53 protein-coding genes, 1 tRNA gene, 1 pseudogene and 1 riboswitch (1 of these 56 cut by a window edge) are annotated in these 55841 nt (G+C 68.5%); of the genes and pseudogenes, 28 read left to right on the top strand and 27 right to left on the bottom strand.

What is annotated here, in order from left to right; all coding sequences use genetic code 11:
- Nucleotides 1–136 precede the first annotated feature (136 nt).
- From CWS50_RS12420 to CWS50_RS12400, 5 genes are all read left to right on the top strand, one after another.
- A complete protein-coding gene (locus CWS50_RS12420; RefSeq protein WP_127843039.1) occupies nt 137–1171 on the top strand; it encodes a DUF4432 family protein in 1035 nt (344 codons plus the stop codon).
- A 425-nt stretch (nt 1172–1596) separates the two neighbouring features.
- Nucleotides 1597–2982: an extracellular solute-binding protein gene (locus tag CWS50_RS12415; protein WP_127843038.1), complete on the top strand. Its 1386-nt coding sequence runs from the start codon at nt 1597–1599 to the stop codon at nt 2980–2982.
- Complete coding sequence (locus CWS50_RS12410; RefSeq protein WP_243118352.1) at nt 2979–3854, top strand: carbohydrate ABC transporter permease; 876 nt, start codon at nt 2979–2981, stop codon at nt 3852–3854. The genes CWS50_RS12415 and CWS50_RS12410 overlap by 4 nt, the downstream gene beginning before the upstream one ends.
- Nucleotides 3855–3940: 86 nt before the next feature.
- Complete coding sequence (locus CWS50_RS12405; RefSeq protein WP_243118351.1) at nt 3941–4765, top strand: carbohydrate ABC transporter permease; 825 nt, start codon at nt 3941–3943, stop codon at nt 4763–4765.
- Between the two features lie 94 nt (nt 4766–4859).
- Nucleotides 4860–6188: a glycoside hydrolase family 32 protein gene (locus CWS50_RS12400; protein WP_164860150.1), complete on the top strand. Its 1329-nt coding sequence runs from the start codon at nt 4860–4862 to the stop codon at nt 6186–6188.
- Nucleotides 6189–6367: 179 nt separating this feature from the next.
- On the opposite strand, the gene CWS50_RS12395 is transcribed toward CWS50_RS12400, so the two are convergent.
- The 5 genes from CWS50_RS12395 to CWS50_RS12380 all read right to left on the bottom strand — a co-directional run bounded on the left by CWS50_RS12395 (nt 6368) and on the right by CWS50_RS12380 (nt 9899).
- Nucleotides 6368–7423, bottom strand: coding sequence for a LacI family DNA-binding transcriptional regulator (locus tag CWS50_RS12395; RefSeq protein WP_127843036.1), 1056 nt, complete (start codon nt 7421–7423; stop codon nt 6368–6370).
- 163 nt (nt 7424–7586) lie between these two features.
- Nucleotides 7587–8180, bottom strand: a complete 594-nt coding sequence (locus CWS50_RS12390) for a hypothetical protein (RefSeq protein ID WP_127843035.1) — start codon at nt 8178–8180, stop codon at nt 7587–7589.
- A 299-nt stretch (nt 8181–8479) separates the two neighbouring features.
- Nucleotides 8480–8590 (bottom strand): type II toxin-antitoxin system RelE family toxin, encoded by a 111-nt coding sequence (locus CWS50_RS12385; RefSeq protein WP_127843471.1) that lies wholly within the window; start codon nt 8588–8590, stop codon nt 8480–8482.
- 151 nt (nt 8591–8741) lie between these two features.
- Nucleotides 8742–8882, bottom strand: a complete 141-nt coding sequence (locus CWS50_RS13065) for a hypothetical protein (protein WP_164860149.1) — start codon at nt 8880–8882, stop codon at nt 8742–8744.
- A 3-nt stretch (nt 8883–8885) separates the two neighbouring features.
- A complete protein-coding gene (locus tag CWS50_RS12380; RefSeq protein ID WP_127843034.1) occupies nt 8886–9899 on the bottom strand; it encodes a hypothetical protein in 1014 nt (337 codons plus the stop codon).
- A 452-nt stretch (nt 9900–10351) separates the two neighbouring features.
- On the opposite strand from CWS50_RS12380, the gene CWS50_RS12375 reads away from it, so the two are divergent.
- The 3 genes from CWS50_RS12375 to CWS50_RS12365 are packed head-to-tail and all read left to right on the top strand — an operon-like array spanning nt 10352 to nt 13301.
- Nucleotides 10352–11245 carry an MFS transporter gene (locus CWS50_RS12375; RefSeq protein ID WP_127843033.1) on the top strand — a complete coding sequence of 298 codons (894 nt, stop codon included), beginning with the start codon at nt 10352–10354 and terminating at the stop codon, nt 11243–11245.
- Nucleotides 11242–11835, top strand: coding sequence for a gluconokinase (locus tag CWS50_RS12370; protein ID WP_127843032.1), 594 nt, complete (start codon nt 11242–11244; stop codon nt 11833–11835). Before CWS50_RS12375 ends, CWS50_RS12370 begins: the two co-directional genes overlap by 4 nt.
- Nucleotides 11829–13301, top strand: coding sequence for a GntP family permease (locus CWS50_RS12365; RefSeq protein WP_127843031.1), 1473 nt, complete (start codon nt 11829–11831; stop codon nt 13299–13301). Before CWS50_RS12370 ends, CWS50_RS12365 begins: the two co-directional genes overlap by 7 nt.
- Nucleotides 13302–13352: 51 nt before the next feature.
- On the opposite strand, the gene CWS50_RS12360 is transcribed toward CWS50_RS12365, so the two are convergent.
- Both CWS50_RS12360 and CWS50_RS12355 read right to left on the bottom strand, forming a co-directional pair.
- The gene (locus CWS50_RS12360; RefSeq protein WP_127843030.1) at nt 13353–13847 is read right to left on the bottom strand and encodes a TspO/MBR family protein; all 495 of its coding nucleotides are present in this window, start codon (nt 13845–13847) and stop codon (nt 13353–13355) included.
- 120 nt (nt 13848–13967) lie between these two features.
- Entirely contained in the window at nt 13968–14732 is a 765-nt protein-coding gene (locus CWS50_RS12355; RefSeq protein ID WP_127843029.1) for an AAA family ATPase, read from the bottom strand.
- Nucleotides 14733–14900: 168 nt separating this feature from the next.
- Between CWS50_RS12355 and nrdF the strand changes: the two genes are divergently transcribed.
- From nrdF to CWS50_RS12340, 3 genes are all read left to right on the top strand, one after another.
- Nucleotides 14901–15875 (top strand): class 1b ribonucleoside-diphosphate reductase subunit beta, encoded by a 975-nt coding sequence (gene nrdF / locus CWS50_RS12350; protein ID WP_127843028.1) that lies wholly within the window; start codon nt 14901–14903, stop codon nt 15873–15875.
- Nucleotides 15876–16484: 609 nt separating this feature from the next.
- Complete coding sequence (locus CWS50_RS12345; RefSeq protein WP_127843027.1) at nt 16485–17408, top strand: ABC transporter ATP-binding protein; 924 nt, start codon at nt 16485–16487, stop codon at nt 17406–17408.
- The gene (locus CWS50_RS12340; protein WP_127843026.1) at nt 17405–18256 is read left to right on the top strand and encodes an ABC transporter permease subunit; all 852 of its coding nucleotides are present in this window, start codon (nt 17405–17407) and stop codon (nt 18254–18256) included. Before CWS50_RS12345 ends, CWS50_RS12340 begins: the two co-directional genes overlap by 4 nt.
- A gap of 177 nt (nt 18257–18433) precedes the next feature.
- Here the strand turns inward: CWS50_RS12340 and CWS50_RS14120 are convergent, their stop codons facing one another.
- The gene (locus CWS50_RS14120; RefSeq protein WP_423243497.1) at nt 18434–18748 is read right to left on the bottom strand and encodes a hypothetical protein; all 315 of its coding nucleotides are present in this window, start codon (nt 18746–18748) and stop codon (nt 18434–18436) included.
- Between CWS50_RS14120 and CWS50_RS13705 the strand changes: the two genes are divergently transcribed.
- Nucleotides 18696–18839: a hypothetical protein gene (locus CWS50_RS13705; RefSeq protein WP_243118350.1), complete on the top strand. Its 144-nt coding sequence runs from the start codon at nt 18696–18698 to the stop codon at nt 18837–18839. The two genes, CWS50_RS14120 and CWS50_RS13705, sit on opposite strands and share 53 nt — an antisense overlap.
- A gap of 273 nt (nt 18840–19112) precedes the next feature.
- Here the strand turns inward: CWS50_RS13705 and CWS50_RS14115 are convergent.
- The 12 genes and pseudogenes from CWS50_RS14115 to nrfH all read right to left on the bottom strand — a co-directional run.
- Nucleotides 19113–19430: pseudogene (locus CWS50_RS14115) on the bottom strand (class I SAM-dependent methyltransferase); the annotation flags it as partial.
- Between the two features lie 16 nt (nt 19431–19446).
- Nucleotides 19447–20217 carry an ABC transporter permease gene (locus CWS50_RS12330; RefSeq protein ID WP_127843024.1) on the bottom strand — a complete coding sequence of 257 codons (771 nt, stop codon included), beginning with the start codon at nt 20215–20217 and terminating at the stop codon, nt 19447–19449.
- Complete coding sequence (locus CWS50_RS12325) at nt 20192–21115, bottom strand: ABC transporter ATP-binding protein (RefSeq protein ID WP_164860147.1); 924 nt, start codon at nt 21113–21115, stop codon at nt 20192–20194. The genes CWS50_RS12330 and CWS50_RS12325 overlap by 26 nt, the downstream gene beginning before the upstream one ends.
- Before the next feature lie 35 nt (nt 21116–21150).
- Entirely contained in the window at nt 21151–21960 is an 810-nt protein-coding gene (locus CWS50_RS12320) for a SagB/ThcOx family dehydrogenase (RefSeq protein ID WP_164860146.1), read from the bottom strand.
- Nucleotides 21961–22033: 73 nt separating this feature from the next.
- Nucleotides 22034–22228 carry a hypothetical protein gene (locus tag CWS50_RS12315; protein ID WP_127843021.1) on the bottom strand — a complete coding sequence of 65 codons (195 nt, stop codon included), beginning with the start codon at nt 22226–22228 and terminating at the stop codon, nt 22034–22036.
- 541 nt (nt 22229–22769) lie between these two features.
- The gene (locus tag CWS50_RS12310) at nt 22770–23441 is read right to left on the bottom strand and encodes a TlpA family protein disulfide reductase (RefSeq protein ID WP_127843020.1); all 672 of its coding nucleotides are present in this window, start codon (nt 23439–23441) and stop codon (nt 22770–22772) included.
- Nucleotides 23434–24357, bottom strand: a complete 924-nt coding sequence (gene ccsB / locus CWS50_RS12305; protein ID WP_127843019.1) for a c-type cytochrome biogenesis protein CcsB — start codon at nt 24355–24357, stop codon at nt 23434–23436. The genes CWS50_RS12310 and ccsB overlap by 8 nt, the downstream gene beginning before the upstream one ends.
- Nucleotides 24358–24382: 25 nt before the next feature.
- Entirely contained in the window at nt 24383–25924 is a 1542-nt protein-coding gene (locus CWS50_RS12300) for a cytochrome c biogenesis ResB family protein (RefSeq protein WP_127843018.1), read from the bottom strand.
- A gap of 65 nt (nt 25925–25989) precedes the next feature.
- Nucleotides 25990–26691: a cytochrome c biogenesis CcdA family protein gene (locus CWS50_RS12295; protein ID WP_127843017.1), complete on the bottom strand. Its 702-nt coding sequence runs from the start codon at nt 26689–26691 to the stop codon at nt 25990–25992.
- A gap of 2 nt (nt 26692–26693) precedes the next feature.
- Nucleotides 26694–27908 carry a tetratricopeptide repeat protein gene (locus CWS50_RS12290; protein WP_127843016.1) on the bottom strand — a complete coding sequence of 405 codons (1215 nt, stop codon included), beginning with the start codon at nt 27906–27908 and terminating at the stop codon, nt 26694–26696.
- Nucleotides 27909–27926: 18 nt separating this feature from the next.
- Complete coding sequence (locus CWS50_RS12285) at nt 27927–29666, bottom strand: ammonia-forming cytochrome c nitrite reductase subunit c552 (protein WP_243118349.1); 1740 nt, start codon at nt 29664–29666, stop codon at nt 27927–27929.
- 6 nt (nt 29667–29672) lie between these two features.
- A complete protein-coding gene (gene nrfH, locus CWS50_RS12280; protein ID WP_127843015.1) occupies nt 29673–30170 on the bottom strand; it encodes a cytochrome c nitrite reductase small subunit in 498 nt (165 codons plus the stop codon).
- 481 nt (nt 30171–30651) lie between these two features.
- Here nrfH and CWS50_RS12275 point away from each other — a divergent pair, with 481 nt between their 5' ends.
- The 3 genes from CWS50_RS12275 (at nt 30652) to CWS50_RS12265 (ending at nt 34912) form a co-directional block, all read left to right on the top strand.
- Nucleotides 30652–32013 carry an LssY C-terminal domain-containing protein gene (locus CWS50_RS12275; RefSeq protein ID WP_180342382.1) on the top strand — a complete coding sequence of 454 codons (1362 nt, stop codon included), beginning with the start codon at nt 30652–30654 and terminating at the stop codon, nt 32011–32013.
- Nucleotides 32014–32477: 464 nt separating this feature from the next.
- Nucleotides 32478–33356: a hypothetical protein gene (locus CWS50_RS12270; RefSeq protein WP_243118348.1), complete on the top strand. Its 879-nt coding sequence runs from the start codon at nt 32478–32480 to the stop codon at nt 33354–33356.
- Between the two features lie 182 nt (nt 33357–33538).
- Nucleotides 33539–34912, top strand: coding sequence for an amidohydrolase (locus CWS50_RS12265; RefSeq protein WP_180342370.1), 1374 nt, complete (start codon nt 33539–33541; stop codon nt 34910–34912).
- Nucleotides 34913–35335: 423 nt separating this feature from the next.
- On the opposite strand, the gene CWS50_RS12260 is transcribed toward CWS50_RS12265, so the two are convergent.
- Nucleotides 35336–36286, bottom strand: a complete 951-nt coding sequence (locus CWS50_RS12260; RefSeq protein WP_127843014.1) for an endonuclease domain-containing protein — start codon at nt 36284–36286, stop codon at nt 35336–35338.
- Nucleotides 36287–36698: 412 nt separating this feature from the next.
- On the opposite strand from CWS50_RS12260, the gene CWS50_RS12255 reads away from it, so the two are divergent.
- Complete coding sequence (locus CWS50_RS12255; RefSeq protein WP_423243496.1) at nt 36699–37364, top strand: arsenate reductase/protein-tyrosine-phosphatase family protein; 666 nt, start codon at nt 36699–36701, stop codon at nt 37362–37364.
- A 13-nt stretch (nt 37365–37377) separates the two neighbouring features.
- Here the strand turns inward: CWS50_RS12255 and CWS50_RS12250 are convergent, their stop codons facing one another.
- Nucleotides 37378–38412 carry an alpha/beta hydrolase gene (locus CWS50_RS12250; RefSeq protein WP_127843012.1) on the bottom strand — a complete coding sequence of 345 codons (1035 nt, stop codon included), beginning with the start codon at nt 38410–38412 and terminating at the stop codon, nt 37378–37380.
- A 331-nt stretch (nt 38413–38743) separates the two neighbouring features.
- Nucleotides 38744–38833, top strand: a riboswitch (SAM riboswitch).
- A gap of 189 nt (nt 38834–39022) precedes the next feature.
- On the opposite strand from CWS50_RS12250, the gene CWS50_RS12245 reads away from it, so the two are divergent.
- From CWS50_RS12245 to CWS50_RS12235, 3 genes are all read left to right on the top strand, one after another.
- A complete protein-coding gene (locus CWS50_RS12245) occupies nt 39023–40012 on the top strand; it encodes a methionine ABC transporter ATP-binding protein (RefSeq protein ID WP_127843466.1) in 990 nt (329 codons plus the stop codon).
- 116 nt (nt 40013–40128) lie between these two features.
- Complete coding sequence (locus CWS50_RS12240) at nt 40129–40773, top strand: methionine ABC transporter permease (RefSeq protein WP_371855160.1); 645 nt, start codon at nt 40129–40131, stop codon at nt 40771–40773.
- A gap of 221 nt (nt 40774–40994) precedes the next feature.
- Entirely contained in the window at nt 40995–41894 is a 900-nt protein-coding gene (locus CWS50_RS12235; RefSeq protein WP_127843011.1) for a MetQ/NlpA family ABC transporter substrate-binding protein, read from the top strand.
- A gap of 652 nt (nt 41895–42546) precedes the next feature.
- On the opposite strand, the gene upp is transcribed toward CWS50_RS12235, so the two are convergent.
- Nucleotides 42547–43185, bottom strand: a complete 639-nt coding sequence (upp, locus tag CWS50_RS12230) for a uracil phosphoribosyltransferase (protein WP_127843010.1) — start codon at nt 43183–43185, stop codon at nt 42547–42549.
- Between the two features lie 580 nt (nt 43186–43765).
- Here upp and CWS50_RS12225 point away from each other — a divergent pair.
- Together CWS50_RS12225 and CWS50_RS12220 are read left to right on the top strand one after the other, a co-directional pair.
- The gene (locus CWS50_RS12225; protein ID WP_206610416.1) at nt 43766–44320 is read left to right on the top strand and encodes a TetR/AcrR family transcriptional regulator; all 555 of its coding nucleotides are present in this window, start codon (nt 43766–43768) and stop codon (nt 44318–44320) included.
- A gap of 251 nt (nt 44321–44571) precedes the next feature.
- Nucleotides 44572–45438 carry an aldo/keto reductase gene (locus tag CWS50_RS12220; RefSeq protein WP_127843009.1) on the top strand — a complete coding sequence of 289 codons (867 nt, stop codon included), beginning with the start codon at nt 44572–44574 and terminating at the stop codon, nt 45436–45438.
- A 306-nt stretch (nt 45439–45744) separates the two neighbouring features.
- Here CWS50_RS12220 and betT read toward each other — a convergent pair whose 3' ends face one another.
- Nucleotides 45745–47925 carry a choline BCCT transporter BetT gene (betT, locus tag CWS50_RS12215; RefSeq protein WP_127843008.1) on the bottom strand — a complete coding sequence of 727 codons (2181 nt, stop codon included), beginning with the start codon at nt 47923–47925 and terminating at the stop codon, nt 45745–45747.
- 346 nt (nt 47926–48271) lie between these two features.
- On the opposite strand from betT, the gene tadA reads away from it, so the two are divergent.
- Nucleotides 48272–48850 (top strand): tRNA adenosine(34) deaminase TadA, encoded by a 579-nt coding sequence (gene tadA / locus CWS50_RS12210; RefSeq protein WP_257494100.1) that lies wholly within the window; start codon nt 48272–48274, stop codon nt 48848–48850.
- 62 nt (nt 48851–48912) lie between these two features.
- Here the strand turns inward: tadA and CWS50_RS12205 are convergent, their stop codons facing one another.
- Nucleotides 48913–49344 carry an excalibur calcium-binding domain-containing protein gene (locus CWS50_RS12205; RefSeq protein WP_243118347.1) on the bottom strand — a complete coding sequence of 144 codons (432 nt, stop codon included), beginning with the start codon at nt 49342–49344 and terminating at the stop codon, nt 48913–48915.
- A gap of 383 nt (nt 49345–49727) precedes the next feature.
- On the opposite strand from CWS50_RS12205, the gene CWS50_RS12200 reads away from it, so the two are divergent.
- The 5 genes from CWS50_RS12200 to CWS50_RS12185 all read left to right on the top strand — a co-directional run bounded on the left by CWS50_RS12200 (nt 49728) and on the right by CWS50_RS12185 (nt 53593).
- Nucleotides 49728–50300: a DapH/DapD/GlmU-related protein gene (locus CWS50_RS12200; protein WP_127843006.1), complete on the top strand. Its 573-nt coding sequence runs from the start codon at nt 49728–49730 to the stop codon at nt 50298–50300.
- A 240-nt stretch (nt 50301–50540) separates the two neighbouring features.
- Nucleotides 50541–50626 (top strand) — tRNA-Ser (locus CWS50_RS13060).
- 426 nt (nt 50627–51052) lie between these two features.
- Nucleotides 51053–51877, top strand: a complete 825-nt coding sequence (locus CWS50_RS12195) for a nucleoside phosphorylase-I family protein (RefSeq protein ID WP_127843005.1) — start codon at nt 51053–51055, stop codon at nt 51875–51877.
- A 77-nt stretch (nt 51878–51954) separates the two neighbouring features.
- Nucleotides 51955–52689, top strand: coding sequence for a glutamine amidotransferase (locus CWS50_RS12190; protein WP_127843004.1), 735 nt, complete (start codon nt 51955–51957; stop codon nt 52687–52689).
- A 214-nt stretch (nt 52690–52903) separates the two neighbouring features.
- Nucleotides 52904–53593, top strand: a complete 690-nt coding sequence (locus CWS50_RS12185; protein WP_127843003.1) for an NAD(P)H-binding protein — start codon at nt 52904–52906, stop codon at nt 53591–53593.
- Nucleotides 53594–53717: 124 nt separating this feature from the next.
- On the opposite strand, the gene CWS50_RS12180 is transcribed toward CWS50_RS12185, so the two are convergent.
- Both CWS50_RS12180 and CWS50_RS12175 read right to left on the bottom strand, forming a co-directional pair.
- On the bottom strand, nt 53718–54455 hold the full coding sequence (locus CWS50_RS12180; RefSeq protein ID WP_127843002.1) for a glutamine amidotransferase-related protein: 738 nt from the start codon (nt 54453–54455) through the stop codon (nt 53718–53720).
- Nucleotides 54456–54534: 79 nt separating this feature from the next.
- Nucleotides 54535–54954: a hypothetical protein gene (locus tag CWS50_RS12175; RefSeq protein WP_243118346.1), complete on the bottom strand. Its 420-nt coding sequence runs from the start codon at nt 54952–54954 to the stop codon at nt 54535–54537.
- A 236-nt stretch (nt 54955–55190) separates the two neighbouring features.
- Here CWS50_RS12175 and CWS50_RS12170 point away from each other — a divergent pair, with 236 nt between their 5' ends.
- Nucleotides 55191–55841, top strand: the 5' end (the start) of a protein-coding gene (locus CWS50_RS12170; RefSeq protein WP_127843001.1) for a uracil-xanthine permease family protein. Its footprint extends 756 nt past the window's final position; 651 of the gene's 1407 nt are visible here — the first part of the coding sequence; its start codon is at nt 55191–55193; its stop codon lies beyond the right edge, outside the window.

Genomic DNA, 55841 nt, shown 5'->3' with positions numbered 1-55841 from the left:
CGGGGCGCTCGGGCGGGGCCTGTGAGCGTGACGGTGCCGCCGGTGTGCCGGTTCCCGGTGTACCAGGAGCCGACGTGTGGCCGCCCCGGCCCAGACCCCATGAGCGCGAAGCCTGCGACCAGAACGGAGCACCACCATGAACCCGTCCGCAACCACGTCCGCCAGCTCACCAGCCAACCCGCCCGCAGCCACATCCACGCGCCTGTCCGCACGCGGGCTGCTGGAGGCGGGGCTGGTGGCCCAGCCCGATGCCGTCGCCGAGGTCCGGGAGGAGGTGAGGGACCCGCGCTCCGGTCCGGGCTCGCGGGCACTGCGGGTCACAACGCTGGGCGGGGTGAGCGTGGAGGTCCTGCCCGATCGGGGCCTCGACCTCGGCTCCCTGTGGTTCAACGGGGTCCCGGTCTCCTGGCGCTCGGCGCTGGGGCCACGCGGCTCCACCATCGACCCCGCTGATGAGGGGTGGATCGGCCGCTTCGGCGGCGGCCTGCTGGTCACCTCCGGCGTCGACCACATTGGCCCACCCGAGCAGGGGCACGGCCTCCACGGAACGCACCACCTCACCCCCGCCTCTGACGTCGCCGTGCACCGGCTCGATGACGGCAGCGTCGTGGTCACCGGCCTCGTTGACTCCTCGGTGGTCTTCGGTCGCCACGTCGTCGTCGAGCGGAAGGTCACCGTGGGCGTGGACCGCCCCAGGGTGGTGGTCCGCGACACCATCCGCAACACCGGGCCTGTCTCGGCCGGGGTGCCGGTCCTCTACCACTCCAACCTTGGTGCCCCGCTCGTCCTTCCCGGGACGCGGGTCGAGGTCCCCGGCAGCGTGCGTACCCCGCGCACGCCGGAGGCCGAGCGGCTGGGCTGGCAGGCCTTCCCGGAGCCCACGGACGAGGTCGTCGAGGGCGTGTGGGAGCACACCGGCTTCGCCCCCGGGACCGTGCAGGCTGTGGTGACTGCGCCCGAGAAGGCTGTCTGTCTGACGATGAGCTGGGACGCCGCCGAACTCCCGCGCTGCATGCAGTGGGTCCACCCGACCCGGGGCGGGTGGGTGCTCGGTGTCGAGCCCGCGAACGCACCCCTGTTCGGGCCGGACCGCTCCGGCGAGCACCTGGGTGCCCCCGTGCTGGAGCCCGGGCAGGAGCGGGCCAGTGGGGTCGTCTACGAGCTGTCCTAGTCAGCTGCTCCCGCCACCGCGACCACTGCTAGGCACGCCCTGGTCGCTTCTGTGGGGCTGATAGGCCTACTGCACACGCCTGCTGCACATCTTCAGGCTGCCTTGGCGTGCTGGCCGCCGGTGGGCTGGCGTCATTTTGGCGTCATTGCGCGGATGATGGGCTGCTATGCCTGCGGAGCCAGGGCTGAAGATGTGCAGCAAAGGGCGCGGTGCACATCTTCAGCCCTGGCCGCAGCATCCTGTTGGCACCCGTCCCCGTCATTCCGTGACTGAGCGTCTGGGGCACCCGCTGAAGATGTGCAGCAGGGGGCTGGCGCGGCTGCGGCCTTCGGTGCCGCAAATTTTCCGTATAGAACACTCTTGACAGCCTCTGCAGGGGACCTCATAGTTGTCGTGCCTAAATCGAATTAGGTAGGAGGTCAACGATGACACAGCTCACCAGGCGTGGGTTACTGGCAGGGGCGGCAGGGGTAGGCACCGCCGCCCTCCTAGGAGGCCAGTGGCCACGGCTCACAGGTGGGGACATCCCAGGACGGCGCGAGGACTCACTTCAGATCGCGATCCTGGGGACCAACCAGGACGCCGCAGCGCGACAGTCCCTCGTCGAGGCGTTCAACGTCCACCACCCCGACATCCCTGTCCGGCTCCAGGCCGTCCAGGGCACGGACTGGGCGGATTTCTTCGCCAAGATCCTCACCATGGTGGCGGCAGGCACCTCGCCTGACGTCTGCGTCGTCGCCACCGAGGGGGCACAGCTCTTCGCCGAGCGCCTGGCCGAGCCGCTGGACAGGTTCGTCAGGCGCGACGCGGACGAGGTGCAGGACTACTTCGACGACGTCCACCCCAGCCTCATTGAGGCCTTCATGTACAAGGGCTCGCTCTATCAGATGCCCATCGACTTCAACGCCGCCAACATGTACCTGAACACTGAGGCGATGCAGCGGGCAGGACTGTCCTACCCACAGGACACCTGGACCCACGAGGACTTCCTGGACACGGCGCGTCAGATGAGGCAGGCGGGTGGCCGGGGGTTCGTACCCTTCTACTGGACCAACCGCCTGTGGGGAGGGATCGTCCCCTGGCTCTACGTCAACGACACCAGCTTCCTCACCGAGAAGAAGGCCTCAGGCGGGGACTGGCTGTGGGACCGCTTCTACCCTGACCACCAGGGCGCCTACTCCGGCGGCTACCTGTGGGAGGGTTCCAACGCCTCCGACCCCAAGGTCGCTGAGTCCTTCGAGTTCGTGCGCGCCCTGGTGGAGGAGGGGCTGGGGACCAGCCCCGCCCAGGGCGGAGGCAACGAGCTTGTCGGCCAGTTCTCCGGCGGTTCCATCGGTATGACCCCTGCCGGGGGCTTCTGGGTCGAGGGGCTCAGCGAGGCCGGGCTCACCCCTGAGGACTACGACGTCACCTACTTTCCCAGCTGGCGCTCTCAGCGCCACCAGTTCGGAGCCTCCGGCTACGCGGTCCTGCGAACCTCGGAGCGCCAGGACGAGGCCTGGGAGTGGGTGAAGTTCTGCACCTCACTGGAGGGGATGCAGCTGGCCTTCCCGGCCCCCAATACCACTCCTACCCGTCGCTCCATGTGCAACGAGGACCTGTACTCAGGCAAGGGCCCTGCCCACTGGAAGGTCTTCTACGACACCCTCGACCGCCTCCCCTGCGTCCCGATCCCCGCGCCGCCCCAGCAGGCAGCCGTGGAGACCGCACTTATCAAGAACGTCCTGGGGGCCGTCACTGGCTCCGCCGCCGCTCTGCCCACAGCCCTGGAGCGCCTGGACGCCGACCTCACCAGAGCCCTGGAGGCATGACAATGCAGCGCACGCTCCTCATCTGGCTGTTCCTGGCCCCCACCCTCATCGGGCTGGGACTGTTCACCTTCCTGCCGATCCTGGCCTCGGTCCTGCTGGCCTTCTTCTCCTGGGACATCATCACCCCGCCGCAATTTGTCGGCCTGGGCAACTTCGCCGACATCGCCTCCGACCCAACGATCCGGGTGTCCTTCCTCAACACCATCGGCTTTGTCGCTGTCGCCGTCGCCCTCCAGCTCGCCATCGCCCTGGCGCTCGCAGTCCTGGTCAACACCAGGATGCCGAGCGTGCTCCGGTCGTTCTTCCGCTCGGTGCTGTTCTTCCCGCTGGTCCTGTCGGCAGCCTCGGTGTCGATCATCATGAGCTATCTGTTCAACGAGAACTTCGGCCTGGTCAACCACCTTCTCAACCTGTTCGGCATCGGCAACGTCCCCTGGCTGACCTCGACACACGGGGCGATGGTCGTGGTCATCCTCGTCTACGTCTGGCAGAACTTCGGCTTCTCTTTCCTGCTGTTCCTGGGGGGTCTGTCCTCGATCCCCAAGGAGGTCTACGAGGCCGCACAGGTCGATGGCGCCACGGGCTGGCGGCAGTTCTGGAGGATCACCTTCCCCCTGGTGAGTCCGACGACGCTGGTCGCCTCCGTCATGGCGATCATCGCTGCGCTGCAGATCTTCGACCAGCCCTACGTGCTCACCCGCGGCGGCCCCGGGGACTCGACCAGGACGGCCGTCATGGTGATCTACGAGTCCGCGTTCAGGCAGCTGGAGTTCGGTCGGGCCTCAGCCATCGGGGTCGTCCTGACCGCCGTCATCATGCTGGTCACGGCCCTCCAGTTCCGTCTGTCCCGCCGCTACGTCTTCTACGGCTGAGGAGTCCCGACGTGAAAAACCCTGACATGAAGAGCCCCGACGTGAAAAGCCCTGACGCACAGAACCCCGACGTGAGGAGGACCGACGTGAGGAAGATCGACATCAGGAAGGTCGCCACCTATACCGTCCTCACCCTGGCGGCCCTGGGGACCCTCGCCCCGGTCATCTGGACGGTCCTGTCCTCGATGCGGCCGCCCTCGGAGTCCCTGGCCACTGACAGCTCGGTCATCCCCTCAAGCCTCGACCTCTCCTCCTACCCTGCGGTGTTCCGGGAGGTCAACATGTGGATGCTCATCCTCAACTCTGTGCTTGTCACCGCGCTCATCGCCGTGGGCCAGATGTTGTCGGCCGCGATGGCAGGATATGTCTTCGCACGCTTTGAGTTCCGCGGAAAGAACCTCCTGTTCGCGCTCATCCTGGCCACCATGATGGTGCCCATGCAGGTGATTATCGTGCCGGTGTTCATGCTTGTGCGGGGCATGGGACTGGCTGACACCCTGCTGGCGCTCATCCTGCCCGCCGTTCCTACGGCTTTCGGCACCTTCCTCATGCGTCAGTACTTTCTGGGCCTGCCCGCCGAGCTGGGGGAGGCCGCGGAGCTCGATGGGGCCGGCCCGTGGCGGACCTTCATCTCCGTCTACGCGCCACTGGCGATGCCAGGGATGGCGATCGTGGGGATCCTGGCGTTCAACACGCACTGGAACGAGTTCTTCCGTCCGCTGATCATGACTATCAGCGAGCAGAACTTCACGTTGCCTCTGGGACTGGTCTCCCTCCAGGGGAACATGGGGACCGGCTCGGTGGCCACCGTGCTGGCGGGCGTGGTGCTGTCCATGATCCCGGCCTTCCTCGTGTTCGTCTTCGGGCAGCGCACGCTGCGCGAGGGGCTGACCGCAGGCTCCCACCGCTGACTCTGGCAGGAGCCGCCATGAGAACGTACGTACCGCTCGCTCGCGCCGTCGAGCGCGCCTGGTGCCGATGGACACCGCCGACAGGAGCGCCCCTATGACTGCACCCACCACCAGCTACCACCTGCGCCCCGGCAGCGGGTGGCTCAACGACCCCAACGGCATGGTCCGGGCCGACGGCGTGTGGCACGTGTTCTTCCAGCACAACCCGGCCGCCCCCGCGCACGGGCAGATCGCCTGGGGGCACGCCACGAGCCGGGACCTGGCCAGCTGGAACCTCCAGCCGGTCGCCTTCTCCCCCTCGCCGGGGGCGCCGGACGCCTTCGGCTGCTGGTCAGGGGTGTTTGTCCCCGGTCACGACCGGCCCGCTGTGGTCTACTCCGGCATTGCTGACGACTCCTTGCAGTCCACGATCTGCCTGCGGTGGGGCAGCCCGGACCTGCGGGAGTGGGGGGCGCCCGTCGTCGTCGGGCACACGCCTGACGCGGACGGTGTCGCCGTCATGCGCGACCCCTTTGTCCTGGAGCACGCCGGGCGACGGCTGGCGGTCCTCGGGGCCGGCCTGGACGACGGCGCCCCTGCGGTCCTCATGTTCGACCGCAGTGACGAGCTGTCCTGGCGCTACAGTGGGGTCCTCGTCGCTGACGACCCCGTCCTGAGGGCTGTGGGCGAGGCGGACATCTGGGAGTGCCCCCAGCTGTTCCCCCTGGGGGGGTGCTGGGTGCTCATCGTGTCCCTGCAGGTAGGTGGGATGCTCGACACGGTTGCCGCTGCCGTCGGTGACCTTGTGGAGGAGGGTGGGAGCTGGCGGTTTGTCGCCCAGCACGCCCACGCGGTGGATGCGGGCTCCAGCCTGTACGCGCCCCAGGTCGTGGCCGCAGGGTCGCAGCACGGCACCGACCAGGACGAGGACGGCCCGGTCGCGGTGCCTGGCGGGCAGGCGCCGCCCCCCTCCGAGGGCGAGGAGCCGCTGCTCATCGGCTGGGTCCGTCAGGGCCACCAGGACCCTGCGGTACGTGACCACGCCGGCTGCCTGAGCCTGCCACGTCGTCTGCGGCTGGTGGACGGCGTCGTGACCAGCCGGGTTGATCCCGGTGCCGCCCGCGCCCTGGCGCCTGGCCTGCCGCGCCGCCTGCCAGCCGGGGAGGTGGGCCTGGGCGAACGACGGTGGGTGGTTGACGTCGTCGGAGGCGCTGCCTCAGAGACTACCGGGGAGGCTGCGGGGGAGGGGGTGCGTCTGCGCCACCCCGAGCTGGGGACGTACGCGCTGGACCCGGGTGACCAGGTCTGGGTCGATGGCGCCGTGGTCGAGCTGTACCGGGCCTCGGGCCTGCCCGCCACATGGCGCCACGACGAGCCCTGGACGCTGCTGGTACCGGGTGACGGCGCGGTTGAGGTCCGTGACGTCGTCCCGCAGGTCCCCTGACACCGCCCCCGGCCAGGCGGGCGGGCGGTTGGCACTCTCTGCCCGGACTGCGTCAGTCTGCGCCGACGCCGCTCCGGCTGGGCGGGCGGTTGGCTGCCTGAGGGCGCACCGCCAGCCAGTAGGGCCGTCGGTCAGCGTGACTTCCGGCCAGCGCGGCCACCAGTCAGCGGTACTGCCGCTCAGCGGGGACGCCCCGTCGAGCCACGTATGATGAGGGGGCAGGGCAGGACCTGGTGCGGCTGGGCGGGCTGCTTGCCGCGCGCGACGGTGACTGCCAGCTCGACCGCTGCCTCCCCCATGCGGGCGTGCGGCAGGGCGACGGTGGTCAGCGGGGGCACCAGTTTCTCGGCGAGGGCCTCCTGGTCGTCGAAGCCGACGAGCGACAGGTCCTCGGGGACGGTGAGTCCCAGCCGGGTCGCAGCGAGCAGGGCTCCGGCGGCCACCCTGTCGCACACGGCGAAGAACGCCGTCGGCCGCCGGGAGGCAGGGGCGTCCAGGGCCTGTGTGGCTGCCGCGTGGCCGTCGGAGATCGACCACCCGCGGCCCACGTGGTGAGCCTGGACCCCGGCCTCCTCGGCGGCCGCGCTGAAGGCCTGCCAGCGGATGGGGCCCGACACGTTACCGACCTCGGTCTCCTCCGCCCCGGGGGTGTAGTGGCCGCACAGCATGGCGACACGACTGTGCCCCAGGTCGGCTAGGTGGCGCAGGGCTGCGGTGGCCCCGCCTGCGTCGTCAGGACTGACCGAGGGGTGGCCTGGTCCTCGTGCCACGCAGTTGGCCAGCACCAGGGGGACACGGGAGGCGGGGACTTCGTCCAGCCGGGTGAAGCCCATGGCGGCGTAGATGATGGCGTCGACCTGACGGCTCTCCAGGGCGGCGATGGCCTCGGCTACCTGGTCGGTGCGGTGGCCGAGGTCCATCATGAGCAGGACGTGGTCGGCGGCCTCGGCGGTCTCGGTGGCAGCGGCCAGGAGCCTGCCGCCGAAGGGCGAGGAGGCGAAGGCGTCGGTGACCAGGCCGATGGAGCTGGTCGTGCTGCGCCGCAGGCTCCGGGCCACGTAGTTGGGCCGGTAGCCCAGCTCCTCGGCGGCCTGGAGGACCCGCTGCCGGGTAGCGGGGGCGATATTGCCGACGTCGCGCCCATTGAGCACGAAGGAGACGGCTGTGGCAGAGACCCCGGCGGCAGCGGCAACGTCAGCGGCACGTACACGAGGTCGGTCCTGTAAGCCCGTCATGCCCTCATACCACCAGTCGTCACGTGCCGCGTCAATCTGTCGGGCTGGTGGCACTGGGTGTGGCGCCGCCCCTGCCCCCGCCTGCTCAGGGGGTGCGTGCCCAGGCGACAAAAACGCCATAAGACAATGGATTGCCATGCTGTCCTATGACGTTCTTGGTGTTCTACGCGTGGTGGGGACGGGGCCGCCGCTCCCGGTAGTCGTGGTGCACGGACAGAACGGCCCGGCACACGCCCAGCCAGGTGTAGACGGCCAGGAGCGCGGCAAGCGTCGTGCGCACTGGCGAGCTGGCCACAATCTGCCTGACCTGGTCATCCGCGTTGCTGGGGACCAGGATGACAATGAGCAGCCAGGGGGCGGCGATGTTCTCCCTCAGGTGCCGCCGGGCGTCGTCGTAGGGACGCAGGCACGCTGGCATCATCCAGGCGCAGCCCAGGGCGGGAGGTACGCTGTAGACCACGATCTCGGTCAGCGGGCTGCCCGTGCGGACACGGATTCCGGCAGCGATCACGACGATGACGCCGCACGCCAGGGCCCACCACCCCCAGTCGGGGGCGAGGCTCCGGTCGGCTCCCCGGGTGAGGCGGAGCATCCCGCTGGCGAGGGTCCTGAACGCCCTGCCAGCCGTTCGGGCGGCTGCTCGCGCGCCCTCCCTGGCGCAGGAGCCCACACGGTCAGCCAGCCGGGATCGGCTGCCAAGCAGCCGCAGCAGGCGGCCGGTACGGTCGGTAGGCGCAGGGCGACGGCGGGAGGCCACCAGGTGTCTCCTTTCCGGTGGGCTCCAGGACAGGCGCAGCCGTGACAAGTGGCTGCTGAGCCAGCCTAGACGTGGCCTGAGGCGCTACCGTGGCAACGCGCGTCCGCAGTACCGTCTTGTGACCGCCTCCAGGGGGCCGCTGCCGGTGTCCCGCAGCGCTGACAGTGGTACCCCGGCCGGTTTTTCCCTGCGTGGGGTATGCGATTGGAGGGAACGGCTCCTCGAGCTCGACTCTGCGTACTCCTGACCCTGCGTACTCGGGTGTGCTCGGGCGGTGGGCTCCGAGCCTGTCAGCGCTGTCAGCGTCGGTAGGTTGTGGACCTGTGGCCGACCTGGACAACCAGGACGACCAGGCGCGGGCCGTCGATGCTGCACACGATCCGGTAGTCGCCGACCCGATAGCGCCACAGCCCGGCGAGAGGACCGGTAAGAGCCTGACCACGGGACCGGGGTCCTCAAGGGAGCCGATGGTCTGCAGGGCGCTCAGGATCCTTGTCTGGGCGACCCTGTCGAGATGCTCCAGCTCCTTCTTGGCGTGCTCCTCAATCTCGACCTTCCAGGTCACTGAAGGTCCTCAAGGGTGTCGTCGCTGACGGGACCCAGGGCGATGCCGAGGTCGTGGGCGACCTCGGCGAGGCTGAAGGTTGTTGCCTGACCGGTCCTCCCCGCGTGGCGGGAGACCGGCCAGGCGGCTGCCTGCACCGGCTACTTGGCCGGGGTCCCGGTGCTGCCCGGGTCGGTGTCCCCACGGCGGCGCTGCCAGTACTCATGGTTCAGCGACAGGAGTGCCTTGATCAGGCCCAGCCACGGGTAGTGGACCAGGAGCCCGAAAAGGATCGCGCTGACGGAATCGTTGAAGACGATCTGCTCAATGATGGAGTCTGTACTGCCAAGCTGCGTCATAGACAGGGCGAGCAATGTCGAGGCGGCGACGTCCTCCCTCAGGTGTCGACGGGCGTCGTGGTAGGGACGTAAGCACGCTGGCATCATCCAGACGCAGCCAATGAGCAGGGGACCGAACAGAAACAGGGACGCGGCAAGAGTGAGCTCGTGAACGGACCAGAGTCCGCAGGCGACCGCAATCGTCAATAAGCCTCCGGCCGCCCACCATCTCCAGCCGGGTGCGAGCCTCCTGGGGGAGGAGTCAGTCGTCGCCGTGGGAGGGGTGGGCGCAGCAGCCGCTGCGGGGGAAGCCGTTGCGGCATTCCGCTCGGGCGGGACGCGGCGCATTGTGCTGCGCTTCTTACCGCGCTTCGTGGCGTTGGGCTGAGCGATGTCCAGCCCGAAGGGGGCGCCTCCAGGACAAGAGGGCTCGGAGGGGGCAGGCTCTGTGCGAGAGCCCTCATCACCCTGTGCGGTCCTGCCGGAGGTCGTCCCGGGCAGCAGGTCCGCGCCAGGTACCGCCGTCTGCGACGGCGGTGTGGATACTCGGCTCGTTGCAGGCTCGAGTGCTTGGCTGAGGCGGGACAGGTCCGTGCTGAGCCGGACAAGGCTCTCAACGAGCCTCGTGGAGGCTGCCATGGCGAACCGGGCCACCGCAGTGATGAGCGCGGCCGGGATGCCTAGGGCGACTAGTAGCAGCCCGGCCACGACTGTCAGGAGCCCGGCCACGGTGGTCAGGAGCCCGGAGACGATGTGTTTGGTGCCGGCGAGAGCCACTTGGAGCGCGGTGCGTACCAGGTGCTGGTAGACGGGGGCGGGGGAGGGTGGGTGGAGCATGGTCCACGTCCTTTCGGCAGGGCCACGGAAGGTGTGGCCGACGTCGTGGACCGCAGCCCACGGACCAGCAGCTCGTGCCGGTCACTTTGGTAGTGCGCGGAAAGGTCGGCTACGGTCGCGGCCGGTACGCTCATGCCCTGGAGACGCGGGAAAAGGCCCGGGGACGCAGGGCGGACGGGGCGGCCGTACGGGGTTGGCGACGAGGCCGAGGCCGGCACCGAGGGCGGGGACAGGGCTGTCCCCGCCCTCGGTGCCACCCCTGGGGCCGGGACTGGACCGGGGGCGCTGGTGTGCCGTGGCGGGACCGCGTAGCCTGGGGGCGGGCGCTCGTCGGAGGCACCGCGCCTCTCCGAGCGGTACTGAGCAGCGCCCGCGACCGGGCTCTGGATCAGCAGACCTCAGACCAGCTGCCCGACCAGTACTCGGCCTCACGACGACGTCAGGACCCAGACATGGCAGGCACCTCCGCAGGACCAGGACCCCGTACCCCACCGCCTGCCTCCGCTGTCAGCCGCCTCAACACCCGAGTCATTGGCATCTGTGTGGCTGCCGCGCTGGGCGGCTTTCTCTTCGGCTTCGACACCGCCGTCATCAACGGGGCCGTTGACGCCCTGGCGGGTGACTTCGCCCTGGGCCCAGCCCTCACCGGGTTCTCCGTCTCCTCCACCCTTATCGGCTGTGCTGCTGGCGCCTGGTTCGCCGGCACGGCGGGCGGGACCGCAGAGGTCCTGTGGATGGGGCGGCCTGCCTGGCGGTGGATGTTCATGGCGGAGGCCGTGCCTGCCGTCCTCTACGGCCTCTTCGCCTTCCGCCTGCCGGAGTCACCACGCTTCCTCGTGGCCAGGGGCCGCTACGACAAGGCCTCCCAGGTGCTCTACGACTTCACCGGCGTGGTCAACGTCAATCTCAAGACCGAGGAGATCCGCTCCACCATCGACTCCGGGAGGCGCGAGTCGCTGACTGACCTGCGCGGGCCGTGCCCCGGGCTCAAGCCGGTGGTGTGGGTGGGTGTCCTGCTGCTGGTCGGCTCGGTGGTGATGGCCGTGGCGCTGGCGGTGGCGGCCGCAGCCCAGTGGGCTGCCAGCCTTGTCGTCTCCACCGCCTTCCCTGTCCTCTCTGACATCGGGTTGATCTTCGCTTACGGGCTCTACGCCGTCTGCGCGCTGCTGTCCTTCGTCTTCGTCCTGCGCTCGGTCCCTGGGACCAAGGCAGGGAGCTGGAGGAGATGGAGGGCCGTGGTGGCGGAGGGTGCCAGCGCCGGGCGGTGCCCTCCGCCCTCCGGGCTGCGTGCGGCTGACAACCAGGTACTACCCAGACACAGGATGACACTCAAGGAGGAGCTATGACTGAGCCCAGCGCCCCAGGAGGCGCCAGCCCCGGCCTCGCGGCGGGCCGCACCGTCTCCCAGCCGGTGACCCACCTCGTCATCATGGGGGTCGCTGGCTGCGGGAAGACCACGACCGCCAACGGCCTCGCCCGTGTCCTGGGCTGGCCTGTCGCCGAGGCCGACGACTTCCACCCCGGTACCAACATCGCGAAGATGCGCGCGGGCACTCCGCTCACCGACGCCGACCGCTGGCCGTGGTTGGACTCCCTGCGCGGCTGGATGAGTGAGCGGGCCGCGCAGGGGTCCTCCACCATTGTCACCTGCTCCGCCCTCAAGCGCTCCTACCGGGACCTGCTGGCCCAGGCGCAGGGCCGGGTGCGCTTTGTCCACCTGCAGGTTCAGGAGGTGGAGCTACGCCGTCGCCTGGCTCAGCGGGAGGGACATTTCATGCCAGCCAGCCTCCTGCCCTCCCAGCTGGCCACCCTGGAGCCTTTGGAGGACGATGAGGACGGCGTGGTCGTGGTATCCGCCTCTTCCAGCCCGGAGGCGACGGTGGCGGCCGTCCTGGAGTCGCTGGAGCTGCTGGACGTGGAGGCCGGGAGATGCTGACTCCCGTGTTGACCCCGTTGTCAGTCCCTGCGGCCAGTCTCACTACCTCGCCCGCCCCGGCTGGGACGCCCGCCCCGGCAGCTCTGGCTGTGACGGCGGTGCCCGGCGCCGAGACCGCCTCCGGCAGCGACACCCAGCTGGTCGTTGCCGCCGCAGTCGGTATCGCTGTCATCGTCCTCCTCATTACCTGGCTCAGGTTGCACCCCTTCCTGTCCCTGGTACTGGGCTCAGTCACCATGGCAGTGGCCGCAGGTGTCCCGCTGGCCGACTCCTTCACCTCCTTCACCGAGGGGCTGGGGAGCACGGTCGGGGACGTGGGCGTGCTCATCGCCCTGGGCGCGGTCATTGGCACCTTTCTCATCGAGTCCGGGGGTGCCGACCGGATCGTCGACACTGTCCTGGAGCGCGCCCGGGTCCCCCTGCTGCCCTGGGCGATGGCCCTGACCGCCTTTGTCATTGGGATCCCGCTGTTCTTCGAGGTCGGGGTGGTCCTGTTGATCCCGATCGTCATGCTGGTCGCCCGCCGCTGCGCTCTGCCGGTGATCCTGGTGGGCATCCCCGCCCTGGCGGGCCTGTCCGCCCTGCACGGCCTGGTGCCCCCGCACCCGGGACCGCTCATCGCCATCGACGCCGTGGGGGCCGACCTCGGCCTGACGCTGGGTCTGGGGCTGGTGGTCGCGGTGCCGACCGTTGTCGTCTCCGGTCCTCTGGCTGCCCGCTACATGGCACGCTGGGTCCCGCTCCAGGCAGGCAGCCCTCCCGGCGGGCAGCAGGAGGAGACGCAACGGCTCAGGCGCCCTACCTTTGCCGTGTCACTGTCGATCGTGCTGCTGCCGGTGGTCCTCATGCTGCTGCGCACAGTGGTGGAGACGACTGCGGCCGACGCCCAGGACTCACCGCTCTACACGGCCGCTACCTTCCTGGGCGCACCTGTGGTGGCCCTCCTGGTCACCACCCTCCTGGGGCTGGTGCTCCTGGGCAGACTCCGGGGTGACTCCGCCCAGGACATCAGCGACCGGGTCGGTGCCTCTCTCGGTCCCGTGGCGGGCATCCTGCTCATCGTGGGTGCCGGAGGAGGATTCAAGCAGACCCTGGTGGACTCTGGCGTGGCTGACGTCATGGCTCAGGCTATCCAGGGGGCGAGCCTGTCCCCGCTGCTGGCAGGCTGGCTGGTCGCGGTGGCGGTGCGCCTGGCCACCGGCTCGGCGACAGTAGCCACTGTCACGGCCTCCGGCATCATGGCGCCTGTCGCCGCCGGGATGGATGCGCCGGGAACGGCCCTGCTGGTGCTGGCGCTGGGGGCGGGGTCAGTCTTCCTGTCCCACGTCAACGACGCCGGGTTCTGGCTGGTCAAGGAGTACTTCGGTATGAGCGTAGGGCAGACGCTGAGGACCTGGTCGCTGATGGAGTGCCTGGTCTCCGTGGTGGCCCTGGCAACAGTCATGCTGCTCAGCCTCGTTCTCTGACCTCGGGGGCGCTGGACTCCTCAGGCCTGTTCTCTCGTCCTCTCGGTCCTCTCAGCGGTTCATCCGCCAGATGGCGGTGGACAGTGCCGTGGCGAAGGCGGTCCAGCCCGCGTAGGGGGCAAGAACTACTCCGCGCGCCATCTTGACCTGGAAGGTGCGCTGGGCCAGCCCTACGGAGCTGATCGTGAGGGCGGCGGCCCACGCTGCGGACAGACCAGGGTTCCTCGCCCGGAAGAAGATCCAGGTCCACCCGGCGTTGAGCGCCAGGTTGACCGTGGTGGCGCACAGGTAGCCTGCGGCCTCCCAGTCCTGCGTCTTCGTGTCGGCCTCTCGCAGCTCGGCCAGCGTGGGGCCGGTGGTGGCGGCGATGGTCGCGTAGAGCCCGCTCCAGACAACGGGGAAGACTGAGCCGGGCGGGGTCCATGACGGCTTGCGCAGGCTGGCGTAGTAGCTGCCGTGGGGGTCTGAGGCGAGTGACCCGGCGACGGCGGTGGCTGCCACCATCGTGGATGTGGCCAGCAGTGCCGCACGGCGGTGGCGAGGCATGGTCTCCTCCTGGGTGACGACTGTTTGACACGGAATACTCTGCTCACCTTAGCGCGTGGCAAACAGGGCGTGGCCTCCCGGGAGAGTCTGTTACCCAAAGGACGGTTGATTTGTTGCGCGTCATTGATCTGGGGGTGTGCTGGAGGTGGTCGCCAGTCTCCACAGCTCGTGGCAGCGCGAGGCGGAGGCGGCGACCAGCCGGGCGTTGGGCAGGTCCACGGTGCGCACCCAGTGCCCGGCGTCAGCGGCGCTGCGGCCGAAGTCCTGGTGGCGGGCGACCAGCCGGGCCGCCAGCTCCTCCTCGGGCACCTCCAGAAAGACCAGCAGGTCGATCCGGGTCCTCACCTCCTGCCAGCCGTGGGAGCCCAGCGCCAGGTAGTTCCCCTCGGTGACGACTGCTCCCGGCCCGCTCACCAGTGTGCCTGCGGCCACGGGCTCGTGCAGGTCGCGGCGGTAGACAGGGGCCAGGACCTCCGGGAGGTCCGGGGAGCGGACCCGGTCGAGGGTGGCGAGGAGCCCCTCCACGTCGAAGGTGTCGGGCGCGCCCTTGCGGTCGTGGCGCCCCAGGGCGTCCAGGACGGCGTTGGACAGGTGGAACCCGTCCATGGGGACGGTGCCAGCCAGGAGACCGCGCTGGGCCAGGAGCTCCTGGAGCCGGGTGGCCAGGGTCGACTTGCCCGAGCCCGGCGCTCCGGCCAGGCCGACGACGAGGCGGGACGGGGCGTCACCAAGGGCAGTGGCCAGGTGGTCGACCAGGCCGAGCAGCAGGGCCTCGGCGGAGCCGGTGCGAGTGACGAGGGCGGCGGGAGAGGGACTGGAGGCGGAGTCAGGGGGCACGGGTGGTACAGCGGGAGGTACGGCGAGGGGTACAAAGGAGTCGGCCATGGTGTGATTGTCCCCCGGCTGCCGTGGGGCAGGCTCAGCGGCGGGTGAGGCTGTGGTGCCGTGAGATGATCCGCAGGCGTCCGGGCCGGGTCGCCGTCGTCGCCCCGCGGCGGCGTCGGTAGCATGGCGTGACCACAGGACCAGCGGCGCGCACCACCAGGAGGACCCATGCCTGAGCCGATCACGCTTCTCGACCGTGTCCAGGCCATCAACTGGAACCGGCTCGTGGACGACAAGGACCTGGAGGTCTGGGACCGCCTGACGGGCAACTTCTGGCTGCCGGAGAAGGTCCCGCTGTCCAACGACGTCCAGTCCTGGGCCACCCTGACCGAGGCGGAGAAGAACATGACCACCCGCGTGTTCACCGGCCTGACCCTCCTGGACACCATCCAGGGCACCGTGGGGGCGGTCTCCCTCATCCCTGACGCACGCACCCCCCACGAGGAGGCGGTGCTGACCAACATCGCCTTCATGGAGTCCGTCCACGCCCGCTCCTACTCCTCGATCTTCTCCACCCTCATCTCCACCGCTGAGATCGACGAGGCCTTCCGCTGGAGCGAGGAGAACGAGAACCTCCAGCGCAAGGCGCGCATCATCCTGGACTACTACCGGGGGGAGGACGCTGAGAAGCGCAAGGTGGCCTCCACCATGCTGGAGTCCTTCCTCTTCTACTCCGGCTTCTACGCCCCCATGTACTGGTCCAGCCACGCCAAGCTGACCAACACTGCCGACCTCATCCGCCTCATCATCCGCGACGAGGCGGTCCACGGCTACTACATCGGCTACAAGTACCAGCTGGCCGTGCGCGACTCCTCCCCGGCCCGCCAGGCCGAGCTCAAGGACTACACCTTCGAGCTGCTCATGGAGCTCTACGACAACGAGGAGCAGTACACCGAGGACCTCTACGACGGGCTCGGCCTGACCGAGGACGTCAAGAAGTTCCTGCGCTACAACGCCAACAAGGCGCTGATGAACCTGGGCTACGAGGCGCTGTTCCCGGCTGAGGCCACCGACGTCAGCCCGGCGATCCTGGCCTCCCTGTCGCCCAACGCCGACGAGAACCACGACTTCTTCTCCGGCTCGGGCTCCTCCTACGTTATGGGTACCGCCGAGGCCACCCAGGACGAGGACTGGGACTTCTGAGCCCCGGCCGGGCTGGGGCGCCCGGGTCCTGCGCCTGAGGCTGAGCCAGCGGGACTTCTCTGCGGCCGTGACACTGCTGTCGCGGCCGCTTCTTCTGCGCGTGCCCACCGGCTGCACATCTTCAGCGGCTGTGTCGCAGCCAGAGCGAGGTGCTGAGGGGTGGGACCGGCGCTGTTCCAACGGAAAGTCCGTATCAGGACATGTGACTGCGGCGCCGTGCCCTCGAGTCAGGGGCTGAAGATGTGCACCGCCAGTTGTGCTGCACATCTTCAGGAGGTCCGGCTGCTGTATCGACCAGTACTTGCCGCGCCAAAGCCCGCCATGACGCCCGCTGCCGCTGGGCAGTCCCGGTCCGCTCCCCTGAAGATGTGCAGCAAGGGTGGGTTGACAGCACAGCGGGGTGCCTCTAAGGTATTAAACGCGCGTTCAATCGTGTCTTACGGTGGGCTGTCGCGAGCTGCTCCACCACCGACGGTGCTGTGGCCACGTTCCCACCGTCACCAGCGTCCTCAATCACCATCAACGTTTCTAGCGTGGTGGCCCCGGCCGTCACGGCCGACCCGACAGGGCTGTGCTACCGACGGCCCTGGCCCACCCGGAGGAGAGAGCATGAAAGGTGTCATCGACGTCAGGTCCCTGCACAAGAGGTTCGGCAGAGTCCACGCCGTGCGCGGTATCGACCTGGTGGTTGAGCGCGGCTCCGTGTACGGGCTCATCGGCCCCAACGGCGCCGGCAAGACGACCGTGCTGCGCACCCTGGTGGACATTATCCGGCCCACCAGCGGGTCGGTGTCGGTCCTGGGGCATACGCCTCGCTCGTCCAGGCCGGGGCTTCGACGCCGTATTGGCTACCTGCCGGGCGAGCTGAGGCTGACTGAGCGCATCAGCGGAGCCTCGCTGCTGCGCCACCTCGCCGACATCAGCGGCCCGGTAGCCCCCGGCGTGACCGGCGAGCTCGCCGAGCGCCTGGACCTCGACCTTAGCCGACCGGTACGCACCCTCTCCAAGGGCAACCGTCAGAAGCTGGGACTGATCCAGGCGTTCATGCACCGCCCTGAGCTGCTGATCCTGGACGAGCCCACCAGCGGGCTCGACCCTCTTGTCCAGCGGGAGTTCCTCGCCCTGGTGCGCGAGGCGCGTGAGGCTGGTCAGACCGTGCTGCTCAGCTCGCACGTCCTCAGCGAGATCCAGCACTGCGCCGACGCCGCCGCCGTGCTCGCCCAGGGCAAGATCGTGGCTGAGGGTAGGATCTCCTCGCTGCGGCTCACCGGTACCTCCCGGGTGCGCGGTCAGCTCAGCGGCACGACTACGGAGAAGGTCCGGGAGGCTCTCGCGGGCCCCGACAAGATCAAGGATCTGGACTTACGCCGTATCGGTGAGGACCAGGTCCAGTTCTCCGGGATGCTGCGCGGTCAGGCCGACCCGTTCGTCAAGTCCTTGTCCCGCTTCACGGTGCGTGACCTCACCATTGAGGAGCCTGACCTGGAGGAGACCGTCCTCAGCCTGTACGAGCACACGGGAGACGCATCATGACCACCACTGAATCAGCCGCCGCCTCCGCCCGGACCACTGCTCCTCCAGCCCGGGCCGCCGCCGTGCCTGTCCTGCGTCGCCAGCTCGGGGAGGGCAGGCGCGGGTTGCTGGGCTGGTCAGTCGGCCTGGCAGCAGTCATCTTCCTCTACCTGCCTGTCTACCCCTCGCTGCAGGAGCCTGAGTTGCTGGAGATGGTGGACAGTATGCCTGCCAGCCTGACTAGCAGCCTCGGCTTTGACCAGATCGCCACCGGTGCTGGCTACGCGCAGGCCACCTATTTCGGCCTCATCGGCTTTCTTCTCGTGGTCGCCGCCGCGACCACCTGGGGGTCGTACGCGATTGCAGGCATGGAGGAGAGCGGCCGCCTGGAGCTGACGATGGCCCACGCGGTCGGGCGGGTGCAGTACGTGGCGGAGACTGCGGCAGCACTGGTCACACGCGTCCTGGTTCTCGCCGTGGTCACCGTCGTTCTCGTCCTTGTCATGAACGGTCCTGCGGAGCTGTCGCTGTCGGTGGGACACCTGGTGACAGTGACCGTTGCCTGGGCCGGCCTGGGCCTGCTGTCTGGAGCGTGCGCGCTCGCTGTGGGCGCGCTCACTGGGCGACGGGCCTGGGCCGTGGGGGCTGGTGTCGGCATCGCCGTGCTCGGCTACGGTCTCAACGCGGTTGGTGAGTCGACCCCTAGCCTGGACTGGATGCTGGTCGCCTCCCCCTACCACTGGGCCTTTGGTGAGAGCCCCCTGGCGACGGGCAACGGCCGGGGCGGTATCGCGCTGGTCTGGGCGCTGTGCGCGGTGCTGCTGGCCCTCGGCTGCTGGGTGTTCTCCCGGCGTGACCTCAGGGGCTGACGCCACTGAGACCTCCGCGCGCCCAGATGGCACTGTCGGAGCTCATCAATGGTGGGCGGGATGGATATTTTTCCGGCAGTGGGCCGGTTGTGTGGCACTAACGCAAACGCAGACCCGCTGCGTCGCGCTCCTTATGTGGGCAAGGTGTGTGGCTGCGGTAATCCGGCGCTGCTCCAGTCATCGGGCTGTTGCACAGCTGCAGGCAATCGTGTGCCGCGTCCATCCTCGGCCCTGACGCGCTGGTGTGTGCGTGCCCGACAGCGGCTGTCCTTGTCGTGACTGGGTGCTGGCGACGCGTTGCGCGGACAGTTGGGACATATTATATGCAATGTGGAATGCTGTGGCTGTCGGTAGCCCTGCTGCCCGTGCGCACAATTCTGCAGCCATGCCAAACAACGTCATGTGTGCTGCGGCCTTCCATCCTCCTAGGTGGAGGTGGGTGACGCCGAACAGGACGCTGCTGGTCAGTAGCACCACCATGTTTGCCACCATGTTTTCCGTGTGCCGCACGCTGCTCCTCCAGATGACCTCCTCCGAGACGGCGGTCGGTATGAGCCAGGGGTCGGGCGCACACTTCCGGTAGCGTGGAGGCCTCTTCGTGATGAGTGTGCTGCTGACTGCGTGGAACGCGACTCCCAGCGCAGCACCGGCCAAAATATGTTCCGGCTGTGCTATGTAGCCCCTCAACCGAGGTGCTCCTCGGGAGGCGGTGTTGGTGGAGATGACAGCCAGCAGGACTGTGGGGACGTCGTAGTACAGCGCCTGGTGCTGAGCACCAAGGCGCATCATCAGCCGCGGAACGGCAAAGGTGGAAGCCAGGTGCAGCAGAGGCACTGCTGCCTTCAGCGTCGTAGGTTCCGTTCCTCGTGACGGAAGGACTCTCCACATCTTCTTGAAAAAAATGTGCATCCGGTAGGCTGGCCTGGGCGGACGCCAGGACGCTGCTGTCCGTGTCCAGACCGGTGTAGTCGTGACAAGTGTCCGCGAGAACCTGGCCCAGAGCGCCCAGCTGACAGCCTACGTCCAGAACCCTGGTACTGCGCTTCCAGTACCTGAGCCCAACTTCGTGCTGGGTATGGCGTGCGTACCTCAGCGCCGTGTAGTAGTCGTGCTCCAACTCCGGTGCCAGGGCTCGGCCTGTGGCATCCTGGACAGCATAGCCGTCACCAGTCATTGTGCCTCCGTACACGCTAACGACGTTGAGAGAACCTGGTGGCCAGGATGCTGCCCACTCCAAAGACGAGTGTCCAGACAATGCTCATGACCACCGTTGTCGTGCTCACCTCTTGCCCGCTGCCCAGGCTGCACACCAGGTCACGCGAGGCGCGTGAGGGGAGGTAGGTACTGACTGAGTCCAGCGCCTCCGGCATGTAGTCGGGAGACACCAGCATGCCCCCAGCGAATGCCAGGGACAAGAAGACCAGCTGGGCGACGGTGATGACTGTCTTGACATTGACGACCTGCCCCAGCGCGGCCCCGAACAGGCCCCAGGTGACCATTGTGATGAGGAGGCCTGCCAGTCCGGCAGCCAGGCTCGGTGCCGGACTGGTTGCTGTTGTCACCAGGGCAAGCAGCCACAGAAGCACAACCCCGACAACCGTGACGGCAAGCGTCCCAGCCGCAACTGAAAGGAACCGGGGGAGCGGACCCACGGGGAGGGTCCTGAGGTAGAGCCCGAACCCAGTGTCTCGGTCCTGGGCCACAGACATGGAGTAGCCGAACAGACAGGTGGAGAACCCCAGCATGCTTGTCAGCTGAAGTGTTGCCTCGGTTGCGGCGTCGGCCGACTCGACGACGCCCCTGTTGGGAAGCACAAAGAAGAGAAAGCACACAATTGGGATAAGGACGTTCCCGATGAGCGCCGTAGGCTCGCGGAAGGTGTCGACCAGGACTATGCGTAGATGGGCTGCCAGGACGCCGGGAGGCGCCCCCTGGCTATCGGTGCCGCTGAGGGTGGGCATCCTGCTCCTCCATTCTTTCTATAAGGACGTCCTCAAGGCTCCACCCGGTGACACGCAGCTCCTGGAACTCGAGGCCGGAATGCACTAGTGCCCGTACGACTCCGTCGGTATCCTGGCTCCTGACCTTGAAGGCGTGGTGGTTCGCGACAACCTCCGCCTGTCGGCCGACCGCCATCCGGACCTGCTCCACGGAGGCGGATGAGACGAAGGAGACGCACCCCTGCCTCTTGAGCGCCAGGAAGCTTGAGATCGAGCGGTTCTCAATCAGCGTCCCCTTCTCCATGAGAAGGATGTGGTCGCTGAGGTACTCGATCTCCTCCAGGTAGTGGGAGGTGATGACCACGGTCATCCCCCTGCTGGCTTCCTCCCGTATCCTGCTCCACATAGCACGTCGGGACTCGGGGTCCAGTCCTGTGGTCGGCTCGTCGAGAACAACGAGGAGTGGGTTCCCGACGAACGCCAGGCCGACAGCAACCCGTCGTCTCTGCCCGCCGGACAGCCTCCTGATCCGTGTGGAGCAGAAGTCCTTGATGCCCCAGGAGTGGAGCACCTGCTGATAGCGGTGGCTGCTTGACGGGAAGTGGGCGGAGACAAAGGCGCCGAGCTCATATGCCGTGAGGTTGCCCGGCAAGGCCACGTCCTGCGGGACAACGCCCAGCCTGCTGCGTGAGCGTGCTGCGCGAGGATCGCAGCCCAGTACCTGGACGCTGCCTGAGGAGGGGGATGTCAGTCCGACCAGCATGGACACCAGCGTGGACTTGCCGGCACCGTTCCTGCCGAGGACCCCGACGACACTGCCGCGTGCCACCTCAAAGCTGACGTCAGACACCGCTGTGACGTCACCAAACTTCTTTGACAGCCCCCGTGCCTCGACAACGGTATCGGATCCGTGGGTCACCGCTCCTCCTGTTCTGCCTGCTGACATATAGGGCGCTAGCCGACGGTCAGTGCGTAGAGCAGCGCCGTGTCGACTCCGTTGAGAGAAGGTATGCGATCGTTGATCTCATCGTCGACAAATCCTCCGAGGGCGCGGGACGGAAGTCCGTAGGCAGTGGACAGCAGGAGGAAGTTCTGAGCCATGTGCCCAGCCTCTATGAGGCAGAACCGGAGCCCTCTGTGTCCGTACTTGAACCGCGTGCGCCAGAAGGTGCACGCGATGAGAATGATGACCGCGCTGTCCGAGGACCCGGCCGCGTCAAAAAAAGAGGAGGCGACTGCGTCCCCCAGTGAGGCAGCGATCTTGACCGCATGGTTTTCTTGTGGCAGGTAGTAGTACACACCTTCCTGAAGGTCGTCGACGTGCCTCGCGTAGAAGAACAGGTCCAGGGGGTGCAGTGCACCTGCCGATGGCGTGGTGCGTAGGTGGCTGCTTCTGCCCTGTACGTCAGTCATCCCTGCTCCGTACCGCAGCAGGCCTGAAAGCTGCTTCACAGTCATGGAGCCGAGGAACACGTCTGATGATCGTCGGCCGAGCAGGACCTGCCCCAGGGGCGCTGCAGGATACTCTGGAGCACCGAGACTTACCCTTGGAAGGTGGTCGTAGCTCCTGGCGCCACGAGAAGAGATTTCTTGCAGTGCGGGAGAGCTCTGCAGCACCTGGATGCCCGGGCAGTCCCACCCCATCGACTCGCGGCGTACCTTCGACGCCTCGAACCAGGTCTCGGAGCAGTCAAGAGCATCTGGGACGTCGGCCCCGTACACAATAGTTGTCAGATTTGCGCTGTGGATGGTTGGTCCGTCCACAGTCATCTCCTCCTGCCCGCCTGGTGCCTATGCCACCTCCGACTGGCTTGGCTGCTCTGGTGCGGCCGCCGATCTACGGCTCGCCATCGTGCTGTCCTCGCCCGGCGATGCTCATGATGACAAAGATGACGACGCTTATGGCTAGTCCGATGACCCCGACGAACAGCGCCCCGACGATGTCAGGTGTGGTGAGGTAGTACCCGGTGCTGCCGATGGCTGCACAAGTCACACCAATGAGTGCGCCGCGCCTGACTTCTGGCCCCATCATATCCCTTCCTTTGCGTCGGTCCTTTGCGTTGGTTTGTGGTAAATGGTCGACGTGGTACTGATAGTAGGGGAGCTGGTCGGCAACCTGTGAGTCGCTCCTCGATAGTCCGCGCTGGCGGAAATGTGCGGCGCACGCCAACCCTGCCAGGCAGTAGCGTGTTTCCTTGCCACGCAGGAAATAGGCGGGCAGCGCTGCCGGACAGGCCTACCCCACGCAGGCGGCGCAGCAGGTGCTTGACGATGAGCTGCACCGTGCGGCGGTAGGTTCAAAGAACGTCTCGTCTTCTCCGTACGTCACGATGCTGAAGCCCTGGGCGGTTGCGGCCTCGGACATGGCTACTCCTGGCTCGACGTTGAGGTGTTGGGACTGCGTCTGCCGCTACTGTTCAGTTGCGGCAGACACGGGCTATATTACGTCACGGGTACAGGCGTGTCAATAGGCCTGCGCTCCCATGTGGGCTCGGAGCTGTCGGTCTAGCTTGTGGAGGTGCTGAGGCTCAGGCGGCGACACCAGAACAGCCCCGGCACCTGGCTCGCCTGCCTTACGGCCCCGTGATCCCGTCCAGCGCCTGGGCCATCTGGTCGGGGGTGAGCAGGCCGACGCTGGCCTGGCGCACGGTGCCGTCAGCGTCGATAAAGAAGTGCGAGGGCACCCCCATGACCCCGTAGGCGGCGGAGACCGCCTGGGACCGGTCGGGAACCTCGGTGAGGTTGTTGCCCACACGCTGGGAGTAGGCGCTGACGGTGGAGGTGTCCTCCCCGACGTAGACCACGATGACCTCGACGTCCTCCCCGTAGGCGGCTGCGGCCTCCTGGACGTCGGGCATCTCGGTGCGGCAGCCGGTGCACCACGTGGCGACGAACATGAGCCACACCGGCCGCCCGTCCATGGCCTCCGGGTCCACCACCACCTCCTGGGAGCTGATGTCGGTGCCGCTGAAGGCTGGCGCCCTGTCCCCGGCCACCGGCGCCTGCTGGACGCCGTCGACGTCCACCTGGGTGACGACGGAGCCCTCGGCCTGTGGTGCCTGCCCGGCGTCCTGCGGGCCGACGGCCCACCAGGCGGCGATGGCCACCGCGAAGGCCGCCACCGCGATGACGGCCACCTGCCCGAACCTGGAGCCACGCAGGGCGGCGCGCCAGGCAGGCTCCCCTCCAGCGGCCGCACGTGCCGTGGCGTCGTCCGGGCCGGGCCCGGTACTGCGGTCAGGCATAGGAGTGCAGCCCCCCGAAGAACAGGTTGCCCAGGTAGGTGAAGATGACGGCGCCGAAGCCGAGGATCAGCAGCCACGCCGACCGGGTGCCCCGCCAGCTGCGAGTGACCCGGGCGTGCAGGTAGGCGCCGTAGATCAGCCAGGTCACCAGGGCGGCGACCTCCTTGGGGTCCCAGCCCCAGTAGCGGCCCCAGGCCACGTTGCCCCACAGCGCCCCCAGGATGAGCATGAGGGTGAGCATCGGGAAGGTCACCACCGTGGCCCGGTAGCCCAGGTCGTCAAGGACCTCCCTGCGGGGCCAGCCCCTCCAGCGCACGTGTGGCGCCAGCAGGTACATCACCGCGGCCGCGAAGGAGACGACGGAGGCGCCGTAGCCCAGGGAGGCGGTGAACACGTGCAGGGTCAGCAGGGGGGAGTTCTGCAGGGCCGGCATGAGCGGGCTGGGCTGGTAGGACAGGGTCGAGGCGTAGATGAGCATCGCCAGGATCGCCGGCAGCACGATGATCGACACGGTCCGCACCCGGTAGCGCAGCTCGAAGTACACCTGGGCCAGCATCATCCCCCACGCGAAGGAGAGGGCGAACTCGTAGTGGTTGGAGAAGGGGGCGTGACCGGTGGCGATCGTGCGGGCGACCAGGGAGCCGGTCAGCAGGACCAGGCCCAGCTGGGTGGACCTGGCCGCCCACCAGGTCACGGTGAACCGCCTGGTCGGGGTGCGCTGGGAGCCCCCGGTCACCTCAATGGTCCTGTCACCGTCACCAGTATTGATGACCACGGTGGCACCGCCGGTCCCCGTCGCGGCTGCGGCTGTCACTGCTGCCGTACGGGCGGCGAGGAAGGCCCCCAGGTAGGCGATGGTGGACACGACGACGAGCACCGTCGTGATCAGCAGGAGGGCTTGGGAGTACTCAAGCATCGTCGCTCCTCTCAGTGTTCCTCTCTTAGTTCCTCTTGATCTCGGTGTGACTGGGACCGGTGTGACGTGTCATGGTGCGGCTGACGCGCAGCGTCATGTCTGTGAACAGCCTGGTGAAGCTGGAGTCGCGCCGGTCCGGTGAGGCCATCTGGACCAGCGCCTCTTTGCGGGAGCCGCCCGTGTCGGTGACCCGCACCCACAGCCGACGGTGCGGGAAGAACATCGTGGCGCAGGTGCCCACAGCCAGGAGGGCGAAGCCAACCCACACGACCCCGGCCCCCGGGTCCCGTCGCACGATCATCCCGGTGAACTGCTGCTCGCGCTCAAAGGTGAAGGTGTGGCCCCCCACCTGCGTGGGCACCCCCGTGTCGAGCACGGCCTCGTCCACCGGGGTGTTGTCCTCGCCCTGGTAGACCTCCACCCTCATCTGCCCCGGCTCGATACCGGTGCCGGTCTGGCCGGAGGCCGACCCGATGACGTAGGCCGTGGTCCCGTCGGGCAGGGGGGTGCTGCCGAAGACGAGGGTCTCGTCGCTGGTGGTGCGGTCCAGGGCGACACCGCCGTGGAAGACCTGGGTCCCGGACTCGTCGGTGACCTCCATGACGGCGGAGACCCCGAAGTAGGACTGGTGGAACATGACGCCGTCGTAGGTCAAGGGGTGGTTGACCCGCACCTCCTGGGCGGCCACCTCCTGGCCGTCCTTGGACACCACGAGGTCGGCGACGTAGTCCTGGGGGGAGCCGTCGTCGTAGTAGGTGTCCTGGAACCCCCGGGCCTCCGCCACCAGCGAGGTGCCGTGGCCGACCTCCCGGGGGTAGCCGACCGTCAGGGCGAACTGCTCGTCACGGAAGCCGGTCACCGAGGAGATGACGAACCCGGCCATGATCACGAGGAAGGCGAGGTGGGCCAGCACCGTGCCGAAGGGTGCCCACCGGCTGCGGTCCATGTAGGCGTTGTAGCCGGGGCCGCGCTCGTCAACGACCACCCGCAGATGGTGCCGACGGGCGTCGGAACAGATCACCTCGAAGGCCTGCTCGGCGCTCACTGGTGCCGTGAAACGGGCGCGCAGCCGGGCCCGGTCGAAGAAGCGCGCGGTCACCCGGGTGCGTGGGTGGCGGGCGGCCCTCCACAGTACGGGTAGCCGGTGCATCGTGCAGGCGGTGATGGACAGCGCCAGCAGCCCCATGACCACGAGGAAGGGGACCGAGCTGAACATCGTGAAGAAACCGAGGGCTCGCAGCACGTCGGTCCAGCCGCCGAAGGTCGGCCGGACTGACTCCAGCCACTGGGCGGTGGCCTCCTCGCTGACCCTGGAACCCGCTGGCATCTGGGGGATGATGACGCCCAGGAGGGACAGTGTCCCGGTCAGCAGGATGAGGGCCAGCCCGACCGTCTTCTTGTAGAAGAAGGAGTAGGCCTGCCGCAGGATCGGACCCAGGGAGAGCGCGGCCTGGTCGTCCAGGCCGTCCACCGGGTCTGAGCCGCCGGTACTGCCGGGGCCGCTGGCACCAGTGGCGCTGCCGGTCCCGTGTGGTGAGGAGGTGGGGTCGTTGCTCGTCGTGCTCATCGCCTAACTCACTGTCTACTCACTGTCTCTCTCTACTCACTGTCTCTCTGTCTCTCTGCCGCTCCCTACAGACTGAGCCCGGGGACCAGGGTGGACAGCCTCCCCAGGAGACCGGTGACCATGAGCAGCCCGACAGCGACCAGGACTGCCCCGCTGGCCAGTGAGACTGCGACGTGGTGGCGCCGGAACCAGTCGAACCGGCGGGTGACCTGGGCCGAGCCCACGGCGACGGCGACCACGGGCACGCCCAGGCCCAGGCAGTAGGCGACCATGAGGCCGACCCCTGACCACGCCGTCGCGCTCACGGTGGCCAGGGCCAGGATGCCGCTGAGGATCGGGCCGATGCACGGGGTCCACCCTGCGGCGAAGACAACCCCCATGACCCCGGCGCGCAGCGGGGAGGCCGGTCCTGCGCCGGAGGGTCCGGAGGCGCGGACCAGGGTGTCGAAGGGCCGGATCGTCAGCAGCCTGGCGACGTGCAGCCCCATGAGCACCAGGACGGCCCCGCCGGCCACCCGTGCGTGCACCGCGTAGGGGCCCAGCGAGCGCCCGATCAGTCCCACCGACGCCCACAGGGCGATGAACACCACGGAGAAGCCCGCGACGAAGCACACGGCGCTGACCAGGGCGCCCTGCCTGCTCACCTCCTGGGGGCCGCCCCCCACGAGCTGGCTGACGAAGGCGGGGACGATGGGCAGGAAGCAGGGTGAGGCGAAGGAGACCAGCCCCGCGAGCAGGGCGAGCGGCAGCGTGACCGTGACCTCCATCGCTAGCTTCCGGTGGCCGTCGGCGAGGCGGAGGGGGCGGGGGACCCGGAGGAGCCTGAGCCCAGGTGCCCCTGGTGGCTGCGTACCGTCTCAGCCATGTCCGAGTCGGGGGCGACCTCCAGGACCTTGTCCCAGCACTGCGCGGCCTGCTCGGTGTCAGGCGGGGACTGGGCCATGTAGAGGAAGCCCAGGTTGTACCAAGGCTCAGCGGTGTCCGGGCTGACCTGGGAGGCACGGCGCCAGTGGGTCTCCGCCTCCTCGTACTGGTTCGACTGGTACTCCGCGACACCGATGGTCAGCAGCGCGTCCACGTTGTCGGGGTCGGTGTCAAGGATCTGCTGGAGCCAGGTGATCGCGTCCTGGTACAGGGCGGCCCGCAGGTACATGACCCCCAGCTCCTGGCGGGCGGTGACGTTGGTGGGGTCGGCCTCGGCCTCAGCCTGCAGGGCGGCCTCCTGCTCGGTGTCGACCGGCTCGGCCTCGTCCATCTGGGCGATCTCCGTGGCATCCGCACCAGCCACTGAGGGGTGGTCGGCCGGCATCGTGGACCCCGCCGAGGCGTCGCCGCGCCCGGTCTGCTGGATGAGAACCACCAGGGCAGCCGACAGCAGCACCACCAGCACCAGGGTGGTGCGTGAGACCCCGCCCCTGCGGCGCCGTGGCGTCGAGGACGGTCGGCCGTGTGGTGCTGCCGGGTGCGAGGAGCCGACTTGGGAGGAACGGGCCGAGGCACCCCTCCGGGGGCGGGGCTTGGCAGTGCTGGGCGGGTCCTCGGCTGAGTCGTCCTCCGGGTCGTCAGGGAGCAGGTCGTCGGTGGGGTCGTCGGGAAGCAGGTCCTCGACGTCGGCAGCGGGCTCGTCGTCCAGGTCGTCCAGCCCAGTGGAGCCCTCCGTGCCGTCGGGCACCGCCGCAGCAGGTGGGCCGGGATCACCGCTCGCGCCCTGCGAGCCCCCGGAAGGCGCGCGGGTGGCGCCGGCAGTCTCGCGGTCCTGACTGTCACCGACGCGGGCGCCACTGTCGGCTGCCCCGGCGCCTCCGTCCTCAGGGGCGTCCTCGGCGTCGAGGCGCGCCAGCTGCTCACTGGCCCAGCCCCGGAGCCCCTCAGGGGCAGAGGAGAGGAAGGACCTGAGCTCATCGCGGCCCGGACCGGCTGAGTCACGGTCCGGGCCGCGACCCGAGCCGTTGCTGCCGGTTCCTGACCGCGCGTCGTCTGACATGACTGTCTGTGCCCTCCGTCAGTCGTCGCCACTGGGCATGTGCTGCTCCGGGATTGCCGGTCCGACCCCGTTGTCGACCTCGATACCGCGCAGCACCAGCTGCCCGGAACGGGCCCAGTCGGTCGCCTGGTTGAGGATGGAGACCGAGTAGGCGGGTGCGTGGAAGCCGCGCCCGTTCTCGGAGAACGAGTAGTCGATGACGAACTGGGCCTTGCGCTGGTAGTCGCGCGCCTTCTCCAGGTCGGCCTTGTCGGCGCTGCCGTTGTCGGTCGCGGTGGTGATGTCGGTGATCAGCGCGTCCAGGGCCGTGAAGCTGACGTTGAGCGAGCTCTGCCACGTGGTCTGGATAGTGTCCACGCGCTCGCGCATCTCCTCAGCGGTTGAGTGGTGGCAGGTCAGGCAGGAGGCGTTGATGGTCTCCTCGCTGGCCATCGGGCTCATGATCTGGTGGTTGGAGACCTTTGTCGCCCCCTCCCGGCTGTAGGCCATGTGGCAGTCGGCGCAGGTGACGCCGTTGTCCGCGTGGATGCCCTGCGACCAGGTCTCGAAGTCGGGGTGCTGGGCCTTGAGCACCTCGGCGCCGCTCTCCTCGTGGGTGAAGTCGGTCCAGCCGATGTCGTCGTAGTACTCCATCGCGTCGTAGACGGTCAGGCCGTTGTCCCACGGGAAGGTCAGGGTCTTGCCGTCCCCGGCGAAGTAGTACTCGACGTGGCACTGCGCGCACACGTAGGTGCGCATCTCCTGGTTGGTGGCGTCACGGTTGACGTCAAAGTCCTCAATGCCCTCAGCCGCCTTCGCCTCGCGGATCCCCTCGGCAAAAGCGGGGCGGGTGATGGTCAGCTCCATGGTCTGCGGGTCGTGGCAGTCGATGCAGGCGATGGAGGAGGAGGCGTGCTCGACAGCGTCCTCGTAGTCCATCGCGTTCATGGCCTCGAAGCCGGCCTGCCGGTCTCCGTCGCCCAGCTCGTCGTAGATCTCGGGCGTGGAGGCGTGGCAGTTCAGGCAGGCACCGGGCTGGTTGAAGCGCTCGTCAGTGCGCTCGGTGTACATCTGGTCCAGCAGCGCCCACTCGTGCCCACGGGGCTCGGTGTAGTCCACAGCGAAGGCGTAGCCACGCCACATCTTCTGGGCGCGGGGCTCGGACTCGATCCGGGAGATCGTGTGGTACTCGCGGGGGTCCTCAGCGGTGGGGGTGACCTCGATGAAGTCACCGTCGGTGTCCTCGACGGTCTGGCGGTACTGCTCGTACTGGAGGGGGAAGTTCTCCCCCCACACCGCCGGGTCGTAGGAGGTGTCGGTCAGCTCGACCACCTCGGTGAAGGAGGCCGCTGACTCCTGCCTGTGGGTGAAGATCGTCGTCAGCAGCCAGGTCAGAGCCGCTGTGGACACCGCGACGCTGACGAGGACCACGACCGGTACCCACCGTGACCGCGAGCGGCGGGTGCTCTTCCTCCCGGTCCTCCCGGTGCCTTTTCCGGAGTCTTTCCTGGAGCCCTTGGTGGCGGCCTGCGCGGTCGACTCTGTGGTGGACGTGGTGTCGTCCTCGTCCCCGGTCGCGTCAGCTGCGGCAGTCGTGTCTGCGTCGTCGCTGCCGCTGTCGTCCCTGCCCCCGCCCGCAGCCCGGTCAGCGGTCTGGTCGCTGTCCTGGCTGGCGGCCGGATCGACGTCCGACCCGTCGTCGCCAGGGGCGCCCGTGCCGCTGTCGTCCCTGCCGGTGTCACGCCCGGCGCTCGTGGCGTCGTCCTTCTCGGTGCTCATCTCGCGTTACCTCTCGTGCCCGACGCCGTCGTGGCAGCGGATGCACGACACCGTCTCACCCTTGTGGGCCGAACTGTTGGTGGCCTGGTCGACAAAGTCGCCATGGCAGTGGAGGCAGGCAGCCTCGGTGATGTTGCGGTTGTGCTCACGGATCTGGATGTTTTCCGGGTAGTTGTCCAGCGTGAACCGCAGCGAGTGCCAGAGACCGTTGTCGGCCTCGTTGATGTAGGTGTAGACCAGGTTGTCGTGGGGGGCGTGGCATGAGTGGCAGGTGGCCACGTCGTGGTGGCTGCCCCTCTGCCACGCCTCGTACTGCTCGTCCATGGCGTGGCAGTTGGCGCAGTTCTCCGGGTTGTCGCCCAGGTAGCCCGTCACCCCGGAGTAGTGGACCGTGAAGCCGGCCAAGCCCAGGAACACCCCCAGCATCGCGGCCAGGGCGATCCTGGTCCAGCCGGTGAAGGCGCCGGTGAGAGCGCGCCACGTCGATCTGATGCGACGCATCATGTGGCACCCCCTTGCGCTCTGTGACACCTACTCCGGCCCCCGATGCTGCCGTTGTGGCGGTCAGGTCCGAGCATGCTATGTCACATATAGGATAGCACAGAGTGTCATCAAACAGGGGGCTGGGTGCCCCGCCCCGTCGTCTGCCCGCGCCGTCAGCATGGCCCACTACCGGCTCGGGCACTTTTCACTTGTTCCGGGACGGCGGGGCCGCAGACGAGAGACCGGGTGGCGCGCCCCGGCCAGGACGCGGGCGAAAGACCAGGTGAAGACCAGGTGACGCAGGTGGCGCGCCCCGGCCAGGACGCGGACCGCCCGCTATGGTGCGGTTGTGACAGACAGCCTCCCACCTCCAGGCCACCAGGGTGGTCCGGGCCTGCGGGGACCAGCAGCGACTGCCGCAGGAGCGGCAGAGGCGCTGGCACCGGCAGGGTCGGCCGCCTCGCCGACTGCATCGCCAGCTGAGTCGACGCCAGCGGCTGCCGTGCGTCCCCGTCCCGCCTCAGCGCCGGTCTACCCGGCAGGCTCGGCCAAGCTCTCAGCCACAGAGGCCCGTAGCTGGGGGCTTGATGACGTCCTGGACGCCCTCTTCTTCGCTGCCGCGGCCCTGGCCGCCCTGTGGCTTGCCTGGCTCCTGCTCGGCTCCGGCTGGCACCTGGAGCCGTGGGCTGCCCTCAACGTCGTCCTCTTCTGGGTGGTGCTGGCCTACCTCGCCCTGCCGCGCCTGCACCAGGTGCTCACCTGGCTCTACGTCCCCGAGTACTTCATCGGGCGGACCCGCACCGCCGACGGCCTGCTGGGTGACCCGGTCAACCTTGCCCTCCAGGGCCACGAGGAGGACATCCACGAGGCCATGACAGCGGCGGGGTGGGTACGGGCCGACCCTATATCCCTGCGCACCTCGTGGAACATCGTCGTCTCCTCCCTGCTGCGCCGCTCCTACCCCGCCGCCCCGGTCTCCGACCTGCTGCTCTTCGGGCGCAAGCAGGACTTCGCCTACCAGAAGGAGGTTGAGGGCAACCCGGCCCAGCGCCACCACATCCGCTTCTGGCACGCCCCCAGCGGATGGGTCATGCCCGGGGGGCGCCGCGTGGAGTGGCTGGCGGCGGCCACCTACGACCGCTCCGTGGGGCTGTCCACCCTCACTCTCCAGGTGACTCACAAGATCGACGCCAACATCGACGTCGAGCGCAACTACGTCGTCGACGACGTGCTGTGGGCCAACCAGGCGGCGGAGCTGTCGGTGTGGCCGGACTTCTTCACCGCCTACCATGACAAGAACGGCGGCGGGGACCGGGTCGTCACCGACGGTGACCTCTATGTCCTCGACCTCAATGAGGTGGTACCAGGGCTGCGTGGCAGCAGCGAGCTGGCTGAGGCCCGGCAGGCCGAGGCGGCCCAGCGGCGCAGGCGGCCGCCCGAGCTGGTGGTCGCCGTGGTCCTGCTGGTCCTGGTGACAGTGGTCAACGTGCTCAGGCTGGTCACCTCAGGTGTCGTGGGGACGCTGGCTGACGGCCTGGAAGGGGCAGGTGTGGCCGACGAACGAGGGGCCGTGCTGACGGTCGCAGTCACGGTCACGGTCATTCTTATGGCGGCTGTGGCGGGTCTGGGGGCGGCTACCTGGTTCGGGCACCCGCGTGGACGGATCGCACTCATGGTGTTCCTGACCCTCCACATCATCAACACCATGACCCAGGTGTCGGCCGTGGGTGAGCGTCAGGCCGGATGGGGGCTGGTCGTCTCGGCGTCCCTGAGCGTCCTGGCGCTGCTGGCCATGTCCGCGCGGTCCTGCCACGAGTGGGAGCGGGCGCGCAAGACGGAGCGTCTGCGCCTGCGCGAGGCGTAACCTGTGCAGGGGCGGTGACTGCTCCCGCCGTGCCCTTGCCCCCGGGACTGCCCCGGTTGTCTCCCGTCCAGCAGCACCACCGTGAGTGATCCCGTGCCCTGTGCTGCGCGCCGGGTGAGCGGCTCACAGCGGAAGACCAGCGGTTTGCTGCACATCTTCAGACGGACCACGTCGTGTCCCCGGGTAAGTGCTGCCCGTAATAGCGCCAGAAACTGCCGGGCTTGGGAGGAAGCTGCTGGGCAAGTGCGGTCTGAGAGAAGTCGAAGATGTGCAATCCGATCTGTGCGGCACGTCTTCGGGCGGAGCAGCGTGAGCGGGGTGGCGAGACAGGGGCAGGATGCTGCGGTTTAGCCTGAAGTTGCCGGACTGAGGATGTGCAGCAGGCGTTGGGAGCGCAGCGGGAGCCTGCGTGGGAAGGGAGGCAGAGCCTGGGGGATGCGCCGGGGAGGCACTAGCCTGGGACCATGAGTGAGTTCCCAGCGGGTACCCGAGGAAGGCACGTCGACACCTCCCGCGCGGTGGACGGCCCCACCCGGCCCGCCGACGTGTCCAGACCGGGTACCGACCGTGCGTCCCGCCCGCAGGGCACGACTGCTGAGCACGTTCGTTTTGGTGTGCCCTTCAACGGCGTCCTCCCCGTCTGGCACGACGACGCCACCATCAGCTGGCACCGTCCGGTGGATGGTACTGACCTGGCTGGTGTCCTGGGCCTGGGGCTGGTGGAGACGGAGCCCGGTCCGACCTCGACCCCGCCGGGCTGGGTCGAGCACGTGGAGACCGGAACCCTGACACACGGCGGGCGGCTCCTGCACCTCAGAGCGGCCTCTCCCTCGGGCCGCCGTGCCGTCAACAACCCTGGTTCGGGAATGCCGGTAGCCCTCGGGGAGCCGCTGAGCGTCGAGCAGGCCATGGAGGGCGACTTTGACCTGGTGGGCTTTGGCATCCACGTCGGTCGCTGCATGCTGCGGGCAGCCCGTGACGGCGGGATCCTGGTCTTCGCCCTGCGTGCTCCCAGGGACCCCGAGCCGCACCACCTGCTGTCCGTTCCCGCTGAGGCTGACGACCGCGCGGTGATGACCTTCCACCTGGGCACGTTGCTGGACATGGAGGGCGGGGCGTGGGAGAAGGCGACTCGTTCGGGGGAGATGACGTTGCTGGACCTGACCGTCCCCTACTCCGACCTGGTGGCCGACCTTGGCCGGGAGGGCCAGGGGGGACAGGGAGGAGAGGAGAGGCTCGACGCGGACAAGGTGCTGGAGATGGCCCAGCCTGCTGTGCAGTGCCTGCTCAGGCCGGGATTCCCCTTCGCCCTGGGCGCCTCCATCCTCCTGCCTGAGGGCTGAGCACTGCTACGTGGGCAGTCGCCCGCGAGGGCGACACCAGCCCGCAGACGGTGAGCGCCCCTGTGTGGGTGGGGCTCCGGCCTGGCGCCTGCCGGGACTGCTGCCACGAGACCCGCCCCTGTGCTGCGGGCGGGACAGTCATCAAGTCCCGTAAAACCTCCGTTTCCGGCATCATAGGGGGTATGCGTGATCTCTCTGTCCCCACCGTTCCCTCACGATCCGTCCAGACGCGTATGGCCCAGGAGACCGTCGAGCGCCAGGCTGCAGCGGGGGCTGCCGCCTGCCTCCCGGAGGGCGTTGGTGCTCCGTCGGTCCTGAGGCGACGGTTGAGGGAGGCTGTGGAGGCGCTCGGCCCGGAGCTGGTCGCGCTGTCCCACGACATCCACGAGCATCCTGAGACCGGCTACCAGGAGTACCACGCTGTTGCGGCTGTGGCCGACCTTCTGCGTCGTCACGACCTGGAGCCCCAGGTTGGCGTCTACGGCATGGACACGGCACTGAGGGCGCAAGCGGGGCGGACGGGCGCCTGTGCCCCGACGATCGCGATCCTGTGTGAGTACGATGCCCTGCCCGGCATCGGTCACGGCTGCGGCCACAACGTCATGTGCGCCAGCTCAGTGGGCGCGTTCCTCGCGCTGGCGACCCTGGACCGGGAGGGTCAGGAGGGGCAGGAGCGGTCGGGTCTGCTGCCGGGGTGCGTCGTGCTGCAGACCACCCCGGCGGAGGAGAACTCGACCGCCAAGGAGGTCCTGGCCACCCGAGGCATGTTGGACGGCGTCGGTGCCGCTGTCCAGACCCACTCTTACGCCGCCGACGTCACACGTCAGACCTGGCTGGGGGTGCGGCGCCTGAGCGTCGTGTTCCACGGGGTACCTGCCCACGCCTCCTCCCAGCCGTTCATGGGGCGTAACGCGCTGGACGCTGCCACCCTGGCCCTCACCGGGTTCGGTCTGCTGCGCCAGCACATGCTGCCCATGGACCGCCTCCACGCCGTGGTGGTGGACGGCGGCGAGGTCGCCAACGTCATCCCGGAGCGCGCTGAGCTGGCCGTCATGGTGCGCTCGAAGTACCCCGAGACTCTCAAGGAGATCGTCACCCGGGTGGAGGAGGTGCTGTACGGGGCGGCGCTCATGACCGGTACGGGCGTGGAGATCAGCACCGACCCGTTCACCAACGAGATGCCGGTGCGTGACAACGTCCCGCTCCTGGAGTCGTGGGTGCGCTCCCAGCGCGAGCGGGGCCGTGACCCTCTGCCTGCTGGTGTGCTCAGCGAGACGATTGCCGCTGGGACGGACTTTGGCAACATCTCCCAGCGTGTGCCCGGGATCCACCCGCTTGTCAAGGTGACCGAGGGGCCTGACGTCGCGCTTCACACACGTCAGATGGCGGAGGCTGCTGCCTCGCCCGCCGGGGACGCGGCTGTGGTGGACGGGGCCTATGGGCTGGCTGCAGTGTCCCTGGACTGGCTGTGCGACGCCGGTTTGCGCGAGGCGGTCCAAGCAGACTTCGAGGCCAGCGGCGGTGTCGTGGACGTGGAGGGGTTCTGGGCGAGGTAGGTGGCGGGCCAGCGGGGAACGCTGGTCCCGGTCAGGTAGAGGTCCTGGTGGTGAGTACGCCCTGGTCTGCTGGTCGGGAGTGCCTCCCTGGTTCTGCCTGGACGCCTCCCCCCCCCCCCCAGTAGTTGCACATCTTCGTGCGGATGCGGGAGGTCAGGCAGGTGGGACGGCCGAGGAGACCGCAGGATGCCCATACGCTGGAACTTGGAGGCGGGGGTGAAGATGTGCAGACTCAGGCGTGGTGCACATCTTCACGTTGGTTTGCCTACGCCCAGCTGAACGGCGGCCCGGGACGTCGCGGACCATGGCCTAGGCGGTGAGCAGAGGGCGGGTGAAGATGTGCAGGTCCGGGGGAGCTCTGGGTGCCTGGTCGAGGGCGGATTCCGGGCGTACCCCGGTACGGAGCAGTGGGAGCGACTGGGGTCACAGTCGACAGACGCTGGGGGTCCTAGGAGGGGTAAGAGGCTCGAGGCCTGCTACGCCGGCCAGCGCGGCCCGCACCAGGCCAACAACCTGTTCCCGGCCTGCCATCACGTGCTCGTAGGCCATCCTTAGTGGGATGATCCCGCGGGCAAGCAGTGCCTGGTCCCGCTCGTGGTCGATGCGGATCTGCGTGGGTGTGTGGTGGTACCCGAACCCGTCGGTCTCCACGTCGAGCACCTCCTCCACCAGGAGGTCCAGCTCGCCCACACCATCAATGACCACACCTGCGCGAACCCGCATCCCGGCCTCGCGCAGGTAGGTACGCGCTATCGTCTCCAGGATGGAGCGCGCGTGGGCATCGCCCTGGGTGAGCAGGCGGCGGGCGTGTGCTGCGCGCTGGCCCGTGAGCAGGTCCCTCACCTGGTCAACGGTGACATGTTGCTGGTTCAGTGCTGAGTCAAGGATGGCCAGGGAGTCCAGGTCCTCCACGTCCGGGCACATCAGTGCCCTGGCCACGGTCTCTACCGGGGTGACTACCGGGAGGCCCTCCACCGTGGCCGGTGTCAGGTGCCGCTCCCGGTGGATGCGTACGGCCCGCGTCGGACGGGAGCGGGTGCTGCGGATCCCGTGGTTGTGCCGTAGCGCCAGGTGGGTGCGTACGGGGGCGTCACGTGTTGGGTAGCCGTAGACCCGGGCCGCGCTCACACAGGTCAGGTAGCCCCGGAATCGGCGGGCTGCTACCGCGCGACGGTCGGCGCCGGGCAGCTGGTAGAAGCTGCGCGCGGAGCGGATGAGGAGACCCAGATCGGCAGCAGCGCGCAGTGCTGCCAGGTCGGTGGCCGAGTGCGGGATCTCGTCAAGGTAGGCGGCTCCCCCGGCCTGTGTGATGGTGGCGATCACAGGGTGCGAGGTGAGGTCGATGGGCTTGCCCTGCGTGGGTTGAGAAGTCACTTTCATAGTGTTTAAGACGATTTGATCGTGTTTCAAATTGTTCTAAGCGTCTGTGGATACCTCCGTTCTCTCCCCTGTGTTGCACATCTTCGCAGCCTCAGCCCTGGGGCTGGTGGCAGACAGCCTTGCAGTCCTGCGGTCCGTGCTACCGGAGACGTCGCGACGTGGTCTGATGATGTGCAGCAGCTTCCTCGCTGCACATCATCAGACCACGAGTGGGGCCAGGAGGCCCGGAAGTCTGCGACTGGTACACTCCTTGCGGGTCCTGGGGCGGCCGAAGATGTGCAGCAGGGAGGTTGGCCAGGCGACGACCGGCAGACATAAGGGCACGGGAGACAATGAAGTCATGACTGTCTCAAGCACACCTGTTGCCCTTCCGCCACCCCAGACTGACGGCCTGTACCAGGTCATGCTGGTCTGCACCGGCAATATCTGCCGTTCCGCCATGGCAAGGGTGGTGCTGTGCGACCGCCTCGCTGCAGTAGGGGTGGCCAAGGGGCCGGGTGGCGGAGGCGCGGCCCTGCCCGCCCCCTCCGACCGGTTGCCTGGCTCCGGCCGACCGGGCCCGTCCCGGTCGGCCGCCTCCCCGCACACTGACTCGTGGCGGGCACCCGTGGCCGGGACCAGTGTCGTGCTCCTGTCGGCAGGCATCTCCGACGAGGAGCGCGGCAACCCTATTGACCCCCGGGCGCGGCGCGTGCTGACCGAGGCGGGCTACACCAGCCCGGAGGCCTCCGAGGCCATCGCGACCCACCGTGCCCGCCGCATCAGCGACGCTGAGATCACAGGCAGCGACCTCCTCCTGGCCATGACCGCCCACCACTGGCGTGAGCTGCGGCGCCGGGGTGAGCGCCTGGGCGCCGACCTCTCGCGTGTGATGATGTACCGGGCGTTGGATCCTGAGGTGTCGCTTGACCACTCGGGCGCGTCGCCGGTACCCGGTACCGCCGCGGTCCCGGAGGTGGTACCGGACCTTCCTGATCCCTGGTACGGGTCCGTGGAGGACTTTGCCGACACTCTCCAGGTGGTTGAGCGTGTCAGCGACGGGCTGGCTGCACGGCTGCGGTCCTGGACCTGAGGCTGCCGGGCGCTCAGCCCAGCCGGGCGTGCAGCCACTCGGTGACGGAGGCCAGGTACTGTGCCCGGGCGGCGGGCCGGGACAGCGCCAGGTCGTGGACTCCCTCGGGGATCTGGCAGACCGTCACGTCCGGTCCCAGGAAGGGTGCGCGTGCCAGCATCTGCTCCACTGACAGCACGATGTCGCTGCGCTGGGCCTCCTCGACCGTCGGTGGTATCCGCCCGGTGGTCGTCGAGCAGCACAGCAGGACAGGCTCCTGGATGCCCGGGCCGTGGTGTACCTCGCGGTGCAGACGGCGGACCGCTGTCAGGAAGCCGGCGCGTGCCGGGAAGGACACTGCTGGCTTGAGGGCCAGGTCCCAGTCCCAGGTTCCCTCCCAGCGCTGGTGCAGAGCACGTACGTAGATGTCGACGGCGCCGGGCCCGTACCCCGCGCTGCGGGGGTCGGGGATGACCCGGTCGGGGTCGTGACGGGACAGGAGGTCCACGAAGGCGGTTCCGTAGGAGCGCATGAACGCGGAGGCCTGGAGGTCCAGCCAGGGCGAGTTGAGGACCACGGCCTGCACTGTGGCCGGGTGGTCGGCCGCCCAGATGACTGCCTGCAGGCCACCGGTGGAGTGCCCGTTGAGGACCACGGTGTCGTGCCTGTGCTCGGAGCGGATGATGTGCAGCGCCCTGGCGATCTCCTCGTCGTGGACGCGGAGGTCGCGCACGCTGTGGGGGTGTGGGTGCCCGGCCCCGGCCCGGGCGCAGGAGCGCAGCTCAAGGGCGTAGAACTCGTAGCCCGCCTCCAGGTAGGTCTGGGCCAGGTGGGTCTGGAAGAAGTAGTCGCTGTGGCCGTGGATGTAGAGCACGGCCTTGGCGTGTCGCGGCGCGCCCTCCTGCCCGGCCTGGTGCTGGTGGACCAGGACGGCGTGGTGGGCGCCGGGCGCCTTCCGGGGTGACTCCTGGACAGGGACGCGCCGGGCCACCCACGGGTCTCCCAGGATGTCAGGTGTGACACTCTCAGCGAGGGAGTCGGCGGCGGACGAGGACGGTTCGGGACTCATAGCGTGATCCAAGCACAGTCCTCGACGTGCGGAGGCGTCGCGGGGGGTGTGCCCGCTTGCGGGATGTCCTTCTGCGGGCGGGCGCAGGGCAGCGGCCGCCTGGGGAGGGTCGAGTGGCAGGGAGGGCCAGGCGTCTGGTTCTGCGCACGGCAGTGCCCAGGCGGGGAGGGCGCCGCCGAGGAGCCACACCCTGCCGTAGAGGCCGGACGTGCAGTGCCCAGGCGGGGAGGGCGCAGCCTGGTCGTGGGGCGGACGTGTGCGCCGTGGCATGGGTGCGGGAGCCCTGAGGGTGTCAGCTTGCCCTCGGGGTCCGGGGTGCGTAACGTATGACCGACCATCCAGAGCAGCCGAGAGACCTGGCTCGCTGACGTTGCAGCAACCCCCTTCGCGGTGCGGGTGCTTCCGCCAGGACCGATGGAGGTAGGTAGTGAGCGGACCAGCTGTGAGCCCCCCGGACGACAGGTCAGCCCACCGGAAGGGGTCTGGTGGCTCCAGCCAGGCTGGGAGGCGTGGTGGGCAGACAGCCCCCGGCCCCCGGGAGGCTGCAGGTGCGTCCCTGTCCTCTGTGTCTTCAACCCCCGGGGAGGACGCCCCGGCGTCGCCCGACCCGATGATCTCGCTGAAGGACGTCCGCAAGGTCTACCGCCTGCGTGCAGGGGTGGAGGTGCGTGCCCTGGACGGGCTGAGCCTCGACGTCGCCCCCGGGACCATCCACGGCATCGTCGGGACCTCCGGGGCGGGCAAGTCCACGCTGGTGCGCTGCCTGACCTCCTTGGAGCGTCCCACTGAGGGACGTATCCGTGTCGCCGGGCAGGACATGACCTCCCTGTCCGCCCGCCAGCTGCGTGAGGCCCGCCGTCGCATCGGGATGGTTTTCCAGCACGCCAACCTCCTGGACCAGCGCACCACGGCGCAGAACATCGCCTACCCCCTGGCCCTGGCGGGTGTGCCCAGGGGGCAGCGCCGCCAGACTGTTGAGCGCATGCTTGAGCTCGTGGGGCTGGCTGACCGGGGTGCCTCCTACCCGGCTCAGCTCTCCGGCGGCCAGAAGCAACGCGTCGGTATCGCCCGGGCGCTGGCCGACGACCCCGACGTCCTGCTGTGCGACGAGCCCACCTCCGCCCTGGACCCGGAGACCACGCGCTCTATCCTGGGGCTCATCAGGGACGTGCGTGACGCCCTGGGCCTGACCGTCATCATCATCACCCACGAGATGAGCGTGGTCCGCCAGGTCTGTGACGCGGTGAGCCTGCTGGAGGCGGGCCGGGTCGTGGAGGGCGGCCGCCTGGAGGACGTCGTGCTGGACACATCCTCCCGGCTCTCCCGTGAGGTGGTTCCTCTCCCCGCCGTCCCTGAGGCTGCTCGCGCCTCCGGGGACGCGGTCCTTGACGTGTGCGTCACGGCGCACCCGGGCGAGCCGGCGGCGGTCGCCCTGATGTCGATGGTCGCCGAGCTGGGCGGGGACATCGCCTCCGGGGTCTTTGAGACGGTCGGCGCGGCCCAGATCGGCCGTCTGGCCGTGACCGTTCCCGCTGCCCAGGCGTCGCGCTGTGTCACCGCGTTGCGCCAGGCCGGTATTACTGCGGAGGTACGAGCGTGAGTCTTCTTGTGGGTGTCTCTGCTGCCGCGCACGGCTCCACGCAGGCGGCCCTGGGTGTGCTGGGCCCTGCGGTCCTGGCCGCCAGCAGACAGGACCAGACGTGGCAGAACAACCCGGTGTTCGAGCGCAGGCTCCTCAGTGCGGTCACCGAGACGATGCAGATGACCCTTGTCTCAGGGTTCCTGACAGTCGTCCTGGGGCTGCTCCTGGGACTGGCGCTGGTGACGACGGGCACGCGTGGCCAGCACCGCAACCGTCCTCTCTACGAGGTCCTCTCCTTCGTGGTCAACGTCGGGCGCTCCATGCCCTTCATCATCCTCATGGTCGCTATCGCCTCCCTGACGCGGCTGATCGTGGGCACCTCCCTGGGCTGGCAGGCCGTCTGCGTCCCGCTGACCATCGGGGCGATCCCCTTCTACGCGCGCCTGGTGGAGACGGCGGTCAACAACGTGGACCACGGCAAGGTTGAGGCGGCTCTCATGATGGGGGCCTCCGGGACCCAGATCACCTGGGGGGTGCTGGTCCGAGAGGCGCTGCCCACCCTCATCCAGTCGGCCACGGTGACCCTGATCGCCCTCCTGGGCTACACCGCCATGGCGGGCACCATCGGGGGCGGGGGGCTGGGGGACCTTGCCATCCAGTACGGCTACAACCGCAGCATGTCCGACGTCATGGTCGTCTCCGTCGTCCTGATCCTGCTGATCGTCGCTGCCATCCAGCTGGTTGGCGACATGCTCAGCCGGCTGGTGGACCACCGCTGAGGAACCACCAGCCGGAGGAACGGCGAGCCGTCTGGGGCCTGGGCCGCTGCCGGGGGCTGACGCCCCACTCACGGCAGTGACCGCCCGGCACCCCGGTACGGCACCCGACCTCGGCGGCGGTCGGCCTGTGCGGGCGACTGCCTACCTGACACCCTGCAGCTGCCGTGGCCAGGGCCTTGTCGGCCTGGGACCCACGGCTCGCACCCGAAAGGACCTCTCACATGTCTTCCATTTCTCCTGTCTCCCCCGGGCGCCGCGTGGGGACGGCTCCGGACACGTCGCCCGGCCTGACCCGTCGTGCCTTCTCCACCGGGCTCGTCGTGGCTGTCGGGGCGACCCTGGCCGCCTGCGGCAGCAGCTCGGGGCCGGTCCCCGGTACCGAGGAGCAGGGCGACGACGTCGTCATCTCGGTCGGGGCCACGCCCGTCCCCCACGTGCAGATCCTGCAGTACGTCCAGGACAACCTGGTGGAGGGCAGTGGCATCAGCCTGGACATCGTGGAGATCAACGACTACCAGACGCCGAACACCTCCCTCAACGATGGCGACCTGGCCGCCAACTTCTACCAGACCCCCAACTTCCTGGAGCAGCAGATTGACGAGAAGGGGTACGACTTCGTCAGTATCGCCGACGTCCACATCGAGCCCCTGGGCCTGTACTCCTCTGAGCACACCTCGGTGGACGACCTCCCCGAGGGAGGGCTCATCCTGCTCAACAGCGACCCTGCCAACACAGCCCGCGGGCTGCAGCTGCTGGCCGACAACGGGCTCATCGAGCTGGACGACTCCGTCGAGATGCCCGGCGTCAACGACGTCACCTCCAACCCGAAGAACTTCGAGTTCGAGACCGTGGACGGGGCGCAGACGGCCGCCTCGATGCCTGACGCCGCCGCTGCGGTCATCAACGGCAACTACGCGATCGACGCGGGCCTGAGCCCTAACGAGGACTCGCTGCTCCTGGAGACGGCCGAGGGCAGCCCGCACGTCAACCAGCTCGTCGTGCGTGCTGGGGACCGGGAGGAGCCGAGCCTCCAGAAGCTCGCCGAGCTCCTTAACCACGATGACGTGCGCGCCTTCATTGAGGAGAACTGGAGCGACGGCTCCGTGCTGCCCGCCTTCTGAGAGGGTTCCAGGAGGCTTCAGCTGCGTGGGGGCCGGGCCGCCACGGGCTGCTGCCCGTGGGCCGGGCTCCGGTGCCCTCTGCCGGGGAGCGGTCGCTGTGCGGCCCTCCCGGGCAGAGGGCACGTGCCTTGCTGCTGCTCTTGCTCCCCTGGCTGGCGTGCGGCCCTCCCGGGCAGGGAGGTGCGTCCCGCTTCATCGCCTCCGTCTCGACTGGAACGGTGCGGCCCTCCCGGGCAGGGAGGTGCGGCTGCGTACAGGTGTCGCTCGTGGGAGACGGGGCAGAGTCTCCGGCCCGTGGCCGGGGAGTCGGGCGTCGTGGTCCTGGCACTCCTGAGGTCCCGTGAGATGGTGGGGTCGTGGAGGAGCCGAGGGACCCTGCTGCCACCGTGGCAGGAAGAGCGGGGGCTCGCGTATGAGGCGCGTGCCCTGGGCATGGGGCCGTCCCCCCGCACTCGGTCGAGAATTGCTTTTGCATGCTCTCTCCTGAGCCTGCTGGGCTGGACCTCGTTGACCAGCGGCACCATAAGAGCCGCTTGCTCATCCGTGGTTGCCGTCGTTGCGAACAACGGCGAGCTGCGGTCTCAGGCGGCGTTCGTCCTGTTCGGAGTAGTCTTGTAGCCGTCCGCGCCCTGCGGGAAAGCGTTGGCCGGACCTAGTCCACGATCCCGTAGAGGCGGTCTCCGGCGTCGCCCAGGCCCGGCACGATGTAGGCGTGCTCGTTGAGGCTGTCGTCCACGGCTGCGGTCACCACGGTGACGTTGGCGCGCTGGCCGACCGCCGCCTCCAGGGTGGACACGCCCTCGGGGGCGGCGATGAGGCAGATGGCGGTGACATCGCGGGCGCCGCGCTCCAGCAGGTAGTCGATGGCTGCGACCAGGGTGTGCCCGGTGGCGAGCATCGGGTCGATGACGAAGCACTGGCGTCCCGACAGGTCCTCGGGCAGGCGGTTGGCGTAGGTCTCGACCTCAAGGGTGTCGTCGTCGCGCTTCATGCCCAGGAACCCGACCTCGGCTGTGGGCAGCAACCGGGTCATGCCCTCCAGCATGCCCAGGCCGGCGCGCAGGATCGGCACCACGATAGGGCGGGGGTCGGCCAGGCGGCGGCAGTGGGCCACGGCCACGGGGGTGGTGATGTCCACCTGCTCGGTGCGCACCTCCCGTGTGGCCTCGTAGGCCAGGAGGGTCACGAGCTCGTCTACCAATGGGCGGAAGACCGCCGAGGGCGTCCTGGCGCTACGCAGGACAGAGAGCTTGTGGTTGATGAGCGGGTGGTCGGCAACGAGCAGGCGCATGGGACCAGGGTACGGTCCCGGCCTGTGTCAGGCCTGGCAAGTGCTGCTGCGAGGGTGCTGGGCCGGCACAGCGAGGATGCTGCACATCTTCACTACGTCCTCCACCTGGGCGTGTACTGTGTCGCGCCAAGAAATGCTGAAATGATGCGGATCAGGTATGAGTGTGCAGGCTGCGTGGCATCCCAAGATGTGCGGCTGGTACCCCAGGAGGCTCGTACCTCACGGGGTGTCACGAGTCGTGCGTGTCGTCTCAGAAGACCTGGCAGTACCGGGGCACCTGGGAGGACGGTGGTGACTGCGCGCCACGATGGACGGTCCACCTCCAGGCTTGTACTGATCGGTACAAGTCCGCTAGGCTTGTCTGTACTGGTCGGTACAAGACAGTCTGGAGGAGCCTGGTTTGGAGAAGCGTGGTGTGATGTGGGTGCGAAGCCTTGTGCATGGGGCTGGCTCTTCTCGCCTGTCCTCCTGGGTGCGGTCGCCATCGTGGTGGTCGGCTTGGTCTTTCACCGCCTCACGGGAACCGTCTGCCCGACTCGCGTGGCAGTGACTGCCGCGACTGCCGCGCCGACGACGACGCATGGCAGAGTGTGAGGCCGTGGCAGATCGGATGCGGGTACGGGCGCAGCTGGCAGAGCTGTTCCGCGAACGAGGATTCGCGGCGACCTCACTGCCGGAGATCAGTGAGGCAACAGGGCTGGGAAAAGGAAGCCTCTACCACCTGTTTCCCGGCGGCAAGCAGCAGATGCTCACCGAGGTCGTCGCCGACGTCAACGACTGGTTCGAGCGGCACATCTTCTCGCCCTTGGAAGACCCGCGTCCCGGCCTGGGAGCAATGTTCGACGCTGTGAGTACCTATTTCGACTCAGGCCGGCGGCTCTGCCTCATAGGCCGTATCGGCCTCGAACCAGGGCTGGAGGGGCTCTCCGCAGCCCTTTCAGACTACTTCGCCAGGTGGCGCTCTGTGCTCAGCGCGGCACTGCTCAGCCTGGGCTACTCCGGTGACGATGGCGATGACTACGCCGAGCAGATTATCGTCAGCATTCAGGGTGCGCTCATCCTGGCTCACGCCCAGGACGACCCGACAGTCTTCACCCGTACCATCGCCCGGCTCCGCGCCACCGTAGGAGCGTAGAGCCGTTGCGCTCGGCTGAACTTCTGGTCCGCTGCACAAGGTGGCGCGCCGGGAGGTACGCGGCTGGCGCAGCCTGGGCCGGAGTGCGCCACCCACTGCGGTGGCGCCAGTACGGTGAAGGAGTCACCTGCGGGCACTCCGGGGCGACACTCCGGGGCGATGTGGCCTCTGGTGATGTGAGGCTCCCGGGGGTGCGCGCAGGGACGTTGACGGCTCCACCGGGAGCTGCCAGAGGACCACGGAGGACTGCCATGACCACCCAGACCATTCCGGACATCATTCTCAACAACGGCGTCACTATCCCGCAGATCGGCTACGGCGTCTTCCTGACCCCGCCGGAGGAGACGGAGCAGGCGGTGCGCGATGCCCTGGAAGTTGGCTACCGCCACATCGACACCGCCCAGGCCTACCGCAACGAGGCTGGTGTGGGGGCGGCCGTGGCCGCCTCCGGCCTGCCGCGCGAGGAGGTCTTCCTGACCACCAAGGTGTGGATCTCCAACGCCGGGGAGGAGCGGGCCGCCCGTTCCATCGAGGGTTCCCTGCGTCGTCTGGGGACCGACTACATCGACCTGCTCCTGGTCCACCAGCCCTTTGGCGACTACTACGGCACCTACCGCGCCATGGAGAAGGCCCTGGAGGCAGGCAAGGTGCGTGCCATTGGTGTGTCCAACTTCTATCCCGACCGCTTCGTGGACCTGGCAGGCAACGTGGACGTGGCCCCGGCGGTCAACCAGATGGAGACCCACGTGTTCAACCAGCAGGTGGACAACCGCACCTGGTACGCCAAGTACGGCACCGCGCTGGAGTCCTGGGGGCCGCTCGCCCAGGGGAGGAACAACATCTTCACCCACCCGGTGCTTTCCAGCATCGGGGAGAAGCACAGCAAGAGCGCTGCCCAGGTTGCCCTGCGCTACCTGCTGCAGCGTGACGTCATTATTATCCCCAAGTCGGTCCACCGGGAGCGCATGGTCTCCAACCTCGACATCCTCGACTTTGCTCTGGACGAGGCTGACCTGGAGACGGTCGCCACGCTCGACGAGGGCCACAGCCTGACTGTGGACCACCGCGACCCTGAGTTCATCGGCTACCTGGCGACCTACCAGGTCGAGGAGGACTGACCCCCCGTCATGCTGCACATCTTCGGCTGGCGGGCTTGGGGTGGAACCGCAAGAACATGCGGTTCCACCCCCCAGCGCGTCCTACCAACCGCCACATTCCTCTGCCAAAATGTGCAGCAGGCTCTCCGGTGCACATCTTGGACGGCCTCTGCCTTTTCCTGAGGCGGGCAAAGGTGGAACCGGCCCCGGAAATCCAGGGGATCTAGCGGGTAGTTCTTGGTGGCTCCGGGGCTGCCGTCTGAAGATGTGCAACCATGAGGGTGCAACTGCGTGGGTGTGCCTCGCGTGTGGCAGGCTGTGCCGCGCCTACTGGGCGGAGCCGCCTGAGGCCCGGGCTGCGGTCTCGGTGAAGCCGAGGTACTCCAGCCAGCGCTCGTAGTGGTCCAGGACGTCGTGGGCTACCTGGTCGGCGGACCAGTCCATGAGGTCGTAGCCCTGGCCGCCCCCGCTGGGACGCACCTCCAGGCGCACGGTCAGGTCGTCGGCCTCGTGGACCACAGGGCCGTAGGCGGGCACGGGAGCCTGGACCATGCGGACCACGTAGCGGAAGGAGTCCAGCCCGCTGGAGCGCTCGTAGTCGGTGTCGAGGGAGTCCTCGCCCTCCGCGGACTCGCCAGCCTCGGTCGCACTGACGACAAGGGTGGCGCGTCCCAGGAAGTTGCGCTCGTCGTCGGGGTCCTGGGCCTCCTCACCCTCGACGACCACCTCAGCGAGCAGGTTCTCCTTGCGCAGCTCGGTGGCCACGGCCTCCAGGGCGGGGACGATGCGGTTGTCCAGCGCCCGTTTAGCGCGGGCCGGGGAGACTGTGTTGAAGGTGTGGGAGAGCCGGTCCTGCCATGAGATGCGTTTGAGTCCGGCGGCGGTCCCGGTCAGGCCCAGGCTGCGGTTGCGGTAGGCCTGCGAGCGGGTGACGCTGTGGCTGGCCTCGGTACGCAGCGCCTTCCACAGGCAGAACATGACCATGATGATGACGCCGGAGAAAGGCAGGGCCATGACGATGGTGGCCTGCTGGAGGATCGGGATGCCGCCCGCCACGAGCATGGCGATCGTGAGGACACCGACCAGGCTGGCCCAGAAGATCCGCAGCCAGGCAGGGGCGTCCTCCTTCTCGGAGCGTACGTGGCTGGACAGGCTGGCCATGACCAGGGCGCCGGAGTCGGCGCTGGTGACGTAGAAGAGGATGCCGATGAACAGTGCCAGAGCGACGAGGAAGGTGCCCCCGGGAAGGTGGGTGAGCAGGGTGTAGAGCCCCTGCTCGGGCTCGTTGACGGTCAGCTCGGCGAACTCCATGTTTCCGGAGCGGATGAGGTCCAGTGCGCTGTTGCCGAAGATCGAGCTCCACATGAGCACGTAGCTGAAGGGCAGGATGAGGGCGCCGAGGACGAACTCGCGGATCGTGCGTCCGCGGGAGATGCGGGCCAAGAACATGCCGACGAAAGCGGCCCAGGCGATCCACCAGGCCCAGAAGAAGAGTGTCCAGCCGTTGAGCCACTCGGTGGGCCGGTCGTAGGCGTAGGTCTCCAGGGTCAGGGAGGGGAACTGGGTGACGAAGTCGCCAACATTACCTACGATCGCGTCGATGAGGAAGGCGGTGTCGCCGGTGACCAGGACCCACATGGCCAGGCCCACCGCGAGAAGGACGTTGATGTTGGACAGGACGCGCACACCACGGTCCACCCCGGACACGGCGGAGACGGTGGCCATGAGCACGGACAGGACGATGAGCCCGATCTGCGTGGGGGTGCCCTGGGGCAGGCCGAACAAGATGGTCAGGGCGACGTTGAGCTGGACGACGCCGACCCCCAGGGAGGCAGAGATCCCCACGGCCCCGCCGATGAGTGTGGCGGCGTCGGCGATGTGCCCCAGCACGCCGTCGGTACGGTCGCCGAGCAGGGGGCGCAGGGTGGATCGCACGGCCAGGGGCTGGTGGCGACGGTAGGCGAAGTAGGCCAAGGCCATGCCGACGATGGAGTACAGGCCCCAGCCGGTGATGCCGTAGTGCAGGAGGGTCAGGACGATGGCGTTGCGGGCGGCCTCGACCGTCTGCCCCTCCCCGGTGGGAGGCGCCATGTACTGGGCGACCGGCTCGGCCACGGCGTAGAACATGATGGCGGTTCCCACGCCGGCGGCGAAGAGCATGGCGGCCCAGGAGAAGGTGGAGAAGTCTGGGGTGGAGTTGCTGGGCCCCAGCCTGATCCTGCCGAAGCGGCTCGACAGCGCCAGGATGAGGGCGAAGAGGAGGGTGACGGTGACCAGCAGGATGTAGAAGGAGCCGAACCAGCGACCCGTCCAGGAGACTGCGCTGCTGAAGGCGTCTGACACAGTCTGGGGGAAGAAGATGGCGCTCAGGGCGATGGCGGCGATGACGATGGCGGCGGAGACGAAGACCGGGGTGTTGAGGACCTGTCGCGGCGACCGCTCAGTCTGCTGCTCCGTGGCTTCCTTGGCGGCAGCCCCGGTCGTGGGACGTGCTGGTGGCTGAGACACCGATGTGCTCCGTTCATTTCACTGTGGTTCGTGCCTGTCGTGGTGACCAAGGCAGATTCGTGCAGACCGGAGTGACCCTGGCAGGTTCGCGGGGATATGGCAACCGCAGCCCCTGCTGTAGTGCCGAAACCTAGTGGAAGGACTCTCTGGTATCTGAGGGATTTCGTGGGGTCGGTGTGAGATGTGTCTCTTTTGTTGCGCGGAGGTCTCCGCCGGGTCCTCAAGGCCGTGAGGGCGTGGTGCGTGCGGGGCTGGGACCCGCTGGGGTGCCGCTTCGGCAGGGGGAGGGGAGAGGGCGGGATACGGTGCGTGCGGGGCTGCGACGCTGGTCTGCCATCCTGGGGCTGTGGAACAGACGGCCAGGCGGGACACGACGTGGGTGACGTCGGTGACGACGGACTCCCCGGGCTCTTCCGTAGGGTTTTCTCCGGGCTCTCCGGGCTCTCCGGGCTCTTCTGCCGACTCCGCGGCCATGGCGCGGGCGCTGGAGCTCGCTGCGGCGGCGGGATCACGGGGCGAGGTCCCGGTGGGCGCGGTGGTCCTGGGGGCAGACGGCCAGGTCCTGGCCGAGGCTGCCAACGCCTGTGAGGCCGAGTGCGACCCGACGGCGCACGCGGAGGTCCGGGCGCTGCGCGCTGCCGGCGCCGTCCTCGCGGACGCCCGGCTCCAAGGGTGCACGCTGGTGGTCACGCTTGAGCCGTGCACCATGTGTGCCGGCGCTCTTGTGCTGGCCCGGGTGGCTCGGCTCGTCCTGGGGGCCTGGGAGCCCAGGACCGGCGCCTGTGGCTCAGTGCGTGACGTGGTGCGCGATGCGCGCGCCAACCACCAGGTCGAGGTGCGTGCCGGGGTGCGGGAGGAGGAGTCGGCGGCCCTGCTGGAGGAGTTCTTCTCCCGGCGCAGGACGGAGAGGCTGCCAGGGGCCTGACCGCGCTCTGGCGGAGCCCAGCCAGGCCCCGGAGGGTCAGGTGTGTGTGGCGCAGGGACGTGCTACTCGCAGGCGACGCCGTCCTTGTCCCGGTCGAGCCTGTCGCGGTACCCGGGGTCCCCCTGATAGATCGGGGTTGCTCCGGCATCTCGGGCTTCCTGGCAGTTCTCGTAGTAGACGTCTGACCGGGGTGGTTCCGCCGGTGCCTCTGGTGGGACAGGCTCGGCTGGTGCCTCGGGCTCCGGCTGGGGCGGCTCAGGTGGCGCCGGGGATGTCTCGGGTGCGGGCGTGCCTGGCTCCTGGGTGGTTGTTGCTGGCGGGTCGACGGTGGCTGTCGGAGTGGCCGCCACCGTGGGCAGGGGGCTGGCCGTTGCTGGCGCCGAGGTCGGGGCCTCGTGTCCAGAGGCGGGCGGTGGGTCCAGGCTGTCTGCCTGCCCGTCGTCGCAGCTGCCGACAGCACCGAGGCAGAGCACGAGCACGAGTGCGGCCAGCACCCGCTTGTGGCCTTCTCGTGGTCGAGATGCTGCGTCTCGGGCCGGGCTGCCTGCTGCAGGCGTGACGGGGGAGGGGGTGAGAGCGGGCATAGATGAGGGGACACCTCGAAACAATAAGTAAAGACAGAGGATAGGGCGTCCTGCTGGGACATTACGATTAATGAAACGGGAGGTCTCCGCGAGGTCTGGTGCGGCTTGCCGGAATGGTACGGAATAGTGACCAAAGTGTTGTGTGGAAGGTGTGCGAGGGTGCGCCTGGTCCGTGGGGTCGCCGTGCCTGCCACCCAGGGCTCGTGGCCCAGGTGCTGCTGTGACACACTAGGGGACCGGGATTGGCCTGCGGTGCCGCGCAGGGGTGCGGCAAGAAGTAACTGGGGGTACTGATGGATCTTCGCACCTTTCTTGACCACGTCGCCTCTGGCCAGCCGATCCGTGGCGGCAGCCCGGAGGCTGCCTTCCAGAACGCGCGTGCCGTGGAGGTCCAGCGCCTGACGGCCGAGCTCAACACCGGCTACCACGATCCGGAGGAGATCCGGGCGCTCATGGAGCGCATCACCACTCGCGCGGTTCCGGCGTCCTTCCGTCTTTTCCCGCCCTTCACCACGGACTTCGGGGCCAACATCCACCTGGGGGAACAGGTCTTCATCAACTCCGGGTGCCGGTTTCAGGACCAGGGCGGCATCTGGGTGGGGGACCGGTGCTTTATCGGGCACGACGTGGTCCTGGCGACCCTGGACCACTCCCTTGCGGTCGCCGACCGGGCCACCACCCACCCGGCCCCGATCCGGCTGGGCGACGACGTGTGGGTGGGAGCCAAGGTTGTCGTCACCAGCGGTGTCACGGTGGGGGACGGGGCGGTCCTGGCTGCCGGGGCGGTCGTGACCAGGGACGTGCCCGCGCGGACTGTTGTGGGAGGGGTCCCGGCCCGGACCATTGGGCAGGTGCCTGAGGACTGAGCCCGGTGGGTTCGGCGAGGTCACCGCTATGAGCGAGGCCTCTGCTCCGAGCAGCCCTGTGCCCCGGGACTGCTGGCTGGTGCACAGCCAGGAGGCGGCCCTTCAGGGGCGGCGTGCCGTGGAGGTCCAGTACCTGATGGCCGGGCCCGACACCGGTCAGCGGCGTGGGTGTGGTGACCCACCTCGCAGCTGCCGCCCGTTGGAGGGAGCCGGAGGCCCCGTGTACCCTCGGTGCCACAAGGTAGCGTGTCCGAGCGGCCGAAGGTGCAGATCTCGAAAGTCTGTGTGGTTTACAGCCACCCTGGGTTCGAATCCCAGCGCTACCGCCGCAGCGCCCGGGCGGCCCCGTCACCGTGACGGGGCCGCCCGGGCTTGCTTGCGCGCAGCGGTGCCGTGGTGCCTGCGGGTTGCCGGCGCAGCCCCCTCCGTCTTCCCTCTCCGTCACTGCCACCGGGGTCGACCAGGGCCGTGGTGCCTGCGGGTTGTCGGCGCAGACGTGGTGCTTGAGGCGGCGTGTTGCAGGGGTGCTCGCTCAGCTCGTCCGGTCCCACAGTCTCACGTGTCGTATCTCATCTTGACTAGACGGAACTTCAAGGTGGCGCGAGAACCCCGAATATCCAGGCTTTCTTGAGACTATCTCCAGCAACCCCTAATCATCTTAGGTGCTTCTCACAAGCGTGCACGGGTAGTCGGTGCCTTATGGCGCTACCCTCATTCGGGTACGTCAACGACAAACGACAGAGGGAGGACCAATGGCCCTGTCGCCTGCTGTGCCTGAGACCTGGGACGAGGACCCCGCCGGCGTCTCCATCCTCCTGGCTACGGGCCGGGCGCGTCACGACCTTCTGGTTGTCTGTGAGCCACAGCTCCTGACCGAGCTGGACGCGGCCTGGGGCCCCTCTCAGGCGCGGGTGCGCCTGTCCTTCCTGCCCGGGGTCCTGGAGCCCAGGGCGGCCGGTCAGGAGGATGCCCTGCTCTCCTACGACCGCGGTGGCCTCGGGGTCCTTGTCGCCCGGGGTCGTACCTGCCTGCATGAGGGGCACCCCGCCCGCAGTACCACGGCGCTGGCCAGGATCGTGGCGGGCTCCGGCGCCCGGGCCGCCCTCCTGGTCACGCGGGCCTCCTCCGTGGGCGGGGCGGCTCCCGGTGACCTCCTTGCCGTCGGTGACCACGTCAGCCTCTCGGGCACGCCGCTGTTTCCCTCCGAGCGCCTGCTCCAGGCCACCTGGGACGAGGACCTGACTGCCCGCGTGTCGCGTCTGCCCGGTGTGCGCGGCACCGGTGTCGTCGCCCTGGGGGCGGGCCCACTCCGCCCCACTCCCACTGAGGCCAGGATCCTTGCTGGTATGGGGGTCGACGCCGTCGTCACGGACACGGTCGCGGAGGGGATGGCCCTGGCTGGTGGCGGGGTCTCCACGGCGGCGCTGGTGGTCATCGACGACGCCGTCGGCCCTGCCAGTCAGCCCAGCGGCCGTCGAGCCGCCCCGGCTGGCTCCACTGCGCAGCAGCCGGCGGCGGTTGTGGTCCACGAGGCCGTCGAGGCTGTCCTGGCCTGGCTGGCCCGCCACGGCGTGTAGCCCGGCGTGGAGCAGGCCACGTGCCCGGCGTGCGAGATCATGCGGTTGTGCCGCCTGCTGCCCGTTAGAGTCGCGGTGTGAAGCCTTTCCTGTTCCTGGCGACCCGTGACGCTGACGGGCCTGCGGATGCTGAGTACGAGTCGTTCCTGCTGCGTACTGGCCTGGAGGAGTCCACCTTGGTGCGCCACCGTCTTGAGGCTCATCCCATGCCGGAGATCAGCCTTGAGGACTGGTCTGGCATCATCGTGGGTGGCTCCCCTTTCAACACGACGACGCCTGCGGAGAGCAAGTCGGCTACCCAGGTGCGTGTGGAGGCCGAGTTCAACGCCCTCCTCGACCGCGTGGTGCAGACTGACTTCCCGTTCCTGGGGGCCTGCTACGGCGTGGGCACCCTGGGAAGCCACCAGGGGGCGGTGATTGACGGGACCTACCGCGAGGAGGTCTCCGCCCCGGAGATCACGCTCACGCCTGAGGGGCTCGACGACCCGGTCTGCGACGGCATCTCCGCTACCTTCCGGGCCTTCGTGGCCCACAAGGACGCGGTGACGGTGCCACCCCGTGACGCCGTGGTGCTGGCCACCTCAGGCCCGTGCCCCTACCAGATGCTGCGGGTCGGCCAGAACCTCTACGCCACCCAGTTCCACCCTGAGCTTGACGGCCCCGCCCTGTCCTACCGCCTGGGCTTCTACGCCGGGCACGGGTACTTTGAGACGGAGGACCTGCCGCGTATCCAGGCCTGGACCAGCGAGCCGGACGTCAGCGACTCCTGGAAGGTGCTGGCCAACTTCGTGGCGGTGCACGCCCGCGACTGACCTTGTTGACTGACCTTGTTCGCGTGCGGCGAGCGGGACTGGCCGGGGACGTGGCACCAGGTGGAGGATGGCAGCTACGCCTGGGGTACACCTGGGGCCGCTTGCACCTGGTGCCGCTGCAGCCCCTGGGCCAGCCCGGCCGTTGCGCAGAAGGTGCCCGCCTGGGTGGCAGCAGCAAGGGCGCCACCTGGGTGCCAGCCGAAAGGACTCGTTCATGTCTCGTATTGTCATCGTCGGCGGCCACGGCAAGGTCGCTCTTCTCGCCGCCCCGCTGCTCGTTGAGGCAGGCCACGAGGTTGTCTCCCTGGTTCGTAATCCGGACCACGCCGAGGAGGTGGCCGCTACTGGCGCCCTGCCGGTGGTGCTCTCCGTGGAGGAGGCGAGCACGGAGCAGTTCGCCCAGGCCTTTGCCGGGGCACAGGCGGTCGTGTGGTCGGCCGGAGCGGGCGGCAAGGGTGGCCCGGCCCGCACTGACGCCGTTGACCGCGCAGCGGCGCTGCGCTCCATGGATGCCGCTGCGGCAGCGGGCGCCACCCGCTACGTCATGGTGTCCTTCATCACCGCCTACGGCGAGGTCCCGGACGACCACCCGTTACGGGCCTACGCCGTTGCCAAGATCGCCGCTGACCGCCATCTCCAGTCCACCGACCTGGAGTGGACGATCCTCGGGCCTGGCAGGCTGACGGCCCAGGAGCCGTCGGGGCGCGTCACCGTGGAGCGGGTCGGCGGAGAGGACCAGTCCGGCGCGTCGGCACTCACCTCGCGAGGCAACGTGGCACGCGTCATTGCTGCGGTCCTGGACGAGCCGCGCAGCATCGGCCGGGTCATCCCCTTCCACGACGGTGACACGCCGATCGCCCAGGCGGTGGCCAACGTGCCCCTGGCCTACGCCGACCTGTCCTGAGCCTGCCCTGCCCTGGAGCCTGCGGCCCGCTCGGCCACACCCGTGCTGCCCCGCGCCCGCCCCGCTCGTGCCTGCCTCGGGCGGCCCCGTCGGCACGGCAGACCGCAGTAGGTCGCAGCAGGCCCTAGTCCCGCCTGAAGTGGGTGACGAAGTTGCGGATGATTCGTCCAGCCTCGTGCGGGGCCTCGGAGCGGGCCTTGGACAGGATGTCCTCGCTCAGGTCGGGGTCACCGTAGCCGGCGTCGGCGTAGATGCTCACGCGCTGCTCGAAGCGGGCCGCGTCCAGCTCGGGGTTGAACTGGGTGCCGTAGACGGCCTTGCCCACCCGGATCATCTGCACGGGGCAGTCTGGGGAGCTGGCGAGCAGGGTCGCGTTGCGCGGGATCTGCCCCACCCCCTCGTGGTGGCCGACAAACACGCTGAACACCTGGGGCATTCCGTGAAGCAGCGGGTCCTCACGACCCTGCGCGGTGAGGAAGATGTCTGCGGCGCCCAGCTCCTCGCCGAACTCCTCCTCGGCCTGTGTCCCCAGGTAGGCGGCCAGCACCTGCAGGCCGAAACCGGTAGCCAGCAGGGCCACGCCCTCCTTGAGGGCTACGGCCAGCAGCTCGCGCACCTGGTCCTCCACCCTGAGCTGGCTGCGGGTCTTGGCGGTCGCAGGAGTCGAGGGGTTGTAGGGGCTGCCACCGATGAAGACCCCGGAGACGTCGCGGGCGGTGAAGGCATCGAGGAAGTCGATCTCCTCCAGCTGGACGTGCTGCAGGTCCTGGCGGGTCAGTCCGCTCTGCGCCAGGAAGGACTCGTACTCGTGCTGTGCCGCTTCCAGCTCGGGACGCGTAGACACCATGATGAAAGGCTTCACGCCACTACCCTAAGGGGAACCGTTCGCTCAGAGGAACCGGTGGTGGTCGTGCCTCGGGGAGCAGCGGCTCGGGAGAGGCTCAGGGGACCGTGAGCAGCAGCCCACTGAGCCACAGCCAGGCGACGGTGGCGGTGGCGCCGACGACGACGGCCAGCCGGGCCAGGGAGGCCCCTGTGGCGAACCGGGTCCGCAGGCGTCGGGTGGCCCACAGGCCCAGGCCCAGCGCGAGGGCTCCCGCACCTGGCACGGGGGACAGCAGCGCGCAGACCAGGGCAAGGGCGGCCACCGGGTCGGTACGGGGCTGCGGGGCCTGGTAGCCGGGTCCGGCGAAGATCTCTGAGGCTCGGAGAACCTCGGTCCCGGGGAAGGCGGCGTGGTCCTGCGGGGGTCCTGGCCACAGGTCAGACACTGGCTCCGCCGCCGAGGCCACTGAGGGTGCTGAGGGCGCCGACCCGGCTGCGGGAGCCTGCTGCGGTGGTACGGGTGGAGGCGGGCACATAGCCCCATCATGCCTGCACGAGCGCGTGACCGCCTCGCGGGGCACGGCTGGCCTGCTCCCAGGCACGACAGACCTGCGACCGATCCCACCCCTGCTCAGGTCGAGCAGCTCACGGGCGCACGCCTATGCTGAAGACCCGGCAGGCTCTGCCGGGTCCTGCTGCGCAGGCGCGGACGACGTCGGCTGCCGACGCTCACCTGCCCCACGCATCCGTCCACACCGCAGGCAGGAGAAGAATGTCCCCGCTGCCCTCCTCACTCCCCTTCTCCCGTGGCTGGCGCCTTCACGGTGACGGCCGTTCCGTCACGCCCGGCGAGGTCGTGGCTCCTGACGAGAGGCTGACCTGGCCGCGCACGGTTGGTATCGGTGTCCAGCACGTCGTGGCCATGTTCGGCGCCACCTTCCTGGTGCCGCTGCTGACGGGATTCGACCCGGCCACCACCTTGTTCTTCACCGGGGTGGGCACGCTGCTGTTCCTGGGGGTCACCTCGGGTCGCCTGCCCAGCTACCTGGGATCGTCCTTCGCCCTGATCGCCCCGATCGGCGCGGTCACCGGCTACGTGGCTGACGGAGGTGCCCCTCTTGACGCCCACAGGGCCTCCCTGGCTCAGGGTGGTGTCATAGCGGCGGGAGCCTCCCTGATGGTCGTCGGCGTCGTGGTCCACCTGGCGGGTGCCTCCTGGATCGACCGGCTCATGCCACCGATCGTCACCGGTGCGGTGGTCTCCCTCATCGGCTTCAACCTGGCTCCGTCAGCGTGGGACAACGTGCAGGCCGCTCCGGTGACCGCCATGGTCACCATCGTGTCCGTCCTGCTGGTCACCGTCCTGTTCAAGGGGATCATCAGCCGCCTGGCGATCCTGATCGGCGTGCTGGCCGGCTACCTG

Origin of the sequence: Actinomyces wuliandei (genome assembly GCF_004010955.1) — a bacterium.
Classification (GTDB): domain Bacteria; phylum Actinomycetota; class Actinomycetes; order Actinomycetales; family Actinomycetaceae; genus Actinomyces; species Actinomyces wuliandei.
This window is presented reverse-complemented; position numbering and strand designations above follow the sequence as displayed.

Excerpts from the sequence above, each read along its gene's own strand:
- CWS50_RS12295 (WP_127843017.1), bottom strand. The coding sequence starts at position 26,691 with ATGGAGGTCACGGTCACGCTGCCGCTCGCCCTGCTCGCGGGGCTGGTC.
- CWS50_RS12225 (WP_206610416.1), top strand. The coding sequence starts at position 43,766 with ATGGCAGAGTGTGAGGCCGTGGCAGATCGGATGCGGGTACGGGCGCAG.
- CWS50_RS12245 (WP_127843466.1), top strand. The coding sequence starts at position 39,023 with ATGATCTCGCTGAAGGACGTCCGCAAGGTCTACCGCCTGCGTGCAGGG.
- CWS50_RS12355 (WP_127843029.1), bottom strand. The coding sequence starts at position 14,732 with ATGGCCGACTCCTTTGTACCCCTCGCCGTACCTCCCGCTGTACCACCC.
- CWS50_RS12340 (WP_127843026.1), top strand. The coding sequence starts at position 17,405 with ATGACCACCACTGAATCAGCCGCCGCCTCCGCCCGGACCACTGCTCCT.
- CWS50_RS12400 (WP_164860150.1), top strand. The coding sequence starts at position 4,860 with ATGACTGCACCCACCACCAGCTACCACCTGCGCCCCGGCAGCGGGTGG.
- CWS50_RS12375 (WP_127843033.1), top strand. The coding sequence starts at position 10,352 with ATGGCAGGCACCTCCGCAGGACCAGGACCCCGTACCCCACCGCCTGCC.
- CWS50_RS12310 (WP_127843020.1), bottom strand. The coding sequence starts at position 23,441 with ATGCCTGACCGCAGTACCGGGCCCGGCCCGGACGACGCCACGGCACGT.
- CWS50_RS12365 (WP_127843031.1), top strand. The coding sequence starts at position 11,829 with ATGCTGACTCCCGTGTTGACCCCGTTGTCAGTCCCTGCGGCCAGTCTC.
- CWS50_RS12175 (WP_243118346.1), bottom strand. The coding sequence starts at position 54,954 with ATGTGCCCGCCTCCACCCGTACCACCGCAGCAGGCTCCCGCAGCCGGG.
- CWS50_RS12220 (WP_127843009.1), top strand. The coding sequence starts at position 44,572 with ATGACCACCCAGACCATTCCGGACATCATTCTCAACAACGGCGTCACT.
- CWS50_RS12185 (WP_127843003.1), top strand. The coding sequence starts at position 52,904 with ATGTCTCGTATTGTCATCGTCGGCGGCCACGGCAAGGTCGCTCTTCTC.
- nrfH (WP_127843015.1), bottom strand. The coding sequence starts at position 30,170 with ATGATGCGTCGCATCAGATCGACGTGGCGCGCTCTCACCGGCGCCTTC.
- CWS50_RS12285 (WP_243118349.1), bottom strand. The coding sequence starts at position 29,666 with ATGAGCACCGAGAAGGACGACGCCACGAGCGCCGGGCGTGACACCGGC.
- CWS50_RS12330 (WP_127843024.1), bottom strand. The coding sequence starts at position 20,217 with ATGCCCACCCTCAGCGGCACCGATAGCCAGGGGGCGCCTCCCGGCGTC.
- CWS50_RS12415 (WP_127843038.1), top strand. The coding sequence starts at position 1,597 with ATGACACAGCTCACCAGGCGTGGGTTACTGGCAGGGGCGGCAGGGGTA.
- CWS50_RS12235 (WP_127843011.1), top strand. The coding sequence starts at position 40,995 with ATGTCTTCCATTTCTCCTGTCTCCCCCGGGCGCCGCGTGGGGACGGCT.
- CWS50_RS12270 (WP_243118348.1), top strand. The coding sequence starts at position 32,478 with ATGAGTGAGTTCCCAGCGGGTACCCGAGGAAGGCACGTCGACACCTCC.
- CWS50_RS12370 (WP_127843032.1), top strand. The coding sequence starts at position 11,242 with ATGACTGAGCCCAGCGCCCCAGGAGGCGCCAGCCCCGGCCTCGCGGCG.
- CWS50_RS12290 (WP_127843016.1), bottom strand. The coding sequence starts at position 27,908 with ATGTCAGACGACGCGCGGTCAGGAACCGGCAGCAACGGCTCGGGTCGC.
- upp (WP_127843010.1), bottom strand. The coding sequence starts at position 43,185 with ATGCGCCTGCTCGTTGCCGACCACCCGCTCATCAACCACAAGCTCTCT.
- CWS50_RS12395 (WP_127843036.1), bottom strand. The coding sequence starts at position 7,423 with ATGACGGGCTTACAGGACCGACCTCGTGTACGTGCCGCTGACGTTGCC.
- CWS50_RS14120 (WP_423243497.1), bottom strand. The coding sequence starts at position 18,748 with ATGGTGGCAAACATGGTGGTGCTACTGACCAGCAGCGTCCTGTTCGGC.
- nrdF (WP_127843028.1), top strand. The coding sequence starts at position 14,901 with ATGCCTGAGCCGATCACGCTTCTCGACCGTGTCCAGGCCATCAACTGG.
- CWS50_RS12345 (WP_127843027.1), top strand. The coding sequence starts at position 16,485 with ATGAAAGGTGTCATCGACGTCAGGTCCCTGCACAAGAGGTTCGGCAGA.
- CWS50_RS12265 (WP_180342370.1), top strand. The coding sequence starts at position 33,539 with ATGCGTGATCTCTCTGTCCCCACCGTTCCCTCACGATCCGTCCAGACG.
- ccsB (WP_127843019.1), bottom strand. The coding sequence starts at position 24,357 with ATGCTTGAGTACTCCCAAGCCCTCCTGCTGATCACGACGGTGCTCGTC.
- CWS50_RS12250 (WP_127843012.1), bottom strand. The coding sequence starts at position 38,412 with ATGAGTCCCGAACCGTCCTCGTCCGCCGCCGACTCCCTCGCTGAGAGT.
- CWS50_RS12200 (WP_127843006.1), top strand. The coding sequence starts at position 49,728 with ATGGATCTTCGCACCTTTCTTGACCACGTCGCCTCTGGCCAGCCGATC.
- CWS50_RS12195 (WP_127843005.1), top strand. The coding sequence starts at position 51,053 with ATGGCCCTGTCGCCTGCTGTGCCTGAGACCTGGGACGAGGACCCCGCC.
- CWS50_RS12315 (WP_127843021.1), bottom strand. The coding sequence starts at position 22,228 with ATGATGGGGCCAGAAGTCAGGCGCGGCGCACTCATTGGTGTGACTTGT.
- CWS50_RS12380 (WP_127843034.1), bottom strand. The coding sequence starts at position 9,899 with ATGCTCCACCCACCCTCCCCCGCCCCCGTCTACCAGCACCTGGTACGC.
- CWS50_RS12300 (WP_127843018.1), bottom strand. The coding sequence starts at position 25,924 with ATGAGCACGACGAGCAACGACCCCACCTCCTCACCACACGGGACCGGC.
- CWS50_RS12410 (WP_243118352.1), top strand. The coding sequence starts at position 2,979 with ATGACAATGCAGCGCACGCTCCTCATCTGGCTGTTCCTGGCCCCCACC.
- CWS50_RS12420 (WP_127843039.1), top strand. The coding sequence starts at position 137 with ATGAACCCGTCCGCAACCACGTCCGCCAGCTCACCAGCCAACCCGCCC.
- CWS50_RS12360 (WP_127843030.1), bottom strand. The coding sequence starts at position 13,847 with ATGCCTCGCCACCGCCGTGCGGCACTGCTGGCCACATCCACGATGGTG.